General features: G+C 60.7%; 49 protein-coding genes and 3 pseudogenes (1 of these 52 only partly in view). 19 read left to right on the top strand and 33 right to left on the bottom strand.

The genetic code is table 11. The annotated features are described in order from the left end of the window. Positions 1 to 115: 115 nt before the first annotated feature. Positions 116 to 566 (bottom strand): annotated as a pseudogene (locus ACN0SW_RS13975) (DUF1403 family protein); the annotation flags it as partial. Between the two features lie 156 nt (positions 567 to 722). Between ACN0SW_RS13975 and ACN0SW_RS13970 the strand changes: the two are divergent. After that, complete coding sequence (locus ACN0SW_RS13970) at positions 723 to 1,820, top strand: tyrosine-type recombinase/integrase (RefSeq protein ID WP_417728535.1); 1,098 nt, start codon at positions 723 to 725, stop codon at positions 1,818 to 1,820. A 6-nt stretch (positions 1,821 to 1,826) separates the two neighbouring features. On the opposite strand, the gene ACN0SW_RS13965 is transcribed toward ACN0SW_RS13970, so the two are convergent. From ACN0SW_RS13965 to ACN0SW_RS13935, 7 genes are all read right to left on the bottom strand, one after another. Continuing rightward, the gene (locus ACN0SW_RS13965; protein ID WP_417728534.1) at positions 1,827 to 2,162 is read right to left on the bottom strand and encodes a type II toxin-antitoxin system RelE/ParE family toxin; all 336 of its coding nucleotides are present in this window, start codon (positions 2,160 to 2,162) and stop codon (positions 1,827 to 1,829) included. After that, a complete protein-coding gene (locus tag ACN0SW_RS13960; protein ID WP_417728533.1) occupies positions 2,159 to 2,416 on the bottom strand; it encodes a type II toxin-antitoxin system ParD family antitoxin in 258 nt (85 codons plus the stop codon). The genes ACN0SW_RS13965 and ACN0SW_RS13960 overlap by 4 nt, the downstream gene beginning before the upstream one ends. Before the next feature lie 55 nt (positions 2,417 to 2,471). Beyond that, positions 2,472 to 3,764 carry a plasmid replication protein RepC gene (repC, locus tag ACN0SW_RS13955; protein ID WP_417728532.1) on the bottom strand — a complete coding sequence of 431 codons (1,293 nt, stop codon included), beginning with the start codon at positions 3,762 to 3,764 and terminating at the stop codon, positions 2,472 to 2,474. A gap of 241 nt (positions 3,765 to 4,005) precedes the next feature. After that, entirely contained in the window at positions 4,006 to 4,953 is a 948-nt protein-coding gene (repB, locus tag ACN0SW_RS13950) for a plasmid partitioning protein RepB (protein WP_417728531.1), read from the bottom strand. A gap of 23 nt (positions 4,954 to 4,976) precedes the next feature. Then, the gene (gene repA / locus ACN0SW_RS13945; RefSeq protein ID WP_107722874.1) at positions 4,977 to 6,161 is read right to left on the bottom strand and encodes a plasmid partitioning protein RepA; all 1,185 of its coding nucleotides are present in this window, start codon (positions 6,159 to 6,161) and stop codon (positions 4,977 to 4,979) included. A gap of 198 nt (positions 6,162 to 6,359) precedes the next feature. After that, positions 6,360 to 6,698: a DUF736 family protein gene (locus ACN0SW_RS13940; protein ID WP_417728530.1), complete on the bottom strand. Its 339-nt coding sequence runs from the start codon at positions 6,696 to 6,698 to the stop codon at positions 6,360 to 6,362. Between the two features lie 457 nt (positions 6,699 to 7,155). Further along, on the bottom strand, positions 7,156 to 8,385 hold the full coding sequence (locus ACN0SW_RS13935) for an MFS transporter (protein ID WP_417728529.1): 1,230 nt from the start codon (positions 8,383 to 8,385) through the stop codon (positions 7,156 to 7,158). Positions 8,386 to 8,478: 93 nt separating this feature from the next. Between ACN0SW_RS13935 and ACN0SW_RS13930 the strand changes: the two genes are divergently transcribed. Further along, positions 8,479 to 9,351, top strand: a complete 873-nt coding sequence (locus ACN0SW_RS13930; RefSeq protein WP_417728528.1) for a LysR substrate-binding domain-containing protein — start codon at positions 8,479 to 8,481, stop codon at positions 9,349 to 9,351. Positions 9,352 to 9,473: 122 nt separating this feature from the next. Here the strand turns inward: ACN0SW_RS13930 and ACN0SW_RS13925 are convergent, their stop codons facing one another. From ACN0SW_RS13925 to ACN0SW_RS13840, 18 genes and pseudogenes are all read right to left on the bottom strand, one after another. Next, positions 9,474 to 10,385, bottom strand: a complete 912-nt coding sequence (locus tag ACN0SW_RS13925) for a DUF2493 domain-containing protein (protein ID WP_417728527.1) — start codon at positions 10,383 to 10,385, stop codon at positions 9,474 to 9,476. A 311-nt stretch (positions 10,386 to 10,696) separates the two neighbouring features. After that, the gene (locus tag ACN0SW_RS13920; protein WP_417728526.1) at positions 10,697 to 11,743 is read right to left on the bottom strand and encodes a toprim domain-containing protein; all 1,047 of its coding nucleotides are present in this window, start codon (positions 11,741 to 11,743) and stop codon (positions 10,697 to 10,699) included. Next, positions 11,740 to 16,137, bottom strand: a complete 4,398-nt coding sequence (locus ACN0SW_RS13915) for a strawberry notch-like NTP hydrolase domain-containing protein (protein WP_417728525.1) — start codon at positions 16,135 to 16,137, stop codon at positions 11,740 to 11,742. The genes ACN0SW_RS13920 and ACN0SW_RS13915 overlap by 4 nt, the downstream gene beginning before the upstream one ends. A gap of 515 nt (positions 16,138 to 16,652) precedes the next feature. Beyond that, positions 16,653 to 17,282, bottom strand: a complete 630-nt coding sequence (locus ACN0SW_RS13910) for a hypothetical protein (RefSeq protein ID WP_417728524.1) — start codon at positions 17,280 to 17,282, stop codon at positions 16,653 to 16,655. Between the two features lie 105 nt (positions 17,283 to 17,387). Beyond that, positions 17,388 to 17,726: pseudogene (locus ACN0SW_RS13905) on the bottom strand (DUF6915 family protein); the annotation flags it as partial. A gap of 157 nt (positions 17,727 to 17,883) precedes the next feature. After that, complete coding sequence (locus ACN0SW_RS13900; protein WP_047997895.1) at positions 17,884 to 18,321, bottom strand: hypothetical protein; 438 nt, start codon at positions 18,319 to 18,321, stop codon at positions 17,884 to 17,886. Further along, complete coding sequence (locus ACN0SW_RS13895) at positions 18,318 to 20,351, bottom strand: hypothetical protein (protein WP_231580182.1); 2,034 nt, start codon at positions 20,349 to 20,351, stop codon at positions 18,318 to 18,320. The genes ACN0SW_RS13900 and ACN0SW_RS13895 overlap by 4 nt, the downstream gene beginning before the upstream one ends. Positions 20,352 to 20,461: 110 nt before the next feature. Beyond that, positions 20,462 to 22,288, bottom strand: coding sequence for a hypothetical protein (locus ACN0SW_RS13890; RefSeq protein WP_047998106.1), 1,827 nt, complete (start codon positions 22,286 to 22,288; stop codon positions 20,462 to 20,464). Continuing rightward, positions 22,285 to 23,706, bottom strand: coding sequence for a tyrosine-type recombinase/integrase (locus ACN0SW_RS13885; protein ID WP_050524050.1), 1,422 nt, complete (start codon positions 23,704 to 23,706; stop codon positions 22,285 to 22,287). The genes ACN0SW_RS13890 and ACN0SW_RS13885 overlap by 4 nt, the downstream gene beginning before the upstream one ends. A 195-nt stretch (positions 23,707 to 23,901) precedes the next feature. Further along, a pseudogene (locus ACN0SW_RS13880) lies at positions 23,902 to 24,045 on the bottom strand (DUF6915 family protein); the annotation flags it as partial. Position 24,046: 1 nt separating this feature from the next. Next, entirely contained in the window at positions 24,047 to 24,430 is a 384-nt protein-coding gene (locus ACN0SW_RS13875; protein ID WP_417728523.1) for a DUF6878 family protein, read from the bottom strand. A 77-nt stretch (positions 24,431 to 24,507) separates the two neighbouring features. Next, complete coding sequence (locus ACN0SW_RS13870) at positions 24,508 to 24,804, bottom strand: hypothetical protein (protein WP_417728522.1); 297 nt, start codon at positions 24,802 to 24,804, stop codon at positions 24,508 to 24,510. 115 nt (positions 24,805 to 24,919) lie between these two features. Further along, positions 24,920 to 25,300, bottom strand: a complete 381-nt coding sequence (locus ACN0SW_RS13865; protein ID WP_417728521.1) for a DUF3768 domain-containing protein — start codon at positions 25,298 to 25,300, stop codon at positions 24,920 to 24,922. 126 nt (positions 25,301 to 25,426) lie between these two features. Further along, positions 25,427 to 27,598, bottom strand: coding sequence for a ParB N-terminal domain-containing protein (locus ACN0SW_RS13860; RefSeq protein ID WP_417728520.1), 2,172 nt, complete (start codon positions 27,596 to 27,598; stop codon positions 25,427 to 25,429). Between the two features lie 427 nt (positions 27,599 to 28,025). Beyond that, on the bottom strand, positions 28,026 to 29,180 hold the full coding sequence (locus ACN0SW_RS13855; protein WP_417728519.1) for a YbfB/YjiJ family MFS transporter: 1,155 nt from the start codon (positions 29,178 to 29,180) through the stop codon (positions 28,026 to 28,028). A 197-nt stretch (positions 29,181 to 29,377) separates the two neighbouring features. Next, complete coding sequence (locus ACN0SW_RS13850) at positions 29,378 to 30,178, bottom strand: HpcH/HpaI aldolase/citrate lyase family protein (protein ID WP_417728518.1); 801 nt, start codon at positions 30,176 to 30,178, stop codon at positions 29,378 to 29,380. Beyond that, positions 30,172 to 31,011 (bottom strand): FAS1-like dehydratase domain-containing protein, encoded by an 840-nt coding sequence (locus ACN0SW_RS13845; protein WP_417728517.1) that lies wholly within the window; start codon positions 31,009 to 31,011, stop codon positions 30,172 to 30,174. The genes ACN0SW_RS13850 and ACN0SW_RS13845 overlap by 7 nt, the downstream gene beginning before the upstream one ends. Positions 31,012 to 31,044: 33 nt before the next feature. Continuing rightward, positions 31,045 to 32,196: an acyl-CoA dehydrogenase family protein gene (locus ACN0SW_RS13840; RefSeq protein ID WP_417728541.1), complete on the bottom strand. Its 1,152-nt coding sequence runs from the start codon at positions 32,194 to 32,196 to the stop codon at positions 31,045 to 31,047. Positions 32,197 to 32,734: 538 nt separating this feature from the next. Here ACN0SW_RS13840 and ACN0SW_RS13835 point away from each other — a divergent pair. The 10 genes from ACN0SW_RS13835 (at position 32,735) to ACN0SW_RS13790 (ending at position 43,741) form a co-directional block, all read left to right on the top strand. After that, positions 32,735 to 33,976 (top strand): thiolase family protein, encoded by a 1,242-nt coding sequence (locus tag ACN0SW_RS13835; protein WP_417728540.1) that lies wholly within the window; start codon positions 32,735 to 32,737, stop codon positions 33,974 to 33,976. Between the two features lie 59 nt (positions 33,977 to 34,035). Further along, positions 34,036 to 34,437, top strand: a complete 402-nt coding sequence (locus tag ACN0SW_RS13830) for a cupin domain-containing protein (RefSeq protein ID WP_417728516.1) — start codon at positions 34,036 to 34,038, stop codon at positions 34,435 to 34,437. 85 nt (positions 34,438 to 34,522) lie between these two features. Further along, on the top strand, positions 34,523 to 35,557 hold the full coding sequence (locus tag ACN0SW_RS13825; protein ID WP_417728515.1) for a C4-dicarboxylate TRAP transporter substrate-binding protein: 1,035 nt from the start codon (positions 34,523 to 34,525) through the stop codon (positions 35,555 to 35,557). Between the two features lie 104 nt (positions 35,558 to 35,661). Further along, positions 35,662 to 36,186 (top strand): TRAP transporter small permease, encoded by a 525-nt coding sequence (locus ACN0SW_RS13820; RefSeq protein ID WP_417728514.1) that lies wholly within the window; start codon positions 35,662 to 35,664, stop codon positions 36,184 to 36,186. Between the two features lie 2 nt (positions 36,187 to 36,188). Further along, entirely contained in the window at positions 36,189 to 37,499 is a 1,311-nt protein-coding gene (locus ACN0SW_RS13815; protein WP_417728513.1) for a TRAP transporter large permease, read from the top strand. Positions 37,500 to 37,548: 49 nt separating this feature from the next. Next, positions 37,549 to 39,096: an AMP-binding protein gene (locus ACN0SW_RS13810; protein ID WP_417728512.1), complete on the top strand. Its 1,548-nt coding sequence runs from the start codon at positions 37,549 to 37,551 to the stop codon at positions 39,094 to 39,096. 17 nt (positions 39,097 to 39,113) lie between these two features. Beyond that, positions 39,114 to 40,100 carry an aldo/keto reductase gene (locus tag ACN0SW_RS13805; RefSeq protein ID WP_417728511.1) on the top strand — a complete coding sequence of 329 codons (987 nt, stop codon included), beginning with the start codon at positions 39,114 to 39,116 and terminating at the stop codon, positions 40,098 to 40,100. Between the two features lie 191 nt (positions 40,101 to 40,291). Further along, positions 40,292 to 41,050, top strand: a complete 759-nt coding sequence (locus tag ACN0SW_RS13800; RefSeq protein ID WP_417728510.1) for an SDR family NAD(P)-dependent oxidoreductase — start codon at positions 40,292 to 40,294, stop codon at positions 41,048 to 41,050. A gap of 25 nt (positions 41,051 to 41,075) precedes the next feature. Beyond that, positions 41,076 to 42,227 carry a CaiB/BaiF CoA transferase family protein gene (locus tag ACN0SW_RS13795; protein WP_417728509.1) on the top strand — a complete coding sequence of 384 codons (1,152 nt, stop codon included), beginning with the start codon at positions 41,076 to 41,078 and terminating at the stop codon, positions 42,225 to 42,227. An 11-nt stretch (positions 42,228 to 42,238) separates the two neighbouring features. Beyond that, the gene (locus ACN0SW_RS13790; protein ID WP_417728508.1) at positions 42,239 to 43,741 is read left to right on the top strand and encodes an aldehyde dehydrogenase family protein; all 1,503 of its coding nucleotides are present in this window, start codon (positions 42,239 to 42,241) and stop codon (positions 43,739 to 43,741) included. Between the two features lie 59 nt (positions 43,742 to 43,800). On the opposite strand, the gene ACN0SW_RS13785 is transcribed toward ACN0SW_RS13790, so the two are convergent. Beyond that, positions 43,801 to 44,520, bottom strand: coding sequence for a hypothetical protein (locus tag ACN0SW_RS13785; protein WP_417728507.1), 720 nt, complete (start codon positions 44,518 to 44,520; stop codon positions 43,801 to 43,803). A gap of 165 nt (positions 44,521 to 44,685) precedes the next feature. Here ACN0SW_RS13785 and ACN0SW_RS13780 point away from each other — a divergent pair, with 165 nt between their 5' ends. The 5 genes from ACN0SW_RS13780 to ACN0SW_RS13760 all read left to right on the top strand — a co-directional run bounded on the left by ACN0SW_RS13780 (position 44,686) and on the right by ACN0SW_RS13760 (position 49,418). Beyond that, the gene (locus ACN0SW_RS13780; RefSeq protein ID WP_417728506.1) at positions 44,686 to 45,738 is read left to right on the top strand and encodes a TRAP transporter substrate-binding protein; all 1,053 of its coding nucleotides are present in this window, start codon (positions 44,686 to 44,688) and stop codon (positions 45,736 to 45,738) included. 64 nt (positions 45,739 to 45,802) lie between these two features. Continuing rightward, on the top strand, positions 45,803 to 46,330 hold the full coding sequence (locus ACN0SW_RS13775; protein WP_417728505.1) for a TRAP transporter small permease subunit: 528 nt from the start codon (positions 45,803 to 45,805) through the stop codon (positions 46,328 to 46,330). A gap of 4 nt (positions 46,331 to 46,334) precedes the next feature. Then, entirely contained in the window at positions 46,335 to 47,696 is a 1,362-nt protein-coding gene (locus ACN0SW_RS13770; protein ID WP_417728504.1) for a TRAP transporter large permease, read from the top strand. 17 nt (positions 47,697 to 47,713) lie between these two features. Continuing rightward, positions 47,714 to 48,469, top strand: coding sequence for an SDR family NAD(P)-dependent oxidoreductase (locus tag ACN0SW_RS13765; RefSeq protein ID WP_417728503.1), 756 nt, complete (start codon positions 47,714 to 47,716; stop codon positions 48,467 to 48,469). Between the two features lie 37 nt (positions 48,470 to 48,506). Continuing rightward, complete coding sequence (locus ACN0SW_RS13760) at positions 48,507 to 49,418, top strand: TRAP transporter substrate-binding protein (RefSeq protein ID WP_417728502.1); 912 nt, start codon at positions 48,507 to 48,509, stop codon at positions 49,416 to 49,418. On the opposite strand, the gene ACN0SW_RS13755 is transcribed toward ACN0SW_RS13760, so the two are convergent. The 6 genes from ACN0SW_RS13755 to ACN0SW_RS13730 form a co-directional block, all read right to left on the bottom strand. Next, positions 49,415 to 50,035 carry a TetR/AcrR family transcriptional regulator gene (locus ACN0SW_RS13755; RefSeq protein ID WP_417728501.1) on the bottom strand — a complete coding sequence of 207 codons (621 nt, stop codon included), beginning with the start codon at positions 50,033 to 50,035 and terminating at the stop codon, positions 49,415 to 49,417. The two genes, ACN0SW_RS13760 and ACN0SW_RS13755, sit on opposite strands and share 4 nt — an antisense overlap. Before the next feature lie 247 nt (positions 50,036 to 50,282). Then, positions 50,283 to 51,044: a FadR/GntR family transcriptional regulator gene (locus ACN0SW_RS13750; RefSeq protein WP_417728500.1), complete on the bottom strand. Its 762-nt coding sequence runs from the start codon at positions 51,042 to 51,044 to the stop codon at positions 50,283 to 50,285. Between the two features lie 60 nt (positions 51,045 to 51,104). Next, positions 51,105 to 52,385, bottom strand: a complete 1,281-nt coding sequence (locus ACN0SW_RS13745) for a TRAP transporter large permease (RefSeq protein ID WP_417728499.1) — start codon at positions 52,383 to 52,385, stop codon at positions 51,105 to 51,107. A 45-nt stretch (positions 52,386 to 52,430) separates the two neighbouring features. Further along, complete coding sequence (locus tag ACN0SW_RS13740) at positions 52,431 to 52,952, bottom strand: TRAP transporter small permease (protein ID WP_417728498.1); 522 nt, start codon at positions 52,950 to 52,952, stop codon at positions 52,431 to 52,433. A gap of 57 nt (positions 52,953 to 53,009) precedes the next feature. After that, on the bottom strand, positions 53,010 to 54,011 hold the full coding sequence (dctP, locus tag ACN0SW_RS13735; protein ID WP_417728497.1) for a TRAP transporter substrate-binding protein DctP: 1,002 nt from the start codon (positions 54,009 to 54,011) through the stop codon (positions 53,010 to 53,012). A 180-nt stretch (positions 54,012 to 54,191) separates the two neighbouring features. Then, positions 54,192 to 54,329, bottom strand: coding sequence for a hypothetical protein (locus tag ACN0SW_RS13730; RefSeq protein WP_417728496.1), 138 nt, complete (start codon positions 54,327 to 54,329; stop codon positions 54,192 to 54,194). A gap of 220 nt (positions 54,330 to 54,549) precedes the next feature. Here ACN0SW_RS13730 and ACN0SW_RS13725 point away from each other — a divergent pair, with 220 nt between their 5' ends. Together ACN0SW_RS13725 and ACN0SW_RS13720 are read left to right on the top strand one after the other, a co-directional pair. Continuing rightward, positions 54,550 to 55,635: a phosphotransferase family protein gene (locus tag ACN0SW_RS13725; protein ID WP_417728495.1), complete on the top strand. Its 1,086-nt coding sequence runs from the start codon at positions 54,550 to 54,552 to the stop codon at positions 55,633 to 55,635. Between the two features lie 24 nt (positions 55,636 to 55,659). Continuing rightward, on the top strand, positions 55,660 to 56,465 hold the 5' portion of the coding sequence (locus ACN0SW_RS13720) for an acyl-CoA dehydrogenase family protein (protein ID WP_417728494.1). The gene runs 373 nt beyond the window's last position; 806 of the gene's 1,179 nt are visible here — the first part of the coding sequence; it begins with the start codon at positions 55,660 to 55,662; its stop codon lies beyond the right edge, outside the window.

The raw sequence follows: 56,465 nt of genomic DNA, 5'->3' as shown, positions 1-56,465 counted from the left end.
ACAATCCGCTACCATCGGCTCGAAGCATTCGAGGCGTGGAAAGATGCGGCACACGTCGCTTGATGTACGAACGCAGCACCAAATTGCAGACCAGGCGCGTTAATGTGACAACACCCCAACACCATCCCGGCCCGGGTCACCGGCAACCCTTTCCCCGCATCGAGCCACGTGGCAATCTGGCCCGGCTCGAAGGCCGGCAAGGCCCGGCCCAGACCCTTGATCGACACCGGCCGTTCCGCCGCACGCTGCCAGGCCAGATAAGTTTCACCGGCCGGTCCGGGCAGGTCGCCGGGCCGCAACAGGTGCACCGCATCGCGCAACTCTCCTGCCCGCTCCGACCGTCCAGAGAACGCGACACAAGCCTCGGCCGCGCGCAGCGCGAGCCGGTCCCGCAACAAGGCTTGGGGCACCTCCACGCGTCCCAGCACAAGATGCAGGTGGTTCAGCGCCGCATCCGACAAAAACGCAACATCTTCAAGGGTTTCAGCGCGTGCAGAGGTGACCCAGTCGGGCATCCGGGGTAACGTGTCGAGGTCGCTGATGTGATTTGGCCGGGCAAAAGTCATGCCTGAAGCCTACATTGGCGCGGCGCTTTCTGCCAGAAAATAGCGACCAAACCGCCCCAACCTTTGGCGCTTTGCTATGTCCAATAAGTTTGCATTATCGGACTTAGAAAGATATGCTGAAAATCAGTTTAATTTCATCACTGGATTCACTGGAAAATGGCCTCAGAGGACGAGAAGTCGACATCATCAAACTCTGGTGCGTTTAGTATCGCCCAGGACGACGAGAGAGATCAAGAAAAAAGCGACGATATCTCCCTACCCGCCCACGTCGCGGGCTCAGGCGGCCTCGATCGCCTGGTCGACACCGCCCGCGACTACGCGCGCGCCGCAGCCTCCGACAACACGCTGAAAGCTTATGCGAAGGACTGGACGCATTTCGCGCGCTGGTGCCGGATGAAGGGCGCGGAGCCTCTGCCCCCGTCGCCCGAAATGATCGGGCTCTACCTTGCGGACCTGGCGTCCGGAGCGGGCCCCTCCCCTGCCCTATCAGTTTCGACGATTGATCGCCGCCTGTCGGGTCTCGCCTGGAATTTTGCGCAACGCGGGTTCATGCTTGACCGCAAGAACCGGCACATCGCCACGGTGTTTGCAGGGATCAAACGCAGGCACGCCCGACCGCCAGTGCAGAAGGAAGCGATCCTGGCCGAGGACATCCTCGCGATGGTCGCCACCTTGCCTTACGACCTGCGCGGTCTGCGGGACCGGGCCATCCTGCTCCTCGGCTATGCTGGGGGCCTCCGACGCTCGGAAATTGTCAGCCTCGACGTGCACAAGGACGACACGCCGGACTCGGGCGGCTGGATCGAGATCTTCGACAAGGGCGCCCTGCTCACCCTCAATGCCAAGACCGGCTGGCGCGAGGTCGAGATCGGACGCGGCTCAAAGGATCAAACCTGCCCCGTGCATGCGCTCGAACAATGGCTGCATTTCGCCAAGATCGACTTCGGTCCGGTCTTTGTCGGGACCTCGCGCGATGGCAAACGGGCATCAGAGGCGCGGCTGAACGACAAGCATGTCGCGCGCCTGATCAAGCGCACGGTGCTGGACGTCGGCATCCGGTCGGATCTGCCCGAGAAAGACCGCCTGGCGCTGTTCTCCGGTCACAGCTTGCGCGCCGGTCTCGCCAGCTCCGCCGAAGTCGACGAACGCTATGTCCAGAAGCAGTTGGGGCACGCCTCGGCCGAGATGACCCGCCGCTATCAGCGCCGCCGCGACAGGTTCCGCGTCAACCTGACGAGGGCAGCCGGGTTGTGATGTGGATCAGGAGTCTTCGGATTTCAAAGCCGAAAGTGAGGCAACATGGCGAGGGAGATCGCTGCGGGAATGGAGGATGTCCACGATGATGACCTCGTCCGATCGATCCAGAAAGACCAGGAAATGCTCCCCTGCCCTTATGAACCTCAGGTCGTCGACATCATCAACGAGAACTGCGCAACTCCGACTTTGGGCTTGGCCATTCAGAATACTCTCACAGCGGTTGAGCAATTCGGCCTCGTAAAGCTCTGCTTGGCGCAGCCCGAAAGTTTCGATCGTCCATCTGGCGATTTCAGTGAGGCTGGCTTCCGCACGACGGGTCAGCCGGAAGGATCGGCTCATGAACGCGCGCGCGCAGTCGCAAAGGCCCTACGGATTGCGTCTTTGCCGCTGCCCTCAGCGAGATCACCCGCCTTGGCCTGCGCCAGACCCTTGAGAAGCCCTTGGCGGATGCTCGTGATCTGCGCCTCTTCCTGCTCGAGCAGCCTCAGGCCAGCGCGCATGGCTTCACTCACATTCTGGTAGCGCCCGGACGCCACCAGTGCTTGAACCAGATGGTCTTGGGTTTCGGTCAAGACGACGTTGCGTGTCACCATGGGTCAGGTCTCCTTTATTGGCAATATATGCCAATGCCACGTATTGATCAATACGTCACGCTGCCTGCCCACTGAGCCTACCATAGAAGCTGCGCTCGAGATGCAGCTCCCCTGCGTCGGCTTTCTCTACCATGCCCCGCAGATAGCCGCCCGGCGAGGCAACCTCGCCCGCGCTGTGTTTCTCGAAGACGAGTGCAAACGCGGCCGTGGCCACCTGGGTGCCCATTCGGTCCTGCGCCACGTTCCAGGCATGCTCCGAAATCCCAATCATTGGCCGCAGTTGCCCCGCAACCCGGTGCAGATCGCCCCAATCCTTCAGGAATCCACCCATATTGCGCGCCCAGGACGCGAACTCAGGACAGGCCTGCATGATTGTCGGCAGGTCCAGCGCCGTCCGTTTCTTGCTCACCTCGGCAACCCAGTCTTCCAGCTCCCTGTCAACCCGCTCTTCGGGTGGAGCATTGGGCACGACACCCGCCGCTTCCTCTTTTTCAGAGGAATTACTAGTTACAGGATTAAGTTGATTTGTAATTAGTATATGAGGTTCGGAAATGACCTCCCTGGGGTTCATTTCTTGAGTATTCTCTATGACTTGGGCGTGTTTATCATCGGCGTTTTCCACAGGTTTTGTCACACCAGTCGCCTTGAGGTAGGCCGCTTCGACGCGCTCCTGAAGGTCCTTGAACCACAACAGTAGCCGTTCCAACTGCTCTGAGGCTTGATGGCGGCGCGGAAGCTGGCCCAGAAGCTCCTCGAAGAGCCCCGTGAATTGGCTCCAGGGCCCTCGCAGCGCATTGCTAGTAGCCGCCTCGATCCGGGCTCGGATCATCCGGCGTGCCACCGTGATCTGGCGTTTCATGCGTTGGCAGAGCTCGCGTTCGGCCTGCAGCTCGGCATGAAGCTCCTCGAACTCCTCGACACGCGCCGACAGCGGCGACAGGTCGAAGCCATAGGCTTCGACGATGCGCCCCTCAGCGTTCCTGCGGCCCCACCGCTTGCCATTCGGGCTGTCCTGGAAGGAGATCACGCCGATCTCTGCGAGGCGCCGCGCATGGCGCTTGAGCGCGGAGAGCGAAAAGCCCGTCTGCTCCATCAGATAGGCGTTCGACGCCCAGACGATCGGGCGCTGCCCCTCCTCCCAATCCTGGGACTGCGTGAAGGCCCCGAGCGTGTCGAGGAGCATCATGTCGCCAGCCTTCAGGCCGATATGTGCACCAACACGCTTGAGCGCGACAAATGCCCGTGTTTTGGGTACTGCTACCCGTTCACCGGCTTGGGCAAGTTGCTCAGCCGTAGCCAGCCCGGCCGTTGCTTTTCGCCACCCTGACCGTTGGCTTATGTTGGACATAACTCTCTTGTTCTGAGACATGCCTGTCTCAGCCGCTCCTTGTGGAGCATCACTAAATTTTTCCATCTTTATGCCAGCGACAAAGAAATCCCGTTCGCTCAGAAGCGTTTTCTCTTGTGTGGTGATTCGTTGGCTGCTAAATTCTAGGTGTCTAATCTAAGAATTGCGTTCTGCGCAGCAGCCCTCGAAGCTCCGGTTTCGGGGGTTTTCTTTGTTTGCCGTTCCTCCTTTCTGCTCGTCCTCAGTTGTCATCCGCCGAATTTACATCTGTAAATTCGGCATAGGATTTTTTGATAATCTCTGCGAGATTGCTCTCAAGCCAGGTTGCAAACTCAGCGTTTGCGCCGGACTTCTTGACTGACAATGACAATGTTCCGCGGCCAGCTTTGATGGTCACGCCTTCCAACGGCGTTATCTCTCTAACCCCGCTCGACGTCTTCGCGCCGCGCTTAGTCGCTTCCCTAATGAGAAATTCGAGGCGTTCATCCGAACCCGACGAGGCGCTGATTCTGGCCAAGATATCGAGCGCCGCGCGTTCAGTTATCTTCTTTGAGAGAAATAACTCCGCCAGCTCCGTCCATTTTGGACGCCCGGACTTTGGTGCCGCGCCAATCAGGTCGCCGATCTTGACCGGGACGTTTTGTGTTACCTTTGTAAGGTGCGAATGACCCGACGCAGAGAGATTGAGAACCTGCCGAACAGTTGCCGCGTCGTGGCCCGCTGTCTGGATGGCCACGGCGAACCGTGCCTTCTCGTAAAAAGAGAGGTTTCGGCGCGCGGCATTTTCCAGTCCTTTCGCCAGCAAAGCCGTAGCGTCATCGATATCTTGGACGTTCGCGCGAACCTTGATGCCGAGTTCGCGGCAGGCCTTTAAGCGCCGCCGCCCATAAATCGCCTCGAAGCGCCCTTCAGCCGCCTTTGATCGCCGAACAAGAATGGGCACTTGCTGACCACCTTCTCGGATGCTGTTCTTTAGTCCTTCAAAGCTCTCGTCATCGTCTTCGACGTTTACAGCTGTAAACTCTTCAAGGCGATCTACTGGCCCCCAATCGTCGATTATGTTGGGGTCAATTTCTCGGATAGATGCCAGAGAGCCTTGAAGGGCTCCCAAAGCCGGAGCACTGGTCTTCGACGGCCGCTCCGACGGCGCCCCGCCAGAACGAGCGATCGTATTTGCAATACCGGACATATCGCGAAGTGATTTCCTAGCCATTACTTACGCCCCCACGATTGCTGGATCATCGTTTCGACTTCATGTCCCACAGCATCCATGGAGCCCTTTGCACGATCATATGTGGCCCGTGTCATTTCGGAACGGACCACTTCATAAATCGACTGTTTGAGCATGGTCGCGTCACTGATTGCTGTGCTCTTCAAGGCGGTTGCCGACATGACACGATCTTGAAATAAAGCTCGCATGAAAGACGTTAGCTGCTGAGAGGGAACGTCGGTCGGTTCGTCTCGCGTGATCAGAAATTTGAAGTGATCATATTGGAGAGTTGCGCCAGCATCCTCGATCACACCCATATACGCTCCGGCTAATTCAAGAAACTGAGCAGTTGACGAAACGTCCAACATCGATGGTGTTAGAGGGACAATCAAAGAACTAGCGGCAGCCATCCCAGCAATCGTCAGGAAACCAAGCTGTGGCGGGCTGTCCATAAGCACCAGATCAAAATCATCTTCTACCTGTGCCAAAGCATTTCGAATACGAGTAAAGAATGGTTGATCTGGGTTCGAATGAACGGCCGACTCAGTCTCAAACTCGGACAGCATCAAGCGGGACGGCGCAATCGAGAGCCCTGGAAAGTATGTTGGAACGACGACATCAGCCATGTTCACCGGCTCGTCGTAGCGAATCGCATCATAGACAGTCAGTCCATCGAACTCGATTTCAGGGCTGATCCCGCACATTGATGTGAGAGATCCCTGAGGATCCAGATCAACAACCAAGACCCGATATCCTCGAAGAGCAAAGTAGTGAGCGAGGTGGACGCTCGTCGTGCTCTTACTGGAACCACCTTTGAAATTCATCAGCTGCCAAATTTGCAACTGCTCCTCTCCCGAGCGGCGAGGCAGATAACGGCCTTTCTTCCGAGAGGTCTTCTCTAGAACTTCGCGCGCGTCCCATATCTCTTGGGCTGTATAGTAGCGGCGGCCACCCCGGATATCGTCAGGTTCAGGGATTGTGCCCTCAGCGTGAACCTTTCGCATGAACTGTCCGGATACTCCCAAGAGCTCAGCGGCCTCAGGTGCCGAAAAAGAACGTAGCGTCTTCGTGTTGTCTGGGGCAAAAGCAGAGAGCAGGTGTTCTCTGATGGCAGCGTTGAGTCGTTCGGAAATCTCCGTTGCAAGAGCCGAAGGGCGCTCACTTGCCAATGGTGTCACAGGAATCATCTGGTTGCCCCAATTTCGAAAATGTGGCCTTTTTCGCGCCACTTGGGGATAAAAGCAGTGATTCACGCGACTAAGTCAAGATTTTTCCTCTATATAGTGTCTATCAACGCTTGATGAGACTATATCCACGGCCACGATCTAGGTCGAGTTTACAGCTGTAAACGAATTGGCCGAGGTAAGCCCCCGCCAACTTTGGTCTCACGCTGCGTCTTTCGGCCCCCGGGGGATGACGGCCTGCAGGGACAGATCGTCCTGGTTCGCGGCCTTGCCGAGGTTGGCGTTGAAACCGTGGTCGCGGATGGTCAGCGTGTAGTAGTCGGCACCAGTCTCCTTGTTCTGCTTCTTCCAGATGCCGCCGCACTCGACCAGCTTGCCGCGCGGGGAACGACCGAGGACACGGTGCGTGGGTGCCATCGGGTTCGTGCTCGCGACGGGTTCGACCGTGATGTCGAGGTCGAAGGTCAGGGTCGAGATGGAGCCGACGCCCTTGGCGGTCTCAAAGTCGGCACTGGTGGATTTGATGCAGTTCGTGGTCATTGCTCTTCTCCTTGTTTGCCTCGTGAGGAATGGCCCGGAGGGTCAGGGGAAAAAGATCGGCGACAACCTTTGTGGACGGGACGACAGCTGCGACCAGCATGTCATGCAACGCGGCACATCGGGAGAAGCGCGGCGGCCGCGAAGGAAGATGGGTGAACAGCCGAGGGAGATGCAGCTGAACTGCGGTCGATGCTGTACCCAACTTCTTGCCGGAGTGTATCCGACTGTTTGCACACTCTGGACCAAGACCCGGCCTCGACGCATCACCCCAAGGCCAAACGAACCAGGAAGTTGTTGCTGGTGCGCCATGGGCGACGCCGTTGGATAGGTGACTAGACAAACGCGCCAAGATCGGATGAGGCGTCAGACTCCGATGCGGACATTGAGAGTTTGCGCGGCGAATGGCGGCTCAGAGCCCACTTTACCGGATGTTGCGAAGCGACTGAATGTCCGCATTTCAAGATGCCGCAGCTTTGGTTATTGGGTGTGCTTTCAAAAACAACGCCAACACTCCGGCCCCGACTGCCAACCAAACTGAGCCTGTCCAGACAAGGGTGTAGGTCTGTGTCGCGGTAAAGACATAGCCGCCAGCGAACGCACCCATTGCCCCGCCGAGGGCGTGGCCCGCAGAGATCAAACCCATAGCGAGACCCATCGTTTTGATCCCAACATGGCTCGCGACCAAACTGGCCGTGACGGGAACTGTCGAATAGTCGACCGCGCCAAACAGAACGGCGAACAAGAACAGCATTTCAATAGATGTTCCGGGAATGCTGCCGAGTAGGATGAATGTCAGCGCCCGCAGCATGTATATTGCTGCCAGCAACATCGGACGATTGACACGATCCGTGAGCCAGCCGGCAGCTATCATGCCTATGAGGTTGACGAGGGACAGCAAACCATAGGCGGTTGCACTTGGAATGGGTGGAAATCCACAGAATGCCGCAAAGGGCAGCAAATGTGTTTCAACGACGCCAGTCGTCGTAAACCCACAAATCAGAAAGCTCCAAAACAGGAGATGAAAGGCAGGCTGTCGTACAATTGAGGTGAAGTCCTGCCGCATTGTTGATGGGTCGTCTTTTCGCCCTTCGGCTTCGTTTGATGACATATCTGGTCGCATGGTCATCCGAATGCATGGGATCAACGCGAGGCTCGCAAGCGATAAGGCACCAAAGCTCCAGCGCCAGCTTGCAAATGCCAATAGCGCTGCGATCAAAGGGACGATAAGAAATTGACCACCCGTCGCACCCGATGTGCCAATCCCTGTCGCCAGCCCCTGATTGTCGGAAAAGCTGCGGGTGACTGCCGTGGCCACAACATGGGTCGCGACAATTCCAAAGCCGATGGCACAGAACCCGGCAAAGCCGATGACGAACATCAGCTTGCCGTTCATCAGTGCCACGATTGCACAGCCGACCCCTAGCAATCCCATGCCCAGGTTGAGTGTGAACTGCGATCCGCGACAATCCACCAAGCGCCCTGCAAACGGGGCAACAATAGCCATAATCAAGAGCGCTGCCGCTCCGACGCTAGAGATATAACTACTGGTCCACCCGAACTCCGTTTGCCAAACAGGCATGATCAATCCAAGGGCGGCTCGGCTGGAGAAGGCGAGCGACAGTGCCAGGAACCCGAAGATGACAACGGTCCAGTTCTGGCGTGGTTGGGCGGATGTGGTTGCTGACATGGTGTATCTCCTTGTCCTCGCGAAATGCCACGTAACTTGCGTTTTGACGAACGAGAAACTGGTCAAATAACTTTAGCTGATCTAAAGTGAAGAATGGCAATACGCATCCAGGACCTCTACACATTCCACGTCGTCGCACGCGCAGGCGCGATGCAGGACGGCGCGCATGAACTTGGCGTGACGCCGGGTGCAATCAGTCAACGCATCCGTGCAGTCGAGGAGCGTCACGGGGTGCGCCTGTTCACCCGAAGCAAAAATGGGATCACACTCACGGCGGCAGGGCTTGCGCTTCAATCAGATGTCAGCGCGGCGTTTTCGACGATTGAGGCCGCACACCAAAAGAACTTTGCCCGGCATGGCCACACGGTGCGGATCAGCGCATCTGCGACCTTTGCCCACACCATGCTTGTCTCCAGCCTGGGACGATTTTCTGAAGCGCATTCAGCAATCAAAGTCTCGGTCGAAACCGAAGACCGATTGGTTGACCTCAAATCGGAGCCCGTTGATCTGGCGATCCGCCATGGTCTTGGCACCTATCCGGGCCTGCGGTCCGAATGGCTATGCTCTCCAGAGCTGATCCTTGTCGTTAGTCCGAAACTATTGGAACGCCTTGGGCCGCTTGAAACGCCATCTGACTGTCTGCGGTATAGATTGTTGCCCGATTCCACAGGAAAGGATTGGTCGATCTGGTTTGAGGCACAGGGCATTGACGCCAGCGGCGCGGCCTACGGCACACAGTATGGCAACGACTTTTTGACGGTTAAAGCAGTGATCGACGGTCAAGGATTGGCATTGCTGAACGATGTCTATGTGAAAGAAGGCTTAGCCTCAGGGCATTTGGTGCGAGCATTGAATGCCGCATGGCCGACAGCATTTGCATACTATGCTGTCGCACTTGCCGAGACGCTCGAAAGACCGGCAGTCTCAACCTTTGTCAAGTGGCTCAAAAAGTACCTGAGCTCATAGTTAGTTCTAAAGCTGCCTTTGGAGCAACCGCAGCGAAATCACACTTATCCCGCTGAGCGGTCATTGGCACGACTCAGATCCGATGTCCGCATTCGAACCGCTACGTCGGAATGTACCGGGGCCTAAGCCCCGATCCTCTTAATGCGGATCCCGAGCTTACGGGCCTTGTCGACGATGTTCTCGGTGATACCCGAACCGGGGGTGGCGATCAGCCCCTGCGGCATCGTCTCGAGCATCTTGTCGTTGCGCTTGAAGGGGGCGGCCTTGCCGTGGCTCTTCCAGTCGGGTTTGAAGACCACCTGCGTAACACCTCGGGTATCCGCCCATCGGGCCGCGATCATCTCGGCGCCCTTGGGTGTGCCACCGTGCAGGAGCACCATGTCGGGGTATTTGGCGTGGGTGGCGTCGAGGACGGACCAGATCAGATCATAGGCGTGATAGTCCCCGCCCGAGAACGCGATCCGCGTGCCTTCGGGGCAGTGCACCTCGGTCTCCATGCGGCGCTTGGCCGACAGGTAAGCCCGACTGTCGACCACGGCGGAAGTGAGCCCACGATGGGAAACTTTGGATCCGGTGCGGGGCAACCAGGGCGAGCCTGTGGCAGCCGAGAAGTGGTCCACGGCCAGATCGCGCATCTGCTCGAAGGCGTCGCGATGGTCCCAGAGCTTCAGCCCGATCATCTGGAGGCGCTCCAGCTCGACCGAGGCGACCTCGGAGCCGTCCTGTACGGCCAGACTTTCCCGGACCTCGAATTCGTTGTCGTCGAGGAGCTTCTGGATATGGGTGAGCCGGCGATGAAAGATCGAGGTGAGGGACCAGAGCATCTCTTCGAGATTGTCTTCCAACTGGCTGCCGGTAAGGAGGCCGGTGGTGGTGTCAAAGAGGGTCGCCATGGCGAGCTCGACCTCGTCGGGCTGGGGCAGGGGGCGATGATCGGCCTCGCCGGGCCCTGGCGTCGCGCCGTAAAGCGCCAGGTGGTCGAGGATGGCGGAGGTTACGCCGGTTTCCTCGGGGATGTCTGTCTGATGGGGCATTTTCTTGTTCCTCTGATTGATCTGACCCGATTTGGATGGGGCGATAACAGGACCGGCGGCGACCGGGCCGCATCCGTCAGGATCGGAGCAAAGCGGAGAATGCGCCCAGGGCCGGAAAATTGTCCCCGCGAGGAATGGCCCGCCACGGTCATGTGGTGGGGCAGGGGAATTTTCTGGTACGGGGCGCATTGCTGCCCGGGCGAGGAGCACTCAGCTCCGACCCGCCGGTCCATCGCTCCCCTTATCCAAACGGGATCAGATCGAACCCGCGGAACCTTTGCCCAGTCGGACATCCCCGGGAAGGTCGGCGGTCACCCGTCCTCGATCTCCAAACCTTGTGCTTTCATGGCCTTGAGCAAGGACCGGCGTAGCGCATCTCTGCCAAAAGCTCGCAGATCGTCGTTGAAATCGCCCATGTTCGGCACGAGATCACCACAGGCAATTCCAATAGATTCCAATTGGTTACGCAATCTCGTTGATGCGTTACGTCCAGCCTCGTCATTGTCTCGCACGATCCAGATGCGCGTGATCCCCGGCGGCGGGATGAAGAGGCCGAGATGGGTGGCGGTGAGACAGGAGGCGAGATCGAATTCTGGCAGGGCGATTCCGACCGAGAGGGTGTTCTCGAGACCTTCCGCGACGATGAGATCAGTACGCCCGGTGCCGGACCAGAAGCGGATGGCATGGCCGTGCAGCTGTCCGAGGATCCGCTTCGGGCTCTCGATCTCGGCCAAACCGCCGGTGGAGGGGTCGAGATAGACCCTTGCGCATCCGGTGATCTGGCCGCGATTGTCGGTGATCTTCGCGAGCAGGGCAGGGGCCCTTTGCGGCAGATCAGGGTCGTCCTCGCCCGGCCGCAGGAAGACCCGCGGGTGATAGCGCAGAGCCGGGCCGAGCCGTGTGATCCCGCGCCCCTGCAGATAGGTGGCAGCCAAGGTGCCGAGAACCGGCTTGCCAGCGGCAAAGAGCTTCCGCGCCCGCGCAATGCGTTTGCTGGAGGCTGCCTCCGGGCGCTCAGCCTTTCGAGTAGAACGAGACTCGGCAGGGCAGGGGGCTTCGCCGAGGAAGGATCGAGCCTCCCTCAGCGTTTCCTTGAGCGTCACCGATCCAAGCCGTTCCTGCAGCAGGTCGATCAGGTCGCCATATTCACCCGTCGCGAAATCTTGCCAGGACCCGGCTTTACGACCACCCTGCGCCTGCAGACGGATGGCGAGGCTCTGGCCCTTTACGCCAGAGGTGTCGCCAACCTGCCAATAGTTGCCCTGCTTGCGCCCCTCGGGGAAATACTGGCGGCAGAAACTCTCGGCGCGATCAGCCAAATCGGCCGAGAGGTCTGCCACGCTGCGACGCGCGCTCATACGGCGGCATCCGCAGCGTTGGCGCCAACCGGATGCTCGGCGAGCACCCGCGCCAGCACATCGGTGCCATCCACCGGAATGAACACCCGCGTTTTCCACTGGATCACTTCGGTGAAGCAACCCAGGGCCTTCAATCCGGGCAGAGCCGCGCCCGACGCGCCGATCAGCTCGAGCCGCGGCTGTCCCATGACCAGCGACCGGCGCAACTGGTAGCCGCCAAGAAGGTTCAGGGTCGTTCTGGCTTCCATCACCGCAGCAAAGACCTCCTGCGGCGTCATCTCGATCTGGCAGTCGAGACCAAGTCGCGCATAGACGTTCAAGAGTTGCTCTTGGCTGACCAGACGGCCAATGGCGCGCTCCCCATCCTCGGTCTGAAGGCGGTAGATGCGCATGTTGTCAGCGGGAAGCCGATCCCAGATCGGCAGGAGCAACCCGCAGATCAGCGTGATCTTCGAGGTGGTGAACTCCGGCACCGCGTCAACCTCGGCCTGCCAGAGCCGTTCGAACATCGCATCGTCGATCTCTTCCCAGTGCGACTTCGAGAACTCGGTCAGCGCGAGGATTTCGGTTGCCATGGGCCGCAAGAGCTTCACCCGAAGGATTGGCACACCATCCTCGTCCATGAAGGCCGGCGCCCTCACCATCAGGGCCGCGCGTTTGGAGGTCTTGTTCCAGCACAGCGTCGCGCCTTTTGTGTCAGTACAGATCTCTTTGACCCGGGGCAGGGAGAGCGGATCGTTGCGATCGGTGCGCTCAACGGTCAGGGCGGTGGCCGTCGCTCCTGTCGCCTCATGCTCGAAGATGACCTTGCGGTCCAATATCTCGAACTTCTCCGCGCGCAGGGTCTCTAGCCCGATATCGAGCGTGCCTGCCTGGCGCGCGTCCTCGATGATGGCGGAGAGAAAACCGCCGAAGGCCTCGAAGATCGCGTCCTGCATGTCGATGCGGAGCGCGAGGCAGCGGTTCAGGAACTGCTGAATCGGCGGCAGGTTTTCCTTCATCGTGCCATCCGCCTCATCGAGCGTCAGCCCGGTCATCTCCTGGAATTTGGCGTAAGAGCAGGCCTCGATCTTGCCCGCCCGCAGCTTGTAGAAGAACTGTCGCAGCGCCGCGCGGGCGTAGGGGCTCTCGAGGTTGTCCTCTGCGCGAAACATGTTCTGACCGCCGGTCTCACGTTGCCCCTTGGTGATGGCACCTAGCGTGTCGAGGCGACGGGCGATGGTGGAGAGGAACCGCTTCTCGCCTTTCACATTGGTCGCGACGGGGCGAAAAAGCGGCGGCTGCGCCTGATTGGTGCGGTTGGTACGCCCCAACCCCTGGATCGCATTGTCGGCCTTCCAGCCGGGCTCAAGTAGGTAATGCACCCGGAGGCGCTGGTTCTTCGCACTCAGATCGGCGTGATAGCTGCGCCCCGTGCCACCGGCGTCAGAAAAGATCAGGATGCGCTTGTCATCGTCCATGAAGGCCTGCGTCTCACCGAGATTGGAGGAGGCGGGGCGGTTTTCCACCTTGAGCCGCCCTTGCTGCGTCTTCACGATGCGCCGTTTGCGCCCCGTGACCTCGGCCACGGCATTCCCGCCGAAATGCCAAAGGATCTGATCGAGCGCGCCCTGCACCGGTGCAAGCGCGCCAAGATGCTCGACAAGATCGTCTCGCCGCCGCTCCGCCTCGCGGCAGATGATCGGGTTGCCATCGCCATCGAGGGCAGGGCGGGAGCGCAGATCGCCGTTCTCGTCGGTGTAAGGCTCAAAGAGCTGCGTTGGGAAGGAATGCATCAGGTAGTCCATGATGTTCTCGCGTGGGGTAAAATCGACCTGCAGGTCGTCCCACTCCGAGGGCGGGATCTCTTCGAGGCGCCGTTCCATCACCGCCTCGCTGGTCGAGACCACCTGAATCACGGCCGAATGCCCCGCCGCCAAGTCCACTTCGATCGCATGGATGAGCGAAGGGCATTTCATGGCGGTGATGAGATGATTGAAGAAACGCTGCTTGTTGCTCTCGAAGGCCGAGCGCGCAGCGGATTTCGCCTGAGCGTTCAGCGTACCGGTCTCGGAGGAAATACCCGAGGCCTGAAGAGCGGCCTCCAAGTTGGTGTGAATGATCTGGTAGGCGTCGGCATAGCTGTCATAGATCGCGACCTGGGCGGGCGTCAGCTCATGCACCAGCATCTCGTATTCGACCCCGGCATAGGAGAGCGAGCGTGCCAGATAAAGCCCGAGCGCCTTCAGGTCGCGCGAGATCATCTCCATGGCGGCGATGCCCCCGGCCTCCATCGCGGCAACGAACTCGGCCCGCGTCACGAAGGGGAAATCACCCGTGCCCCAGAGACCGAGGCGGGAGGCATAGGCGAGATTGCCGACGACCGTCGCACCGGTCGCTGAGACGTAGAGCACCCGCGCATCGGGCACGGCGTTTTGCAGCGCGAGGCCCGCAAGACCTTGCTGGGACGCTTTCTTGTCGCCGCGGTCGGACTTTTCGCCGGCGGCATTCGCCATAGCGTGGCTTTCGTCGAAAGCGATGGCCCCGTTGAACCCCTCGCCGAGCCAAGACGTCACCTGATCGAGGCGGGAGGCTTTGCCCTCACGCTCGGCTGAGCGCAGAGTGGCGTAGGTGACGAAGAGGATACCCTCGGGCAGACGAATGTCGCTGCCCTGACGGAATTTCGAGAGCGGCACGATATCGCTTTCGCGCCCACCGAGCGCCATCCAGTCGCGCCGCGCATCTTCGATGAGCTTGTCGCTCTTGGAGACCCAGACCGCCCGTCGGCGTCCCTGCAGCCAGTTGTCGAGGATGATGCCCGCGACCTGACGTCCCTTGCCACAACCGGTGCCATCACCCAGGAACCAGCCCTTGCGCAGACGGAAGGCACCGTTGTCGCCCTCAGACGCGGCCATCAGCTGGCCTTCGATCTCGCCGCGCTTGAACCAGCCCTTCAGGTGCGTTTTGTGGGCATTGCCCGCATAGATGACGCTTTCGAGCTGCGGTGCGGAAAGGAGACCGTCCGCGACGAGGGTCTTCGGCAGAACGGGTCGGTAGGTCGGGACAGGCGGCGGGACAGAGGCCATGGCCGCGGATTGCACGAGTGCGGTCGGATGAGCGGCCGCGCCGTCGATCCAGATCGATTGCAGGTCATAGGCTTCGTAGACCGTATCCTGCAGCGCGCCATCGGGTTCGCTCCAGGATTTCGGTAGGTAGTCGAGCGGGGCCGTCTCGATGTCGTCGAAGGGATGCCTCGCACGTTCTTCAGCGAGAGCGCGGGTTTCCTTGCGGGCGGCGTTGCGCAGGGCGTGGAGGTTGGTGCGGGTCGGGCGGCTCGGCTCAGCCAACGCTGAACTGGTGGGGCAGGGCGGGGGGCTGCGGCGCTCAGGGCAATGGGTGAGCACCGCAGCGAGAAGTTCACCCGTGGTCGCGCAAATCGGATGATAGGCAGCCTCGGTGGCGAGCGGCGCGCGCCCATCCGCGCCAACAGGCCGCTTGTCGATCACCGTCAGCCGGGTATCGATGGTGGTGCCATGCGGCGCGAACACCTTGCCGTCGATCGCGGCGGAAAACACGACATCGGCGCTTTGTCCAATCCGCTGAAATGTCGATCGGAAGCTTTTCGTGGAGGGGCAAAAACTCTCACCGGTGATGACGACCAGTCGCCCGCCCGGCGCGAGGCGTGCCAGGGCGGAAAGCACATGCTGACTGGTCGCCTGCCTAAACCGGCCCTCGACATGGTTGGCGGCGGAGAACGGCGGGTTCATCACGATGACCGAGGGCGTGATCGACCGGTCAAGCCGGTCGTCGATCGAGGCGGCGTCGTGATCCGACACCGTAGCTTCTGGGAACAATTCCCTCAGCAAGGCGCGGCGGGTTTCGGCAAGTTCATTCAGCGTCAAGCGAACACCCGCAATCTGGGCGAAGATCGCCAGCATGCCAGTGCCGACCGAGGGCTCGAGCACCAGGTCGTCGTCCCGAAACCCGGCTGCTCGCGCGACGATTGCCGCGAGGGGCAAAGGCGTGGAAAACTGTTGCAGACGGATACTGTCTTCAGAACGCCGCGTATGAGACGGAGCCAAGGTGGCCAGCCGCTCGATCATGGCGAGGAAGGCCCGTGGCGAGGTCGCCTGGCGCTGCATCAGCGCGCCGTAGCGCGAAAGCATCAGGATCTGGGCGACTTCAGCGGCCTCATAGGCGTCCTTCCAGACCCAGGCGCCGCTGGTGTCTCTGGCGCCGAAAGCCTCCTCCATCGCGGTGCGCAGGGCAGCGGCGTCGATGGACCTGCCCGCCTCGAACAAGGGGACGAGGGTTCTCGCGGCCTGGGTCAGGTTGTGGGCGAAGCCCGAGGCCTCGTGCAGGGCAGGGGCTTCGGGCTCAGTTGCAACTTGGACGGAATGGGGGTGAGCGTTCATCGGCAATCTCCGGAGTTGAAGGTTGGCCCCAAGCCCCGCGTGCACTCTCTCACCCGGGAGGGGTCACCCCTCCCGCCCTGCCTCTCGCTCTTTCATGGCCTCTAAAACTGAAGTCTTTGTAGCGAGAACTTATCCACAAAATCTGGGGATGATGCTGTGGGCGTTGTCGCGCAAACCCATGCCAGGCTGCTGGGACAAGGCCGTGCCCGCATTTTGGGCACCTCCAACGAAACGGTCCCGACACACAGCAAGCTGGGGGACCAAATGGTCAACGAGCAGAAATCGCAAGAACTCAGAATGGGGATCTGCAAATAAAAAGGCGGCATCCGGGAGGAGGTGGATGCCGCCGATTATTCCGGATCGGCTCAGGGAGGAGGAGAGAACCGATCACAAGAGCGAACATAGGAGCAATGCTGCAGTCGCACAATGGGTGGGCTATGATTTTGCTGCAATGCAGCAATGCGCGCGCGCAATCGGGTGCTGCCCATAGTTCCGGTGTGTGGCGGCGATTTATTCTATGGATGGGCGGTCAATGCGCCGATCGCGGGTGTCACATGTGGATCAGACCGAGGAACGGCATTCCGCGCCTCCGGCAAACAATGCGTCTCATAGTCGCCAACAAACCCCCAGCAGGCGTCGATTTCCTCGTCGTCCCGCTCGATGACATAGCCATAGACCCGACCGCCAAGATAGGCGTCGTAGCTGACGATTTCGCCGCGCAGGATGTCTTCAACTTTTTCGCGCAACGCCTTGGTGACGCGTTTCACGCCAAACTCAGTCCGGACGGCCTCGAGCGTCACATAGACGAAGCCGACCTGGCCGGAATCCCACGGACAGTGAAACCCGATGGTGTTCATCGCGAGGCCGGAATGGTCATAGAGAAAGACGGGCAGTAGGATCACCTTGCGCTCGGCGCGGTCGCGCAGCTGGTCCATCGAAAGGTCGCGCTGATCCGAGACATCGGCAAGATCGCGCAGGAACGCCTCAGGGCTGTCGTGCTGATGGATGTCACCCAGCCGATAGCGCCGGTGCCAGCAGATCAGCTTACCGAGGTTGCACCACTCGCGCGGGCTCTCAGAATCGGGGTCGTGGTAGATCTTGATGGTGTGACCTTGGTAGGCCTCCTCATAGACGGGATCTTGCATGTCGATGTCCTTTCTTGAAACGCAATCGACCCGCCGAGCCGGATGTGGCGCGAGCGGGTCGATTGGGACGTGGTCAGGTGGTTGGTTAATGCGCCGCCCAGCGGATCAGGCGGCGGCGCGGTTCTGGCGATGCTGGACGTGCTCGACCGAGACTTTCAGGAGCCAATCTTCGAATCCGAGAATGGTCTGGTGACCCGCAACCGCCTCGACCCAGGCCGCGCGCGGATCGCCAACAATCTGCGTCGGGTCGTTGTCGATCCGACCATTGGCCATCCACGGCTCCGGCTGAATGCGGCCGAGCCAGTCCGCAAGCGACGGGATGCGCCCCTGACAGTCTTCACGCACATGTTGCTCACCGATCCAGCGGATCGGGACGACCCGGCCCGCGCTGTTGGTTAAGCTGCGACCAAACAGCCGTTCGGCATCATAGATCCCAACGGCATGTTATCTGGACAGTCAAGCTGTCTCTTAAGGAAAACACCCTGCGATCATTGGGGTTTTCCTGAGTGGCATCGATGAGACAATTCATGGGGGCTCCCTCTCTATCTTATCCCTGTTTCACCCCCACCCAGCTCACCTCTTCCTCTCCCTGATCATGACTTCAGATGCCGCCCTGGGACGGCGGACTGAACGGCAGGACTTTCGGGTCGGCCCGCGCGATCTGTGCTTCAAGAACCGCAATCAGGCGGCGTTGTTCTTCACCCTTCAGCGCGAGTACCTGGATTTGTTGCGCTAGGGTTTTGACGGTCGCGCGCAGCTCTGCCAGTTCGCCGCCGCGGGCGGCCCTCAGCTCGGCTTCGAGTTCACGGATACGGGCTTTCAATCCTGCGACTGATCCCGACCGGAACCGCGCCTCTGCCGCACGAAATTCCGCAAGAACGGCAGTGGCCCGGTTGGCTGTGGCGCGGCTGACGCCGGCCTCGCACGCGAGATTGGCGACACTGAGGCGCCCGTCGGTATGCTCTGAGGCTCCTTCGAGCAGCCGCTTCATGGCGGCGCGCAAGGCGTCTTCGGTCTTCTGACTGACGGGCCATGTCATAGCTTTGGGTCCTCCAAGTGCGCGATCAGTCCGCGCTTTCGATCATTGTCCTGCGCGATTGCGACCTTCTGAAATGCCGACAGGGTGTTGCCCTGCAGGAGGCGCTCGCCCTCCTCGATCGAGGTCCGCCAGGGCGCGACATGGCGCGTGGTCAGGCAGGAATTGGGGCAGCGGTCAGGGCTGCAACGCGAAATCACCGGGGCCTCCGGCTTGTCGTCGGGCCGCAGGCAGAGGGCGCTGGCGGGCTCAAAGAAGCAATCGTTCAGAAATCCGACATGCAGCGTCTTTCCAAGATGCGCCAGCATCGTTCGAAGGCGTTTCTGGTCGAGGATGCGCCCGGGCAGATCACCGAGGGTGTCCCGGACGTGGTCGAACTCCTGCTTGAGACGGGACGAAGCCGGTCCGCCGGGCTCGTCACCCTGCAGGTAGGCCTCATAATAGGCGACCACATCGTCCAATTGGCCAAGGGCGCGTTCCTGCTCGACCGCCCGGCGAAAATCTCCGTGCGGCGCACCGGCATAGCCCTCGAACATCGCCACGGAGGCATGCTTGTACTGGATCTTTCCGGCAATCACGCCGAAAGGGCGGTTCGCGATGTACCATGCGATGGTGCGCCGGAACTGGCGGGTGCTGAAATGCCAGGGGCGTCCGTCGACATGTGGAATTGCGGGCGGGTTTGCGACCTTTGCATCCAGACCGTCGCGGAACATCTTGATGATCGGCGACGCCTGCGCGGCAAGGTAATCCGCCGTCCAGTCCCAAGGCTTCAACGAGACCCAAAGAGATCTCAGGTCGCGCTCGCCGCGTGCGCGCCGTGACAGGACTTCCAAAGCATCGACCGCTCGGGCGACCGGCGCGATAGTGATCCAATCGGCGGAAACACCCGCCGCCTCGCGGTGCTTATAGACGTTGCTGCGTACCCGATAGCGCTCGATCAGGTTGTCAGCACTGCGTTCAACCGAAACGCAGCCCGGCTCCATGTCCTGCAACTCGCTGTCGCGCATCCCCGTCAGATACGCGCAGACGATGTAGCAGGCCGCCTGCAGCATCTGCTCTTCATGTGGCAGGCTGTCCGTGTCGAAACGCTCCCGCCAGGGCAGGCCGGTATCGGGATCGAGGGTGATCGGGGTATCCATTCCGCCGACCTCGGTTCCCATCTCACCCGCCATCTGGTCCAGCATCCTCACGGTCGCGGTGGAACTACTGAGGTTCCCCGTTTGAGGACAGCCGATCTGAAGGCACATCAGCCTGAAATTATACGCGTTGCCTTCCCTAACATCGGGGACACCGCGGGTGGTGTTTGGACGGCGCTCCCAGAGTGGCACGCCCCGCCCTTCCGCCCGACGGGCCTCGAGCCAGGTGCGAAGACGGTAGCGAAACCGTTCGTGGCGGGTCTGGCGCGCATCCTCGGCAATAATCTGGGCAGCGCGGGCTTTAAGGCGATCCAGCTCTTCGCGCGCCGCGAGGATATCCGGAGCGAAGACATCGACGTATCGCATCGACCAGTGGAGCAGTGCGCCGATGACCGGTTCGGGGATGCGCGGCGTGGTGTTCTCCGAGCTCGTCCGGCTCCGACCGCTGACATTGCTTGCCGTGCGCCCACCCCAGGGCAGGAAGGGAATGCCGCCCCCGGTCACCCATGGCCCAAAATGATGGAGGTCGATGGGGACATCGACATAGAGGCGGATCTGTTGCGATGAACGTGCGCCGTCTGCCCCCAGATGCGCCAGATACGCGTCCAGCACTTGCTGGTCGACGCGCGCCAGTTCGACGGAACCGATACGATCGTGCAGGAACTCTCCGAAATGGCGCAGGAACAGCAATGTGCCCTTGGCGGTCGAGGGGCCGCAAGGGCCCCGGTAGCTGCGCAGAGGCGCCTGAAGGCGGGCAAGCATATACTCCTTGGCGAGCCGTCGAAGCGCGGGGTCTTCGATGGCGCCGAAGTCCACGCGAAACGCTGCCGGACGCGCGTTGGCGCGAAACATCGCTGGACTGAGATCCCAGACATCGTCGCCGAAGCGGGACAGCATCGACCGCTCCGATCCCGGTCTGAGCGGTCTGCCTGCGAGGATGTCGGTGTCGTCGGGATGGATTGCCGATGGCAGCGATGGCCTTGCGGTCGTGCAGTCTGGATTTGCTCTCATGCGAGACCCGCCTCCGGGGGAAGGTAGATCTGTGCCGATTGACTGGCCGTGAGGGCACGCGCGGCGGCTAAATCGGGCTCAGAGAATTGCGGCAATATCTGCGCAGAGATCCTGTGGTGGACCCGCCCGAACTTCGCCTGCCAATCTGCTTCGGACAAAACCTTGCGCTGGTCCACCACGAAATCCAGAAACGCCATCAGCGCGGGAAGCTTGCGAGTGGTGATGACGCCGTTGCGGCATTCGAGGCAGCCCCAGAACGGCACCGGGCAGGCCTCTCCCGACGTGGCGAACGGGCTGCTGTAGAAGCCGGAACAGCTTGCCAGCCATACATCCTGTTCGCCTGCCAGCAATGCCGGAACATCGGTCGCCAAGCCCTCCGGAAAACCGGGCTGAGCCGAAGACGGAGCTGCCAAGACTTCGACCTCGGCCTCCGGGGTCAACACGGTAGGCTGCAACGCATCTTCGACAGCGTCCATCAGCGCCTCGGCGATGGTAGCTTCGTGTATCGGCCGCAAGGCGGGAATGTCCCCATAGTGGTTCGCAGCAACCTCGACGGTATGTCCAACCGCAAACCGGCGCAGCTGACCGCCGGTCTTGCGATACCACGCAGCCTTGTGGGTCTTGCGCAAACGCGAGAGGCAGAGCTTCAACGGCTTCCCGTAATCATCCTGCAACCCGTGATGTTTGACCCAGACCTTTCTAGCGGATTGCATCGGCAGAACGACATCGGTCAGGCGCCCGCGGCAGTAAAACGTGAAAAGCTGCTCGCTCTTGAGATGACCGCGCGCCGTTGCGGTCCACTGAATTGCGAGGCGCAGGAGGCCGCCCGGGGTGCCTGACCCTCCGTCCCGAACCCGCAGCCGCTTCCACTCGGCATGACGGGCGCGGCGCTTGCAATACTCGATCTCGACATATCCGCTGGACGGGTTCTTGAGGCAGTCGGCACGCAGGGTCTTGATCGCTTCGATCTCGAGACCGGTCTCCAGCGACAGCAAAACAAAAAGGGCAATCAGATCGCCAAGAAGCAGATGCCGCGTGCCATGCATCCTGTCGCTCAGCCCCTCATTCGAAATCCCTGCATAGTTCCGTGCCCCGTAGAGTTGACGAAAAAGGTCGTTCTTGACGGTAATGAAACCGACACGGTCGATCTCCGCGAAGGCGTCCATCTCCAGCCGGTCGATGCGTGTCTCGCACTCCTGTTCAAGCGCCGGACGGAATCGCTGCATGATCGCTGCAACATCGGCACGTGCGGCCACCTTCAAGGCCACCCGGACACTGTCGCTGTAGGCATCGCGCGGGCGCGGTGGAACACCCGGGCGCGTACTGACATAGAATAATCGGCGGGAAGCCTCTTCGGAAAGGCGGCCTGGTTCGCCCGCATCCGCCAACCGCAGCAGCATCACTACATCTCCCATCTGGTGGCGGCGATGGTTGGGATGCTGCCCGCGCTCATCCATCCAGGCGTCGAAGCCTTCGATGGTAGCAACATCAATCTCGGCAAGCGCCTGTACGGATGAGTCTGTCGCATCGAGATAGCGCCAGAACCGATGGATGGCTTCGGCCAATGACATGGCGGTGCGGACGGTGCCGGCAGGGCCACCGACCTGACATGCCTGCCAGAGTGCCAGCGTGAAGGCCCGTGCAAGCGAATTGCGACCCGGCAAACGCGTCAGGTCCATCGTCGCAGTCTGTCCGGCCAAGGCAATCTCGAAACGGCGGGCGGTGATGGCAATGGCGGCCGCGGGACCGGGATCGGAAAGATTGTCAGGAAAACTCGCGCGTCGCCCTGGGCGGGGCTGTGAGACGCGGGCTCTGCCGGTCATCGATCCTCCGCCATGAGTTCGTCGGTCCAGCGATCCGCCGCCGCATCGACGAGTTCCTGCGCCTCGGCAAGGCTGTCGAGATAGATGTAGGTGCTAGCGATGTTCGCGTGGCCGAGGAGGTGCTGGAGATGGCGGAGCGGATCGCCAAGCATCTGCCGATAGGCAGCACCGTGCGCATCGGTCGGGTTGAAGATCCTGCCCACCTGTTCGCGGATCAGCATCGACAACATGTTGACCGCAAAGGTGTGCCGCAACATGTGCGGTGTGACGATGATATTGAGGCCGAAGGCCTGGCACCGCTGGCTTGCCCTACGAAACGCTACCTCCCAAGTACCCGACGACACGGGCTGGCCGCGTTCCGTGAGCCAGAGCGATGCGTGTTCAGGCATCCCATCAGGCGATCGCAGCAGCCGTTGGCGGTCTTGCGCAAGGAGCCTGGTCAGCGCGATGCGCCGACCACTGTCATCAATGGCGTTGCGGCCATCGGGTGACAATACAAAGGGGACGGCCGGACGAGGCGGCGCCTTGGCGGCGGCAATCCGGCGCTCGATATCGACGTAATCCCCGATCTGCTTGAGCACCCGGCGCGGCAACCGGATGCGTCGCGGGCGTTCGCCCTTGGTGATCACGGCCGGCAGATCGAAAGGAAGTATCCGTGGGCTGTCGGAGATCAGCCGGGGCAGTTCGTCTATGATCAGGCTACCGGCCTCGCCGAGGCGCATGCCGGTCGTGACGAGCAGTTCCGCGAAAACGGCATTCCGCTCGCCATTGCGGCCGCGCCAGGCTGGGTCCTCGGACCCGTCCGGCAATTTACCCCTCAGGCCGATATCCCGGAATACGAGGTAGCGCCCGAGATCGACGAATTGCATGTCATGCGGGCGCGCGGCACGTTCCCGCGCCCTGTTCCCCTCAACCACCTTCGGCGTTCCTCGCCCATGACCATGGCGAAAGGACAGGTCATATCGAAACGGCGAGGATGCGATCAGTCCCTCTTCAAGCGCCCACCGATACAGTTTGTCGAGCGCCGCGATCGCCCTGTTCCAACTGGATGCCGAAATCCGGAACGGTGCATCCGACAAACGCCGTGCATGGTGAAACGCGATGACATCGTTGTAATCGGCACGCCAAAGCTGCTTTCCACCACGCCGTTCTTCCAGAAACCGCATCCAGACGAAGATGTCATGGGCGTAGGCGCGCAAACTGTGCCGCGAACGCACCCCCATGGTCGGACAGGCGCGAAAGAACCGGTTCACGTCATGCAAGTAGCTTCCGTCCCGATCCAGTAAGAAGGGCATGCCATCCATCAGGTCGATCTTGCCAGCGGCCTCCGTCAGGGACACGGAAAGATCGGCCGGAACGCCTTCGACCGAAACGGGCGCGCGCAGCGCCGATCCGTCGGTGAAATAAAGCTGCGTCATCCATCCTCCAAAGGCGTTCGCGTCCAGCAAACGACGCCCGCGACTCCAGTCGCGCTAAAACCGAAGCGCCGCCAGCCCCGTCCCTACGGCCCTTTTGATGGAGAGCGGGCCGGGGCTGGCTCATCTCTCAATCCTAAGGTTCCGCATAACCCGCACCATGCACAGGAATAAGACGCTTCCATAGAGTCAGGATAAGGTATGATGCTTTTGGGCTCTGTGAACAAAGAGACCTAGGTGCTCTTTGGATGAATCAAACCAATCATGTACGTGTTGGTAATCCTCTGGAACACCGCCGAATTTTCGGGCCGAGCTTTCGGCGTGATGGAGGGGATGTGCCATGTCAGAGCCCCTCGTGTTCGGTGGTGTTGGTCTCGATATAGCGGTTCGAGTGGCTGACATCGATCTGGTCCGCCTGAATCGCCCAGGTCAGCTCGCCATAGCCGCCCTCGTTGTTCTCAAAGCCGGGGCTCAGCGCATAGGCGAAATCCCAGCCGAAATCTTCGATCCGTCGTCGCAGGTCTTCTGTCAGGGTGATCGTATCCGGGTTCACGACGACATCCTCGACATTGCCGGAATCGCCGTAGCCTTCATATTGCACCTCGATGTTCGTCACGCCGAGGGCGCGCAGTTCGGAAAGAAGCGCCGCGCGGGTTTCTACCCGCTGTTCGGCAGCACGCCTCTGGGATTCGAGTATCTGCGCGTAGAAATCAGTCTCTTGTGTCATGTCTTTGATCCTTTGGAATTGAGGAAATGGGAGGGCGACCATTACGCGGGGTCGCCCAGGAAGTTTCCTGCGGGGCTTCAGGCCGCAGCGTCGCCGCGCTGCTCAGCCGTCCGGTCAACCAGGTTGAAATAGAGGTTCTCGGTCGCGCGCTTGAACCCCGGCGGTTTGCGCGGAGCGAGGCAGCGCACCGAGGCGCTGCAGCTCTCGCCATGCTCCATCGCGAACTGCGTCACTTGGTCGATCAGGTCATCCATGCCCGCGGCCTGAATGCGCTTCTCAGGGTAGCGCGCCAACATCTGGAACTGCGTGACGACGAAGGCGCCGTCGCGATGCGCGGGATAGAGGGTGATCTGGTAGTCGAGTGTCTTGGCCATCTCTTGTCTCCTGTGGCGGGCCGGGTGCGATCGTCGCGCCTCTTGGAACCCGCCAGCCCGAAAGGACCGCCCTTTGTGCAAGGGCGGTCCGGGGCGGTGATTGGGGATGGGGGCGTCAGTATTCCGGCGGCAGAAGCAGGGTCAGGACCCGGCGCGTCTGCTGAGGATCGGCAGGCTCGGGCGAACCGTATTGGTAGTCGACGTCATACAAGTCGAGCTTGAACCAGACTGTCGTGCCATTGAATTCGATGACACCCATTTCGTGCCATCCCTGCGGATCGCTGTCGGCATTGAAGGCGTCAAACGCGGCAACACGGTGGGTGAGCTCCTGTTGGGCCTCGGGCCCAAGCGCCGCGACGCCGCTTGTCATCACGAACTGGCCCTGCGGGGCATCGGTGACAGGGGTATTGCCGAGGATTGAACGGCGAAACGCATCATTCTGCGCGGCGATCAGTGCCGCTTCCCGAACTGGATCTAGGTCGAGTATGGTGGTCATGGGATGTCTCCGGAACGGGCCAGCCGATCCGATATCGGCTGTAGGCAACCCGCCAGCCGGAAAGGGCCGTCCTCGATGTGAGGACGGCCCAAAGCTCATGTCGTGATCAGATCGGTCTTCGCCGCGTCAGGCCGCATCCTCGCTGAGGAAGGCGGGCAAGGACGACGGCTCCTCATTCTCCGCCTCAGCCAGAGCGTCTGCGGCGGGCGCGTCGCCTTCCTCGGCCTTGGACGCACCGCCTATGATTTTGGTGTCGGCCTCCGTAGCACCGGCAAACACCATTCCGTCGGGCAGCCAGCGCGACGTCCTGGCGACCGTCGCGGCGTCGAAGCCTTCGCTCTCGCCTGCCGTTTCTGCAAAGGCGCGTTCCATCGCGGCCGCAATATCGCCCTTGCGTTCGCGATTGCGATCCTCGGCGTAGTCGTCGCCGATCAGCTTGCGCGCCGTGGCCACCGCATGCCCTTTGTTGACCCGACCCCAGTAGTTTTGGGCGGTCGGGCGCCAACAGGCCGACACATCAACGTCAAGCCGCGCGCCGATCTCCTCGATGATCGGGGAAGGGCGATTGTCGTTGGAAAGCTGGGGTTTGACCGCCAGACCCGTTGCCCAGGCGAAAAGCGCCTGCTTGTCTGCAATCGGCAGCGCTGACATTGCCCGGAAGTCCTCTGGTTTCTCGAGCTTCATCCAGTCGGTGGCGAGGCCCTGTTCCAGCGCCTCGAGCATCTTTTGGGCGACAGTATCCACATGCAGCACCTCGCGGTTTTGCGCCTGGAAGGGCCGGATCGAGATGTCGAGTGCCTCGTTGTTGTAGGACCGCCCCAGAGCCTGTTCGCAGAGCGCGTAGAGCGTCGCGTCGAACGCCACCTCGAAATCCGCCGCCAGATGGGCCCGCAGAATGTGCTGACGCGTAGCGCGCAGATCGTCGGCAAGGCTTGCAGAAATCCCATCCGCCTTACGCAAGGTGGCGGCCGGGTCGGAGGTCGGCACCGGTGTCGAGGAGGTCGGCGGTGTAACGTGTGGGCGGGCAGTTGAGAAGGCGCCATTCGCATCTGCGGTAGTCTCTTCGGGCTCGGTCGCGGCTGGAATATCCTCGGGCCGCACCAGACCCTTCTCGACACGCAGCGCCCCGTCGTGGCCGATAGTCAGAACCACGCCGGCGATAGCGCGATCTGCCTCCGCGTAAGGCTGCCGCTCACGCTGCAGGGCCTCGATCTCGCGCAGCCGCGGTTCGATGGCGTAATATTCTGTGGTTTCTGCGTCGGTCCAGTCCTCACCGTCATTCTGCGCCGCCAGTTCTTCCTCCCGCGCGATGAGGCGTTCCTCCTCGGCGAGCAGGTCCGGATCAGGCTCGATGTCCTGCGGATAGACTCGCCCGAAGCTGCGAAACGCGCCATAGTCCACCGAGAGATGCACCTCGACCCATTTCCACGCCGCCTCGAAGGGTTTCGCTGCGGCCTGCAGCTTCTCGATGGCCAGGCGTTCCAGAAGGTCGGGGTTTTCCATATGGGCGCTGGCACGATCGTCGAAGAGATCGCGCAGCAGAACACCGCCCGCTGCCTCATAGGCCTCGATGCCAACAAAGCGCCCGAGGGCGGAGTTCGCCGAATGGGCCGTCTCGGTCAGCTGACGTTTGATGCTCTGCGGATGGATGTGATAGCCGCCCTTCACCGTGTTCCAGACCGCGAGTTGGCGATCATGGTCGTCGGTCAGCGTGAAGGCCATCACGCATTCGAGGGTCAGATCGCCCGCGCGAAACTGTTCGATGATCTCCGGCGCAACACGGGCGAGTTTCAAGCGACGGCGCACCAGGTCGACGGAGACGCCGAACTTCAGCGCAATCTCGTTCTCGCTGCGCCCTTCGCCGATCATCTTGTCGAAGGCCTCGAACTGGTCAGCGGGGTGCATCGCCGCGCGCTGCAGGTTCTCCGTGGCAGAGGTGAGGATGGCGTTACGCTCATCCTCGACGAGGCAGGGCACTGGGTGATCAGACGGGATCACGCCATCTTCGACAAGCTGCTTCAGCGCCTTGAGGCGACGACCGCCCGCATCGACAGCAAAGCGCGTGTCAGACATCGCATGAACCACCAGGTTCTGCTTGATGCCCGTCTCGCGGATGCTCGCGAGAAGCTCGGCGTCATCACTGGCACTGGCTACGACCTTGCGGACATTGAGCGGGCTCGGCTCAAGTTGGTTGAGCGGGATCATCCGGATGTCGGCAGCGCCTTCAGGCGCGGCCGTTCCGGCGGCTTCGGTTTTCTTCGAGGTGGAGGGTTTCGGTCGGGTCGTGGTCTTGGCCATGGTTAGGGTCCTTGTCATGCCGGACCCAGAAGAGGCTCTCTCTATCCTTTCAAGCCCGGCACCCGGGCTTCCCTTTCTCTGGCTCTTGCTGGTCGCGAACAGTCGCCAAGGCTGCTTTGACGACCCATTAAGCCATTGTTTCTATTACATAACAAACCATCTTCGCCTTATGGCCTTGTAGCGACGAGCGCTACATTGAAGTGCGACCCTGTTACGAGCCAAGAGGTCATCGGTCACAGCGGTCGTAGAGTAAGTCTGTCCGAGGCAGGAGAAGACCGCCCATCATCCGCTTTGCGTAACAAAACCGTGCATATCTTTAGCTGGAATAGCCCGCTTTTTCCTAGTCGACGATTGTAGTCGTTCGAAAACGCGGCCAAATCTCTACTGCGGACGCAACGACCTATTCCGTAATCAGACCCCGATTCGATCATTCCGCGAATGGCGCTCTCCCACGCCTGCGCGTCCTTTCCCTTATTGCGGCCGGTGCAGTCAATATCGCTGCGAGCAATAGCGCCAATGCACCTGAAACAACTGCAACAAAATAGTTGCCGTTCGCAGCAATCAAATGTCCGGCCACCACCGGACCAATGACCTGACCTAGACCAAAGGTTGCAGACATCATACCGATTACACGAGATGTGCCGGATTGCCCGATGGCTGCCGCGTAGAGGAGTCCGAGGGGGCTAATTCCCATGAAGGTAAAACCGAAGATGAATGCACTGATCAGGATCGCCTCTGCGCTTGTTCCGGTGACGCTGCAGGCGATACCTATCGCCTCGGCAAAACAGGCTGCGGCAAACGCTGTGGCGAAGCCACTGCGCTTTGCGAAAGCGTACCACAGCCCTGCGGCGGGCACCCCCGCGAGACCGACCAAAAGCCACGACTCCATTTCCAGGTTACTGAGTGCAGGGGTGCTCCGAATTTGTGCTACGAGGAAGGTTGACGTGATGACATATCCATACCCGAACAAGAAGAAGGCAATCATCAGTGGCCCGAGTTCCTGGCTGCGTCCGGGTTCATCCGGGGCGGAGGGAGGGGCGGTATCGTCGAGATGTGGTGCGAGATGACGGCCCGCCAACCACGCGGGAAGAGTTGACGCGGCCGCCAGACCGAGCCAGAGGCCGCGCCAGTCGCTGCCCCACGACTGCATGAGTTCAACCAGCACGGCGGAGAAGGCGATCCCGCAGCCAACCCCGCCAAAAAAGATCGCCGAACCCGCGACGGGATAGCTCTTGCAGCGTGAAAACACGATGCCGGACGCCAGCGCCATGGCCACGGTGCTTGCCAGACCTCCGGCAAAGCGTAGCGGGATCTGGACAGAGAATGCGGGAAAGAACGCCATTGCGCCTGTCGCGATGACGCTTGCTGCCAGCGAGACGACGAACCAACGTGAGTGGGTGAGCGGGCCTGGAAACCTCCAGAGCAAAAGTGCTCCGGCTAGGTAGCCGAGGAAATTCGCAGAAGCGAGAAGCCCTGCGCGGAAGTGATCGACCAGGCCCGCATCTATCATGGCGGGCAGTATCGGGGTCAGCCCGAACCGCCCGATGCCCATGACGCAGAAAAGCACCGCCGCGCCGGACAAAGCGGTCAGGCTCCAATGGTCGGACGAAAATCGGATATGTATCATGGGAGGCATCCATGTTCAGGGCGATCCGTAGGTCCGGCGCCAAATTGTGAATCAAGATTTGCCAACGTGGCCGATTGGAATCACTCAGCCTCAAGACATGCGGATGGCCGGTTTGGGTGCCGTCCACGCGGCCGCCCGCAGCACTGGCCAACTCAGCTTTCTCGCGTGGCGGCCAATATGGCCCTGGCCTTGGCAAGGACCGGGGCATCGACCATTTCACCGGCGATCCTCACGGCCCCGTCACCCGCTGCAAGTACCCGTCTCGCCCAGGCGATTTCCGTCTCTGCCGGGCAGAAGGCCTGTCGGACGGGGGCGACCTGGGCGGGATGGATGCAGAGCTTCCCGGCCATCCCGATGGCCCGCGCATGGAGCGCGTCCTCGACAAGCAGATCCGTATCGTCGAGCGTTGTCGTCACCCCGTCGATGGGCGCAGCGATACCGGCGATACGCGATGCCAGCACCAGCTCGCTGCGCGCAGGCAACAGCAGGGCGCGGTCATGCGTCATGGCCAGATCGGCGCAATAATCCACCGAGCCAAAGACCAGTCGGCGGACACCGGGCAGGGCGGCAAGTTGGCGCGCCTGGGCAAGTCCCCGTGCGGTTTCGACCAGCGGCAGCAGCGCAATACCATCGAGCCCTGCGCCGATCTTCGCCAGTTGCGCCAGGTCTTCGGACTTTGGGATCATGACCGCGTCCGGCTGCAAATGTGTCACGGCGCGCAGATCGGCCTCATGCCAAGGCGTGCCGACAGGATTGATGCGGACAATGACCGGACGGTCGGTGAACCGGCGGTCGAGCGCATCGCGAGCGGCGTCCTTGTCCGCCTCGGCAACAGCATCCTCCAGATCGAGGATCACCGCATCGGGCGCTGCGGCGGCGGCCTTCGCAAAGAGGTTCGCCCGGCTGGCCGGAACGAAGAGAGGCGCACGCAAAGGCCACGGATGCGTCACCATTGCGCTGTCGCCATCATACTGACGGGGCCGCCTTCCTGCGCCGTCCAAAGAGACAGGGCCTCGCCGTCGGGTACGGCGTGCAGCCCAAAGCGGTCGGGGCCGAAGATCGGCGAAAGGCTGCGAAAGTCGAACCGTCTTGGCGCCGCGCCGCACAGATCGGTGGCGAATTGGCAAAGCATCGTCGCCTGGAGCGGCCCGTGGATGACAAGGCCGGGATAGCCTTCTTCGGTCTTGGCATAGGGCGCATCATAATGGATACGGTGCCCGTTGAAGGTGAGCGCGGAATAGCGAAACAGTAGCGGCGCGCTGGCCGTCACCGTCCGGGTCTCCGCGCCAGCCGGGGCAGGTTCGGACGGCATTGCGGCACCGACGCCAGCGCCCGTGATCTCACGGTACACGATATCCTGGCGTTCGGTGAGCGCGGGGCCTCCGCCGCTTTCGAATGCGTGGCGCACGGTGACGAAGCAAAGCGGGCCGCTTTTGCCTTGTTTGAGCTCGATTCCCTCGATCACCGAGCGGCGCGACACCGTGTCACCGATCCGCAGTGGCCGGTGAAAGTCAATCCGACCGCCGGCCCACATGCGCCGGGGCAGCGGCACGGGCGGCAAAAAGCCCCCCTTGGCCGGATGGCCATCGGTCCCCAAGGCCTTGGTCGAGGCAATCGGCTGCGCAAGGCACAGATGGATCAGCACGGGCGCTTCGGCGCCGTGGTCGAGAGGCGACTGCCGGTCGAAAGTGGCGTTGAACCGGGCGACGAGTGCCGCCGTAAGCTCTTCGCTTGCGTGGTCTTCCCGACCGATCCAGCCTTCGAGATGGTCCAGGTCAAGCCGCATCGGCCCCTCCGATCCCGAAGATCGCAGGTCGCATCAGAACGACCTCGGCATTTGCAGGATATGCTCCGCGACATAGGACAGGATCAGATTGGTCGAAATCGGCGCCACCTGATATAGGCGCGTTTCGCGAAACTTGCGCTCGATATCGTATTCGCACGCAAAGCCGAAACCGCCGTGAAATTGCAGGCAGGCATTGGCGGCCTCCCAGGATGCCTTGGCCGCCAGGTATTTCGCCATATTGGCCTGGGCGCCGCACTCTTCGCCTGCGTCGTAGCGGCGGCAGGCTTCGAACCGCATGAGGTTTGCGGCCTCGACCTCGATAAATGCCTCGGCAATTGGAAATTGGACGCCTTGGTTCTGGCCGATCGGGCGGCCGAAAACCTCGCGTTCCGAAACGTATTTGCTGACCCGATCGGTGAACCAATACCCGTCGCCGATACATTCCGCCGCGATCAGCGCCCGCTCAGCGTTCAGACCGGTCAGAATGTATTTGAAGCCCTTGCCTTCTTCGCCGATCAGGTTCTCGACCGGGATTTCGAGGTTGTCGAAGAACAGCTCGTTCGTTTCGTGGTTCACCATGTTGGGGATCGGCCGGACCGTCATGCCCTTCGTCATGGCATCCTTGATGTCGACAAGAAAGATCGACAGGCCTTCGGACTTCTTGCTCACCTCCGCCAGCGGTGTCGTCCGCGCGAGCAGGATCATCAGATCCGAGTACTGGACCCGGCTGATCCAGACCTTTTGACCATTAATCACATAACGGTCGCCTTTCCTGACGGCGGTGGTCTTGAGCCGCGTGGTGTCGGTGCCTGTCGTCGGCTCGGTGACACCCATGGATTGCAGCCGGAGCTCGCCCGCGGCGATCTTGGGCAGGTAGGTTAGGCGCTGTTCTTCCGAACCGTGTCGGATCAGGGTGTTCATGTTATACATCTGCCCGTGGCAGGCGCCGGAATTGCCGCCGGATCGATTGATTTCCTCCATGATGACCGATGCCTCGGTTAGGCCAAGTCCGGACCCGCCGTAGTCTTCGGGAATCAGCGCGGCCATCCAACCGGCCTTGGTCAGCGCATCAACGAATTCATCAGGGTAACCGCGGTCATGGTCGATCTTGCGGTGATACTCGTCCGGGAAGTCCGCGCACAGCGCCTGAACACCATCACGGATATCCTGAAAGAGGTCGGACATATTCTGGCTCATGGTCGAAGGAAATCCTTCTTTTGGTTGCTGAGAAGTTGCTCCGACATCGGAGCGAACTGAGTGATTCGGGCAAGCCGGAAGGTTAGCCGATGACCATTTGGTTACCAATGGAACCGCTTGGAGTCAATTTCCTTCGCCGTAAAGGCCACCAACCCTGCATGCGATAGAGGCCAGAAGTAGTCGGTGCGGATATTCTCACAACCTATCACAGACGCCTCTGGACATGAACTACGCCGCAAGCCGAGAAACGGTTGTTGCCGGATATTTTCCATGTCCATTAGCTGTTTACGCACTTTCACGGCCTTGCAAACAATGTAGGTTGATCTGCCGGGACGCCCGGTAAAAGCAGGGTGCGGACGGCCTTTGCGTGGCGGTGCTTCGGCGACGCGCGGCGCTCTGCCAGGCTACGATTCACTCCTGCAAAAATTCGAAGTTGACAGAGATGCTATTTTTTAACTAGAACGTGACCAAATGGTTACTTACATGACCTTATAGTTTGGAGGATAGCTTGACCAAAGCGTATATTGTGGGAGTCGGGATGAGCGCATTCGGGCGCTTTTCGAATGAAACCATCAAGTCGTTGACCAAGACCGCCGTGAGCGCCGCGCTTTCGGATGCCGGAGTAACCCAGGCCGATATCGGCGCCGCGTTCTTCGGCAATGTCTCGCAGTCCTTCATGGAAGGGCAACACATGGTGCCGGGACAGGTCGCGCTGCGAAATATCGGATTCGAGCGAACGCCGGTCACCAATGTGGAAAATGCCTGCGCCAGCTCAAGCTCAGCGCTGAATCTGGCATTCGCCAATGTGAAGGCGGGGCTGAGCGATATCGCGCTGGCGGTCGGGGCCGAAAAGATGACGCTCGACAAGCAAAAGGGCTTCGCGGTCTTTGACGGCGCCTGGGACGTGACGCGGGCCGAGGAAACGGCGACGAACCTGGAATATCTGGGCAGCGGTGCAGAAATCCCGGAAGGCAAGGACATTCCAGCCAACCAGCGAAGCCTGTTCATGGATGTGTACGCCAATTTGGCCAAATACCACATCAAGACCTACGGGACGACCGAGACCCATCTGGCGCATGTCGCCTCCAAGAACCACGCGCATTCGCGCTTCAATCCGTTAGCGCAATACCAACAGCCAATGAGCGTCGAAGAGGTTCTCGCGTCACGCGTGATCTCCTGGCCGCTGACAGTTGCGATGTGCGCGCCGATCAGCGACGGTGCTTCAGCAGTAGTCGTCTGCAACGAGGACGGGCTCAGCAGACTTGAGGCCGCCAATCCCGGCACCAAGGCTCGGGCGGTCGAGATTCTGGCCTCGATCGTCGGCGGGGGGACCAATCGGGCCGCCGAGAATCTGTCGCAGCAGACCTGCCGGCTGGCCTCGCAATGGGCCTATGACATGGCGGGCATCGGCCCGTCCGACATTTCGGTTTCAGAGCTGCACGACGCCAGCGCATTTGCCGAGGTGCAGCAATCAGAACATATGGGGTTTTTTGAATACGGCGAAGGCGGTTTTGCGGCGGCGCGCGGCGACACCTCGCTGGGGGGGCGGATTCCGATCAATACCTCGGGCGGTCTGGAATGCCGCGGCCATCCAATCGGTGCCACGGGGCTGGCGCAGATCCACGAACTGGTGACGCAGCTGCGTCACGAGGCGGGTCCGCGTCAGGTGGAGAATGCGCGCTTTGCACTGGCAGAAAACGGCGGCGGCTTTCACCAGAACGAAGAGGCGGTGGCCTTGGTTACGATCCTGGGCCGTCAATCCGCCTAACGGCGCCAAACACGCGCGGTGATCCGCGAAAACACTGATAGCTTTGGGAGGAGTTCAAAATGAAAACTATTGCAGCCGCTTCAGCGCTTACACTGATGCTATCCACAGCTGCCCTTGCCGAGGGCGTCGAAAAGCCGACGGAAACGTTCGGCGTATCGGTGGATGCGTCGGCTGGTTTTCCGCTGGCCGAACAAGTGCCTGTTGCCGATGGCTATGCGCTTCGCCTTCGACGTGTTGTACTCGAGCCAGGCGCGGTTATTGCCCATCACAGCCACGTAAGCCGCCCATCATTTGCCTACGTCATCAGCGGGGAGCTCGTCGAGCATCGCGACGACGGTGTTATCAAAACCTACGGGCCCGGTGAATTTTTCGCAGAGGGCGCGAGCCTCGCACATTGGGCTGAAAACAAACAAAAGGCCGAGCAAACCGTGCTGATTGGCGTTGACGTAGTTCCCGAGTGAACAGCGCGTCGCAATAGGAAACGGCCCTAAGCGAGCCGCCGGACGAGTACTGCAAAAGAAGAATTCCGCAATAAGGGAGGAAAAAATGAAAATGATCAAAAAAGGATTGGGCGTAGCTGTTGCTACTCTGGCGCAAGTCGTCGCCGCGACGGCAGTTAACGCCGCCGATTATCCATCGGTGACGTTGAAATATGCGCTCTATTTCTCTGAGAACATTCCGCAGGCAAAAGTTCTCAAATGGTGGGGCAACGAGCTTGAGGAACGCAGTGGCGGCAATATCAAGGTTCAGTTCTTCTGGTCGCAGACGCTGGGCAAATCGACAGAGCTTCTCGAACTGGTCGGTCAAGGCGCAGTGGAGTTATCCTCACCCGCGCCAGCCTATTATGCGTCGAAACTGCCGTTGGTGAACGTGCATCAGCTTCCGATGATCTTCCCATCCAACGCGGCGGCGCAGAGGACCGCCGAAGAGATGGTCGCGGTGCCGGGTGTGGTGGAAGAACATGACCGCAACAACGTCGTACCGGTTCTCTGGACCAGCCTGCCGACTTATCATGTGTTATGCACCAAAAAGATCGAGACACTCGCCGACTTTTCCGGCGCCAAGATGCGAAGCTATGGCGAATACGTCCCAAAGCTTTGGGACTCGCTGGATGCTGTCCCCGTGACGGTTCTTGCGCCCGAGATCTATGAGGGCCTTCAGCGCGGGAATATCGACTGTTCGTATCTGCCGGATGACTTCGCCTATGCCTACAAGCTGCACGAGGTGGCCGACTATTACATCGACCTGAACTTTGGGGCGATCAGCGGCTGGCCGACCTATGTGAACAAGGACCTTTGGGATGGCTGGTCGGACGAGGTTCATGCGCTCTTTGCCGAGGTCGGTGCCGAGGCTGCCGCCATGGACCGCGAAACCGTTCACCAGGCGGGCGAGGATGCGAAGGCAAAGTTCCTCGAAGCTGGGCTTGAGCTTGTCGAGTTCACCGAGACCGAGAAGGTCTATGAAACGGCGCCCGATTTCCTGGAAGTCTGGATCGCCGAGATGGGCAGCAAGGGTTTGGGCGATGCGGCGCGCGAAGTCGCCGCCGTGGTCCGCGAGCAGGTCGCATCAGAGGCGAACTAACTTCCCGGCCGCCCCAGGTGCTCCGTTCAGGGGCCCTGGGGCGGCATTTTGAACCCATTGCGAAGTCCAAAAGACTTAACGCAGAGACGCGGAGGGCACCTGTCGTGGCAACGCTGTTTTCGACAATTGACAAAGCTATCTTGTTGCTAGGCAATGCCTGCCTAGTGATCGCCTGCGGGACATTGGCATTCATGGCCGTGTTCGGCAGCGCCGATGTCATCTCGACCTTTCTGTTCGGGCGGCCCGTGCCTCTGGCGCGCGAATTGTCCGAAGTCCTCCTGGCAGTCGTGATCTTCCAGTCCTTCGCGGTCGCCGCGCGGGACGACCGGCATGTCAAGGTCGATCTGTTCCTGCAATTCTTCGGGTCGCGGCTTTTGGGATGGCTGCGGTTGGCGGCGATGGCGGGGGCCGGCGCCGTGTTCCTGCTGCTGGCAGTGCAATCTGCGGAACTGGCGCAGGCCAGCTTTTCTGAGAACGAACTGGCCATGGCGTCGATCCGCTTTCCGGTATGGCCCGCGAAGATCGCGGTCTCGCTGGCGATGTTCATCACAGTAGCCGAATACGCCCGCCAGATCGTGCACGCCTATCTCAACCTCGCCCTCCCGGCGACCGTCGCGGAGGAGGCGTGACAATGGATCCGCTGCTGCTAGGCCTCATCATCATCCTCGCGATCCTGCTTCCGGCCGCGCTCGGCCTGCCCATCGGCATCGCGATGACCGCGGTTTCGCTGGTCGGTATGTGGAGCGTGACAGGTGAAGCCTTCATGATGACCACCGCCCAGACCATGCCCTATGCCGTGGGCAGCGATTTCGCCTTCGTGGTGGTGCCGATGTTTATTCTGATGGGGGCAATCACGTCAGCCACCGGGATCACGTCAGAACTTTATACTGCGGCGCATCGCTGGACCAGCGGCGTGCGCGGGGGCCTCTACTACGCCACGACCCTGGCGGCCGGCGGGTTCGGCGCGATCAACGGCTCCACCGTTGTCAGCTCGACCGTGTTCACGCGCATCGCGCTGCCCGAGATGATCCGGTTCGGATATTCCAAAGCGATCAGCGCCGGCTGTATCTGCGCCGCGGGGACATTTGCCGCGCTGATCCCGCCCTCGCTTGCCATGGTCATCTACGGTATCATCACCGAAGAGAGCGTCGGGCGCCTGCTGATGGCCGGGTTGGTACCGGGCCTGCTGACGATCGGGGTCTATTTCATCGGAATGGGCCTGTTGATCTATTTCCGGCCAGAGGTTGCGCCGCAGGATGTGGAGCGTTTTACGCTTAGCGAAAAGCTGGTCTCGCTCAAGGGGCTCTGGGCGATCCTGCTGCTGGTTGCCATCGTGATGGGCGGGATATACTCCGGTATCATGTTCCCGTCGACCGCAGGAGCAGCCGGTGCCGGCGGCGCTGTCCTGATCTCGCTTTTCCGCAACAAGCTGACTGGACAGGATTTCTGGAACTCCCTGAAGGAAACCGCGATGATGACGGCGGTCCTGTTCCTGATCATCATTGGGGGGCTGTTGCTCTCGCGCCTTTTGCTGGTATCCGGCATTCTCAACGAACTAACCAGCCTGTTTGGCCATCAGGGGATGTCTGTGGCCTGGTTTCTGACCCTCTCCGTGTTCGTTTTCGTGCTTCTGGGCATGTTTGTCGACGGCGTGTCGATGCTTGTCATGACCGTGCCGTTCCTGCACCCGATCTCGCAAAGCCTTGGGATGGATCCGATCTGGTTCGGTGTCATCGTCGTCAAGCTGGTCGAGATCGGCGCGATCACACCCCCGGTTGGTCTGAATCTCTTTGCGGTGATCGCCGCATCCGAGGGTAAGGTCGATGCACGCGAAACCTTCCGCGGTGTGCTGCCCTTCATCGGTATGGAGATCGTCACGCTTCTTCTGATCATCTGGTTTCCCCAAATCTCGATTTGGCTACCAGATCTAATGTTTAACTGATGCCCGTCCAACCAAAGACGGCCCCCGGCGCGGGAATGGAGAACGCCAAGTGAATATTGCAACTTTTGTCAAGCAGGTCGCCAAGACCTATGGTGATCGCCCGGCGATCAGCGTCGGAACCAAGATGTTCTGCGATTACGCCGAATTCGCCGATCGCGCCTGGCGGCTGGCTGGGGCGCTGCGTGGGCCGTTGGGGCTGCAAAAAGGCGACCGCGTCGGGCTGGCGATGACCAACGCGCCTGAATATCTTGAGATCCTCGTGGCCTGCTGGCATGCTGGCCTCTGCGCGGTTCCGGTGAATTCTAAACTTCACCAGAAGGAATTCGAGTTTATCTTCGAAAACAACGGAGCCCGCATTATTTTCACGACCGCTGATATTGAGGCCAAGCTCGCCCCCTGTGCCGACAATATCGCGACGGTCGAGCGGGTGATCGTCGCGGGCGGCGCCGAATATGCGGACCTGCTCACCGGCGGGCCGCTGCCGCTGGTCGAGGTGGCCGACAGCGATCCGGCCTGGCTCTTTTACACCAGCGGCACCACCGGGCGCCCGAAGGGCGCGACGCTGAGCCATGCCAACCTGATGGCGATGGCTCTGCGCTATTATGCCGATATCGACGCGGTCGGCCCCGAGGATTGCTATCTGCACGCAGCACCGCTGTCGCATGGCGGCGGGCTTTACGGGTTGCCGTTTCTGATGAAGGCGGCCAATCACATCATCCCCGATAGCCGGGGGTTTGATGTCGAAGAGATCTTCGATCTGCTCGACGTTTACTCGGACATGACGTTCTTTGCCGCGCCGACCATGCTGACGCGTATGTCGAACCACCCGCGCGCGCGCAGTGTGAAGTCGGAGAATATCAAGACGATCTACTACGGCGGTGCGCCGATGTATCTGGAGGATATCAAACGCGCCATCGATATCTTCGGCCCGTGCTTCTACCAGATCTTCGGGCAGGGTGAATCGCCGATGACCGGTGTCGGGCTCAGCAAGGCCTTGCATGCCGATTTCGACAACCCGAAATACGAAAAGCGCCTGGCCAGCACCGGCACCGCGCGCACTGGCGTAGATCTGCGGATCGTCGATGAAGACGGCAAGGACGTTCCGGTCGGCGAAAGCGGCGAGGTTCTGTTCCGCAGCGACGTGACCATGCTGGGCTATTGGAACAACCCCCAGGCAACCGCCAGGGCGATCCGCGACGGTTGGCTTTATACCGGCGACATCGGCTTTTTCGACGAGGACGGTTTCGTCACGCTGATGGACCGCTCCAAAGACATGATCATCAGCGGCGGCACCAATATCTATCCGCGCGAGATCGAGGAAGTGCTTCTGCTGGATGACCGCGTCGACGAGGTGTCGGTGGTCGGCCGTCCGCATGGCGATTGGGGCGAGGAGGTCGTCGCCTTCGTGGTTCTGCATGACGGCAAAACCGCCTCGGCGCATGAACTCGAAGAGCTGTGCCTGCAAAACATCGCGCGCTTCAAACGGCCCAAGGACATCTTCTTTGTGAAGAGTCTGCCGAAAAGCAATTACGGAAAAATTCTGAAAACTGAACTGCGTTTGCAACTGTCGCAAATGCAACTGGAAAAATCCAATTAGAGATGAAGGAGACGACGATGAGAACGCGAGTTTTGGGAGCATCAGAGATTGAGGTCTCTGCATTGGGGCTTGGCTGCATGGGGATGTCCGAATTTTACGGCGTGTCCGACGATGTAGAGTCGCTGAAGACGCTCGAGCATGCGCTTGAAAAAGGTGTCACCTTTTATGACACCGCCGACACCTATGGTATTGGCCATAATGAAGAGCTGCTTGGCAAATTCGTTCAAGGCAAATCGGACCGGATCGTGATCGCGACGAAATGCGGCATCGTGCGCGAGCGTGGCAAATACGAACGCCGTCTGGATTCGAGCCCGGCCTATGTGAAATCCGCCTGCGAGGCCTCGTTGAAACGTCTGGGTGTCGATTGCATCGACCTCTTTTACCTGCACCGGCTCAGCCCCGAAGTGCCGATCGAGGACTCTGTCGGCGCGCTGAAAGAGCTGGTCTCCGAAGGCAAGATCAAGGCTTACGGGCTTTGCGAGGTTTCGGAAAAGACCCTGCGCCGTGCGCATGCGGAACACCCCGTCACCGCGCTTCAGACCGAGTACTCGCTGTGGAGCCGCGATCCCGAAAAGGGAATCCTGGATGTCTGCCGCGAACAGAACACCGCTTTTGTGCCCTACAGCCCGCTGGGCCGTGGCTTTCTGACCGGCACGATGTCCAACCCGGACAAGTTGGAAGATGGCGATTTCCGCAAGGCAAACCCGCGGTTTCAGGGCGAGAACCTGGAACGCAACAACAAGCTGCTCGAAGCGGTTCAGAAAGTGGCGGCGGATCATTCCTGCTCGCTCGGGCAGGTCGCGCTAGCCTGGCTGCTGGCGCAGGGTGACGACATCATCCCAATCCCCGGCACGCGTCGCAAGAAATACATCGACGACAATGTCGGCGCCGATGCGGTGCGGCTGACGCCTGAGGCGCTGGATTTCCTGGACAAGACCTTCACGCCCGACGCGGTGAGCGGCGGTCGCTACACCGCTGAAGGGATGAAAGGTATCGACGCCTGATCGGAAAGGGCGGGGCAGGCGGCGCGGGGCACGAATACCGCCTTTCGCATGTCCTGCACTTTCCGCCCGGACGGCGGGCCTGACGACCGAAAGTAGTCAGCGGGCATCGGCAGCAAGGGCGACTGAGGTGCGTCCGCTTAAGAAGTAACCAATCGGTATCTATTGTGAACAATAGTTGATGGAGAAGACGAATGAACGATCTGAATGGTAAATGCGTGATCGTCACGGGGGCTGCCCGCGGCATCGGTCAGGAATATGCGGTATCGCTGGCCTCCCTCGGTGCCAATGTCGTGGCCGCCGATTTGAACGATTGTGCGGAAACCGTGAAGCGGGCAGAGGAGCAGCCGGGTACCGTCATCGGCACCACGCTGAACGTCACCGATCTGGCGCAGGCCGAAGCCGCGGTGGCTTTGGCCCTGTCGCGGTTCGACCGGCTGGACGGGCTGATCAACAACGCCGCGCTCTACGGCACGCTGAAGGGCGGCCGCTTCGACACCCTGTCCGAGGCGGACTGGGATGCGGCGATGGATGTCAATGTGAAAGGCATCTGGAATTGCTGCCGCGCCGCGGTTCCGGCGATGCGCAAGATCGGCGCCGGCAGTATCATCAACATCGCATCGCTCGCGGGAAGTTATGGCACACCTTATGTGCTGCACTACACCACCTCGAAAGCCGCCGTCAGCGGAATGACCCGTGGCCTCGCGCGCGAGCTGGGGCGCGACAAGATCCGCGTCAATGCGATTGCGCCGTCGGCGGTTCTGACCGAAGCGACCAACGACTTCTTCGCCGACAAGACGGATGTCGCGCTAAAGACGATACGCAGCATGCAGTCGATCGCGGAAAACTTGCAGCCCTCCGACCTCGTCGGCACGGCCAACTGGCTTCTGTCGGATGCGAGCGCCTTCATCACCGGTCAGACCATCGCTGTCGATGGTGGAACGATGATGTGAACGCAGTTGCCGGAAAGGTCGAAACATGAAACCGTTGAGTGGCTTAAAAATCATCGAACTGGCCGGGATCGGGCCGGCCCCGTTTTGCGGCATGGTCCTTGCGGATATGGGGGCCGAAGTCGTTCGGATTGACCGGCCGAGCGCGGCCGATCTGGGGCTCGATACCAACCCCGAACTCGAAGTCCTGAACCGGGGCAAGACTTCGGTTGCCGTCGATCTAAAGTCGCGCGAAGGTGTGGCATTGGTGCTGGAGCTGATAGAACAGGCCGACGCGGTTATCGAAGGGTTCCGCCCAGGCGTGACCGAGCGGTTAGGTCTGGGGCCGGCGGAGTGTCACGCTCTGAATCCCAAGCTGGTTTATGGCCGCGTCACCGGGTGGGGGCAAACAGGGCCGTCGTCGCATATGGCCGGACACGACATCAACTATCTGGCGCTCTCCGGTGTGCTGAATGCAGTCGGACGGGCCGGACAAGCGCCAGTCCCACCTCTGAACCTGGTCGGCGATTTCGGTGGCGGGGGGATGCTGCTCGCCGTTGGTGTGCTCGCCAGCCTGCTTAAGGCCGCGACCACTGGGCACGGCGACATCGTCGATGCGGCGATGACCGATGGCGCCCTGCTGCTAATGGCCGGCATTTTCAGCCTGCGGGCCGAGGGCATGTGGAGCGATGATCGCGGCACCAACGTTTTGGATACCGGCGCGCCGTTCTATAATGTCTACGAAACTGCGGATGGTCGCTATTTGGCCGTTGGCTCCATCGAGGGGCGGTTCTTCAAGGAGCTGGTGACGCGCCTTGGCCTGCCTGAGGACTTTCTGGATCTGCAATGGGATAGGCAAGCTTGGCCCAAGCTGCGACTGGCCCTTCAAGCGCGGATTGCGGAAAGGACGATGGCGCAATGGACCGAGACCTTCGAGGGTTCGGATGCCTGTGTGACACCAGTTCTGACCCTGGCAGAGGCCGCTGGCCATCCACAATTCACTGAACGCGGCGCCTTCATCGAACCGGGGGGGCTACCTCAGCCGGCCGCGGCCCCGCGTTTCGCAGACACCCCGGCGCACCAGCCCGGAAAGCCGCCCGCGCCGGGCGCGGATACCACCGCCGTTCTGGCGCGCTGGGGCGTCCCGTCCGGGCGGATCTCGGAATTAATCGCGGCCTCTGTTGTCGTGCAGAAAGATTAGAGGAACCCAATATGTCTCAAGCAATAGAAATCTCGCAGCCCGTGCGGGCCACGTTGGAGCGACTGAGAGGCAAGTACTTCGTCGACGGCGCGCTTGCCACACCCGCCTCCGGTGATGCGCAGGCCACCACCGATCCCGCGACCGGCGAGGCGCTGACACAGATTGCCCGCGCCACGGCTGCGGAAGTGGATCAGGCAGTCCGCTCCGCACGGCAAACCTTCGAAGGCGACGATTGGGCGCGCATGCGCCCCTCGCACCGCCAACGCCTGATCAACCGACTTGCCGATCTGCTTGAACAGAATATTGACGAGTTGGCAGAGCTGGAAACGCTTGACAACGGCAAGCCCTTTGCAATGGCCAAGAATGCCGATGTGCGCGGGTCGATTGAATATCTGCGGTATGTAGCCGGATGGGCGACCAAGATCGAAGGGTCGGTGCTGGACGTATCGTTCCCCAAGCCACGGGGCGGCGGGGATTACTTCGGCTACACCCAGCGGCGGCCGGTCGGTGTGGTTGCGGCGATCGTGCCCTGGAATTTCCCGCTCAACATGGCGGTGTGGAAGATCGGCCCGGCGCTTGCCACCGGTTGCACCGTGGTGCTGAAGCCGGCTAGCGAGACGCCCCTGACAGCGCTGCGTTTGGCTGAGCTGATTGTCGAGGCGGGCTTTCCGGCTGGCGTGGTCAATGTCGTCACCGGCAGTGGCTCTGTGATCGGCGATGCGCTGACAAGCCATCCGCTGATCTCGAAAGTGACCTTCACCGGGTCGACCGAAGTGGGACGGCATGTCGGCCTTCAGGCGATGAAGAACCTCAACCCGAGCTCGCTTGAGCTGGGGGGTAAGTCGCCGGTCATCGTGTTCGACGATGCTGACATCAAGTCGGCGATCGCCGGAGCGGCGTCGGCGATCTTTTTCAACCAGGGGGAAACCTGCACTGCCGGCTCGCGGCTTTATGTCCAAAAATCGGTCTACGATGAATTCATCGAAGGAGTGGCAGAGCGCGGCGCGCGGATGAAAATAGGTCACGGAATGGACCCTGAGACCCGTATGGGTCCGCTGATTTCTGCGTCGCATCGGGCAAGTGTTCTCGACTATGTGCAAAAGGGCGTCTCCGAGGGGGCCAAGGTGATTTCTGGCGGCGCTGCGGTCGACGGGCCCGGCTATTTCATGCAGCCCACCGTTTTGGCCAGCGACACCAACGACAATGTGGCGGTGCGCGAAGAGATTTTCGGCCCGGTTCTGGTTGCCATTCCCTTCGATGATGAAGATCACGCGGTGGCACTGGCCAACGAGTCCGAATACGGGCTGGCGGCCAGTGTCTGGTCGTCGAACCTGCATCGCGTGCACCGGACGGTGCCACGTATCGACGCCGGCATCGTGTGGGTGAATTGCCACAACCTTCTGGATCCGAACCTGCCCTTCGGCGGCGTAAAGAACTCCGGCATCGGGCGGGAGATGGGCAAAGATGTACTGGACGCCTATACGGAAAAGAAATCGGTGCTGATGACCGTTTAGGCCGATCTTACGGTTGCCGTCTAGAGAGGGCGATCCCGCGCGGCGGGATCACCCTCTTTTCACAGGGAGATTTCATAGACCGCACCGTCTCCCCAGGTCGCGACCAGCAGGGCGCGGTTCCGACCCTCGACCAGACCTGCGGGCGATTTCAGGCCTGATACGATCTCGACGCACTCGGCATCGGCGGTCACCTCAAAGACCGTCCCGCCCGCGAAATCGACAACGAAGATCCGGCCCGCCGTCGTTGCGACGATCCCCGGACCGGGCTGCCTGATCGGGTCCGAGATCGTTGTGCGGCGGCCATCGGGCCGGCAGATCGTGACACCCCCGGAAAAGTTCGATACGAAGAGCGTGCCGTCCGGGGATCGTGCGGCGCCGACTGGCGTCTGGAACCCGTCACATAGAATGCGCGAACGGCCATCCGGAGCAAGAGCGAGGATCTGGTTCGCGGCGCGGTTTGCCACCAGCAGGGCGCCGTCCTTCTCAAAACAGAGTCCGGCAGGCGTCCTCAGGCCGCGCGCAAAGATGGTCGCGGTGCCGTCCGGTTCAATTCGCTTGATGATGTCATCGCTGTAGGATGCGGCGAAAATATTCCCGCTGGCATCGATTGTAAGGCCGGACGGACCGGAGATATTACAAAAGGCTCGCTCGGTATCGCCGGTCTCCCGGACAAGACTTATGCAATCGGCACCCCAGTTTGCTACAAGCAGGCCACCATCGGCCCGCACTGCCATTCCCACCGGTGCGTCGAGGCCGCTGGCGATTTTCTTAAGAAACATATTTTTGTTTTCCCGATTGCTATTTCCGGCACCACGCCATCGCCAAACAGGGTTGACTCGGCGCAGCCGTTCATCCTAGGTTACCAAATGGTTTCGGAAATAACCATATGATTACTTTTTTAGCTCAGCGGTTCAGAGGCTGCGGTGCAAAATGGGAGGAATAAGATGAAGCTTGAAGGATCACGGGTCCTGGCGGGCCTTGCCGTGGCGGTGACACTTGCCTTTCCGTCCGGCCCTGCGACAGCACAGGATAGAGTCAGCTGGAAGATGGGCAGTACGTTTCCAAGCCAGTTGACCCAGCTTGGCACCGGCGGCAAACGGGTGGAAGAACAGATTGACCTGGTGTCTGGCGGTGAGTTCAAAATCCGGTTCTTCGAACCGAACGCGCTGGTTCCGGCGCTCGAGGTCTTCGATGCGGTCGCCAAGGGCTCGATCGACGCCGGCTGGTCCGCGCCCGGCTACTGGGTCGGAAAAATCCCCGGCGCAGCGGTTCTCAGCGGTATTCCCTTCGGCCCCTCGGCCGATGAATATTCTGCCTGGCTGCTTTTTGGTGGCGGCCAGGAAATTTGGGACAAGCTTTATGCGCCTCACGGCGTCAAGCCGATCCCCTGTGCCGTCGTGGCGCCGGAGTCGGGCGGCTGGTTCCGAAAGGAAATCACGTCTCTGGACGAGCTGAAGGGCCTGAAAATGCGCTTTGGCGGTGCCGGGGCGAAGGTGTTGGACCGGGTCGGCGTGTCCACCCAATTGCTCGCCGGGGGCGATATTTTCCCATCGCTTGAGCGTGGGACAATCGATGCTACCGAATTCTCGCAGCCTGCGGTCGATCTGAGCGTCGGATTTCACCAGGTTGCGAAGCATTATTATTTCCCCGGCTGGCACCAGCAGGCGACTTTCCTCGAAGTACTCGTCAACCTCGAGAAATGGAATGCACTGTCCGAGACGCGGCAGGCACAGCTCACCACGGTATGTCAGGCCAACATGATGCGGATGCTGGCCGAAGGCGAGGCCATTCAAGCGGCCGCGCTGGAAGAGATCGAGGGCCATGGCGTGACGATCCACACTTGGCCGCCGGAGATCCTCTCGGCGCTGGAGGCCGCCTGGCAAGAGGTCGTGGCGGAGGAGATCGCCAAGGACGAAGGCTTCCAAGAGGCGTGGGCGTCTCTTGCCGCCTTCCGCGAGGAATATGACAACTGGGCCTCAGTGGGCCATCTGAAATAACCTGGGCACAGCAAAGGGGCCGGCGCGCGGAACCGCGGCGCCAGCCCCATCGGAGGGACACGCAGTGCTGAAATTGGCCAATCGGCTCATGAGAGTTGCCGAGTGGATCGGGAGCGCCGCCGCCTGGCTGGTTGTTCCGCTGATCCTTACAACCGTCTTCGACGTGGTCTCTCGGCGTTTCTTCGTGCTGGGCTCGACCCGGTTGCAGGAACTCGAATGGCATTTTCACGCCGCGCTGATGCTTTTGTGTTTCGGTTATGGATATGTCCGCAACATTCATGTCCGCGTCGACATATTTCATAGCCGTTTCAGCCCGCGCACCGCGGCATGGATCGAGGCATTGGGCTGCATTCTCTTCCTATTTCCCTATACCGGCCTGGTTATCTACACAGGGTTTGATTTCGCCCACAGGTCTTTCATGCAGGGCGAAACCTCGGTCGCCTCTTCAGGACTGAGCCACCGCTGGATCATTAAATCCACACTGTTTCTGGGCTTCTCACTGGTGCTGATTGCCTCGGCCGGTGTTTTCCTGCGGGCTTTGCATGTCCTTTTGTACTCTTACCGGGGTGCAAGGGCCAAGATCTGGGATTAGCGCATTGGATATCTACTACTGGCTTCCATTCTTCATGTTCGCGTTTCTCGCGGTCATGATGTTCACCGGATATCCCGTTGCTTTCATTCTGGGCGGCACGGGGCTTGTATTCGGGTGCATTGGATATGCGCTCGACATGTTTTCGCTTATCGAATTCTACAACATCGTCCCGCGTATCTGGGGCGGGATTGCCGAAAGCCTGCTGCTGACGGCGGTGCCGATGTTTGTCTTCATGGGCATCATGCTAGAAAAAAGTGGCGTGGCCGAAGACCTGCTGCACGCGTTTCAGGTGATCTTCCGACCCGTCCCCGGCGCGCTGGCGCTGAGCGTCACCGTGATGGGCACCATTCTGGCAGCCGCGACCGGCATCATCGGCGCATCCGTCGTGATGATGACCGTGATGGCCCTGCCGATGCTTCTGGCCAACAACTATGACAAGCGGCTGGCGACCGGGACGATCGCGGCGGCGGGCACGCTCGGCATTCTGATCCCGCCCAGCATCATGCTGGTGATCATGGCCGAGCTTATGGCGATCTCGGCCGGCACGCTTTTTGTGGCCGCGATGATCCCCGGCCTCGCCCTCGCTTTGGCTTATTTCCTCTACATTCTCGTGCTGGCTTGGCTTCGGCCCGAGCAGGCACCCCAGCCCCCGGCGGATCCGCGCTATGCCACACCGCTGGCAAAGCTCGGGCTGGCGATCAGGGCGCTGCTCCCCCCAGTCTTCCTGATATTTCTCGTCCTGGGATCGATTCTCTTCGGCTGGGCCTCACCGACCGAGGCTTCGGCAGTGGGGGCTGTCGGAGCCACGCTTCTGGCGCTGTTGCGCGGTCGATTGTCGATAAAAGTGCTCAACGATGTGGTCCAGGGCACGGCGCTGACAGGCGCAATGCTGTTCTTCATCTTTGCCGGGGCAACGGCATTTTCCTATGTATTCCGGTCGCTTGGCGGCGACGATGTGGTCAGCGATTTCCTCTCCTCATCTGTCCTGGGAAGTTGGGGGCTGCTGGCGGCGCTGATGTTGATCATCTTTGTGATGGGGTTCTTCTTCGACTGGGTCGAGATCTCGCTGATCATTCTGCCCATCGTGGTGCCGGTCATTCAGGCCACTGATTTTGGCGGCCATGTCGCGGATCAGGAGAAAATCTACTGGTTCGCCATTCTGGTCGCGGTCAATCTGCAAACCTCGTTCCTGACACCGCCCTTCGGCTTCGCGCTGTTCTATCTGAAGGGCGCGGCACCGCCGGGCGTGCAGATGATCGATGTCTATAAGGGCATCCTGCCCTTCGTTCTTATTCAACTTGCCTGCCTGGTTCTTTTTATCCTGTTCCCGCAGATCGTGATGTGGCTGCCAGGCAAGCTCTTCTAACCTAGATGGTGATACCGATGACAACCTTGGAAGGGCGCGTCGCGCTCGTGACGGGGGCCGCGCGCGGCCTGGGAAAATCCGCGGCGCTGCAATTGCGGTGCCGCGGGGCGCATGTGGTGGCCACCGATCTGGATGAAGCCGGGCTTGCCGCGCTGAAAGCGGACTGCGCCGATGCTGGTGCCGCGCTGGAGATCGCGCCCTGCGATGTGTCCGACCGCGATCAGGTGCGGGCCATGGTCGCGCATTGGGAGGATCGGTTTGGCCAGATCGACATTTTGGTCAACAACGCCAGCTGGGCGAGTTATGCGCCGATCGAAGACGTCACCCCTGATGTGGTGAACAGAATGTTCAATGTTGGCCTGGCGGCAATGCTGTGGACCATTCAGGGAGCTGTGCCCGCGATGAAACGTGGCCGAGGCGGCTCGATTATCAATATGAGCTCAATTGCAGCAGAAATCGGCATTCATAACGCCGCAGTCTACAGCATTGTAAAGGGCGGCGTCGCGTCATTGACCCGGCAATTGGCGATCGACCTTGCCCCGTTTGGCATATCGGTCAACTCAGTCGCGCCCGGTCCGGTTCCGACGGAGGGGTCACTTGGCATTGTTCCACAAGAAGGCTGGGAGAAACGCCGCCGGGCGACACCGGCCGGACGGCTGGGGACACCCGAAGAAGTAGCGAATTTGGTGGCGTTTCTGGGCGATCCCGAAAACCGTTTCATCACCGGGGAAATGATCCGGATTGATGGCGGTCTTAGCCGTTCGATGACATGATCCCAATATAGATCCAAAGTGAAAAGGCGATAATCCAATGTCTCAACTTCACCCATTTCGCATGGGATTTGATTTCCCCGAAAACCATCCGCGCGCCAAATACTTCTTCGCCGTAATGGAGGATCTTGTGCGCGCGGCGGGCGCGGCTCGGCCGCTGGTGATCAATCCGGACAATATCCTCTTTCCTGGAGCGCAAACCATTGACGCGATCCAAGGCAGCCAGCTGGATGTGGGCTGGATGAACGCGGCGCACCTTGAGCGGCTTCACCCTGCCTTGTCTGCCCTGAATCTGCCATTTGGTCTGAGCGACGACGCGATGACGGACGGTGCGTATCAGGATCGTCTGTTGGACGTCATCAATACCTGCCTGCGCCCCGAAGGTCTGGCTGTCGCGGCCATCATGCGCGGGGCCGATCAGGTTTTCGCCATGTTTGACGGGCCGTTATACGCGCTAGGCGATTTGACGGGCAAGCGAATCCGGGTTGCGGGGCCGGGGGTTTACGAAGACCTGATGTATGCCTTGGGGGCGACGCCGGTGGTCATGCCGATCACAGATCTTCGCGAGGCGGTGACGCAACGCGCAATCGACGGGGTCTTTACCTCGCCGGGGGCATGGCAGACGCTTCTCGCCGGTGATCTGAACTTCATCAGCCGCGTGCCTGGTCTGATGATGATCACCTATGTCGCCATCGTATCAACGGAAACCCTGAGGGATCCCAGTTTTGCGGGGGCCCATGAATCGTTGCAACGGAACGTTTCGCGCAATTGGGACAGAATGCGGGAGGACGATAACGAGATTCTGGTCCAGGCCGGAAAGATCGCGCAGCAAAATGTCATTTCCCGGCCGGCCGAATGGAAAAATGCGGTTCAAGAACTATGGCGGGGGCTGCATGAAGATCAAGATGACCCCCGCACGGTATTTTTGCCTTTTTATGACGCCGCCGCCTAACGGGCCCGGACTCCGTCGATTAGAGTGTTGGCGAAGATCTCGGCAATTTGATTTGCGCCGAGGTCGCCGTCCTCGCGGAACCAGCTCGGAATCCAGTTGACCGAACCCATGATGGTCAGAATCATCAACTTCGGTTTTTCCCGGATCAGGCTGCCATCGTCGATGCCAGCCTGAATGATCTCGATAAGGCCAGCATCAATCCTGTCCCGCCCAGCCACCACATCCGCCCGCTGTTCGTCGGTCAGCGCAGAGATCTCGATCATCGCGCCGCTGGCCAGGCTGCTGGAGAGGTAGCCTTCTATGAATTCACGCAAAAACGCCTTCAGCTTTTCCGGTGCATCGCCTTCCGTCTGGATCGCAAGATCCAGCGCCCGAAGGCCCACCTTCTCGGAATATTTGAAGCATTCGTAAAGCACTTCATCCTTGCTTCTGATATAGCGGTACAGCGCCGCCTTGGTGACACCGATCGACCCGGCGATACTGTCCATAGACGTGCCGTGATACCCGTGCCGCCGAAATTCCTGCGCGGCCGCCCCGATCAGAGCCATTTTCTTTCGCGAGCGCAACTCCTCCCGGCTCAGAAGGGTGTCGCCCCATTTCTTTGGTTTCTTGCTCACGATTTTCCTAACACTGCTTCACGTACGCTACCGATTGGTTACCAGTAGCGCAATCCGTCGGGGGATTCAAACGTTGAGAGGCATCGCTGTCCCCGCCCGAAAATAACTTGGAAAAGTGGCGGAATGCTCAGACCGTTCTTACATCTCTTTTCGTCTCGCCGATCTCGTCGCGGTGAGGCGGCTGGTCACGGGATGGCGTTGCTTTGCAATGCGTTCGGGCATGTTGTGACGGCCCCGCGCGACAGTGTCAGGATGCAGTGTTCCGCATCGGCCGCGCGGGCCCGGACATATCGAGCCTTGCAAGTTCATAGCCCTTTCGGAAATCGTTGATATGCTTGACCATCCAGCTATGCGCGGTCTCCTCGTCCTGGCGCCGGATGGCATCGATGATTTTCTCATGCGCAACCAGCAAACGGTCCGAGGCATCGACCCGAGACATGACCGTAAAGAACGAGGGATAGAACAGATCGCTGATTGGGATGCGGATCGATTGGAGGACCCGGTTGTCCGCCGCCGCCGCGACGATTTCGTGAAATTCGATGTCCAGCAGCGTAAGAAGTTCGACATCGCCCCAGGCCGCCCGCGTCTTGGCCGCGTTTTCTTCCAGCGCCTTAATATGATCGGGACGACGCCGTTTGGCCGCCGCCGCCGCCGCCATCGGATCGAGCGCCCGAATGGTTTCCCAGACCTCTTCGAAGGTGACCTTGCTCAGAATGAGCGGGTCGACCAGTCGACGGGAGAACTCTTTGGTCTCGGGCAGCGCGACGTGCAGTTTGCGCTTGCCGGGATCGCGGCGGACAAAGCCGGATTGCTCAAGCGCGCGGATGGCTTCGCGGACGCTTGACCGGTGAATGCCGAGGTTCTCGGCGATGGCCGTTTCCGGAGGCAGGCGGTCGCCGGCCTGAAGCTGCCCGTCCAGTATCCTGCGCCGCAGCTCTTCGGCGATCTGCCGGAAAATCGGCATTTCCTGGCTATGATCGACTGAAAATCCGTTGAGCTTATTATCCATCCGACCAGCCTACCAATTGCGGCACCGCAAGTCATTAGATGAACATCTCGGTGCCAAGCCTTACTTGCCATATACGTATTCAGGCAGGAATAGCGAGATTTCCGGGACGTAGGTCACCAGTATCAAGAGCAGAAGCATGATCACGATGAAGGGAAGCACGCCGCGGATCACCTCTGCGATAGGCGATTTCGTGATCGATGACAGCACGTAGAGATTCATGCCGATCGGCGGTGTCAACAGCGCCACCTCCATGTTCACCATGATGACCACCGCGAAGTGAATCGGGTTGATGCCAAGCGGCCCCAGCAGCGGCAGGACGATCGGCATAACGATGAGGATCACGGCAAAGACCTCAAGGAACATTCCCAGGGCTAAGAGAACGACATTGATGAAGAGCAGGAACTGCCAGGCCGAAAGCTCGTAACTCTCGACGAACCCGACCAGTACATCCGAGACGCCGGAACCGGCTATCCAATGCGCAAAGGCACCCGCCGTCATCACGATGAAGATGATCGATGCCGTCGTCCGCAAGGAACCGGCGACGATCTCGGGGATCTCGGACAGGCGGCAGCCCTTGTAGACGCCGAGCGCCACGATGATTGAGGTGAGCGCGGCCAGCCCCGCCGATTCCGTCACTGTGACGATGCCACTGTAAATGCCGCCCAGAATGATGACCGGAAGCGACAAGGCGGGAAGCGCGCGCAGATTGGCCTTGATGAATTGATCGCGACTGATGCCGTCCTCCTTCGGATAGCCCTTTTTCCAGGTGAAGAAGGCGATCCAGAGACCGAAAAGGAGCGCCTGAAGCAAACCCGGCAGCACGCCGGCCAGAAAAAGGCGCGGCACCGATTCCTCGGCGATGATCGCATAGACGATCATTGGTAGGCTGGGCGGGATCAAGATGCCCAACGTGCCAGATGCGCCGACCACACCGAGCGCGAAGGGCCTCTGATATGAACGGTTGATCATTGCGGGCACCAGCAATGTGCCCATGGCCATTGCCGTCGCGATGGAAGAGCCGGAAATCGCCGCGAACACCGTCGTCGCCGCAACGCAGACCAGCGCAAGTCCGCCACGCAGCCCGCCGACCCAAACCGTCGCGCAGTCCACCAGCGCCTTCGCAATCCCGCCACGCTGCATAAAGGACGCCGCCAGAACAAAGAAGGGTATCGCGACCAGCGTTTCGGATGTCAGGTGATCCACGAAAATCTGCGGATAGGCGATGAGCGGCATGCCTTCCAGATAGACCAGCGCCAGCGACAGGATGCCGAGCGCCAGAAAGATGGGCATGCCTGATGCCAGCATTCCGGCAAACGCGCCAATGATCAGAACGGCCTGCATTGTGATATCCCCCAATGGAGTGACGGGTGAGGTGCCGACGATAGGCTAATGCGCGGATTGGATCGCATCGGCGATGCGGTCTTCGGGGATGCGGGCCAGATGGATCAACCGCACCGCATATCCGAGGCCCATGAGCGCGAAGCCCACCGGAACGGCCAGGTAGAATATCCAGACTGGGAAATGCAGCGAACTGGCCGACCGGATGTCAAGCATCCGGGCGAATTGCGCCATATCCACGGCGAACCAGGCGACGATGGCGCAATAAGTCAGGCCGGTCGCCGTAACCCCCAGCTCGACCCAGTACCGGGCCTTGGGGCCAAGCAGTTCGACGATCAGTTCGGCGCGGACATGCTGGTTGAGCCGCACCAGGGACCAGCCGGAGAGCAGCATCGCCGAGACGACCAGGTAGATCACCACCTCGGTTGTCCAGCCGGCAAGATGGGTGGGAAAGAAATACCGGATCACCACGTCCCAGGTAATGAGCCCGAGCGCGACAAGCACCATGGCGGCAAGCACGCTGTTCTCAAGCGCGGTGAGAAAGGATCGGGCGGTAAGGCGCGCGGTCATGTCTGGACTTTCGATATTTTGGCGAGGGCCGGCGCGCCAAGGCGCCGGCCAGTTCTCTTATTCACTTTCCAGTATGGCGGCGGCTTGTGCGACGATCTCGGAGTCGATACCCAAGTCGCCGATCAGCGCGTCCTGACCTTCAAGCAGTTTGGCCCGCATGGTCAGAATATCCTCGGACCCGGCAGTCACAATGGCAATTCCGTTCTCCTCGTTGACCGTGCGCGCTTCGTTCTGCGCTTCCTCGGCCTTCAGCCGAAAGGCATCCACCGACGCTTCCCAGGTGTCGACCACAATTTTCTGAAGGTCTTCTGGCAGTTCCGACCATGCTCCGGTGCTCATGACCGGCACGTATTGAAAGAAGGTCTGGTTGTCGTCATAGGCGTATTTCAAGCCGGAATCCCAAAGCTTTGCGCTGCGCGCCGCCTCATGGGTGGTCAGAAGCCCGTCCACCGTCCCACGTTGAAGTGCCTGCGGTACATCGCCCCATCCGATTGCCACCGCCGCGGCGCCGAAACCGTCGTAGCGGGCAATGTTGGCGGCGCCACCGGGCGCGCGCATCTTCAGCCCGACGAGATCCTCATGCGATGTGACGTTCTTCTTGGTAAAGAACATCTGCCCATATCCGAGGTCCATCCAGCGGCCGATGACTTTGACCCCAAGCTTTTCCTCAAGCCTGTGGGCCATTTCCTGGCCGACGGCCCCGTCCCACACAGTATATTGCTCGGCACGTGTGCGACCGTAGAACAGCGGCAGCCCCGGCAGATTGAACTCCGCCAGGATAGAGCCCATGTGCCAGGTGCCCGGGAACCCCATGTCTAGCGCACTCTGCGCCAGCGCCGTGGGAACGCTCGACCCGGAATATTTCGACGCAGCATGAAATATCTCCACCTCCAGCCGGCCGTCGGCGGCCTCTTCGAGCGCCTCAGCAAAGTCCGAGACAACGAGGTTGCGGATGTGGTTGGGCGCCGTTTCCAAAGAGATTTCAATGCGATGCTCTTGGGACATAGCGATGGCCGGAACACAGCAGAGCGCGGCCAAAATGGTAAGAAGTCGTTTCATTTCCTGATTGTCCTCCCTGTGATTAGTGTCGGACACTATTTCCAGGGTGGATTATTTGTCAACGCTCGAACAGGCGGTTGCCACCCGGTTCCCTGGGCCTCCCACACGAAAGGCCGCAAAGGCCTGCCGCTGAATATTCGGCGGATCAAGGGTGTAAGGGATTGTGAGAAAAGGGGGTTTTTAGCGCGCTTCCAGATTCTGCACGTCGTCCGGCGCGGCCAGCGTGGCGATCACCTCGTTATCAAACGGATGCATTTTTGGTCGACGCTGCGCCGCCGATCCCCACGCTTCACCCTGGGAAAAGGCCTTTTGGTCCAACTGAAATGCCAATTCCTGACGAATCAGGCAGAATTTTGCGGTTGATCCCGCGATAAGCTTCTCCTAGGATAGTTTTCGGTCCGACAGTCGGGCTGAGTACGGGCTTGCAAACTGCCTTACACGCCGCGCTAAGGCGTCGGTACATAGCAGCCCCTGCGGGTTTGGGCGGCCAAAGCGGTGGCCTGGCGATGACAAGGTCTGAAAATTCGGGGCGAACAGCATGACGGAACAACCTGGGCAGGAAGCCGGGACGGTTTGGGCGAAGGGACCCGAGGATCTCGACTGGCCAGCGCTCCGGCGGTATCTCGCGAGCAAGGGCATAATGCTTGACCTGTCGGAGCCACCGAAGCGATGCGCCGGTGGGCTCGCCAATTTGAACTTCGAGGTGATAGTCGACAACCAGCGCGCGATCCTGCGCCGCGCACCACACGGGCCGTTGCCGAAGGGCGCCCATGATATGGTGCGCGAGCATCGGGTGTTATCGCGGCTTCCTGCCGCGTTCCCGCTGGCGCCGCGCAGTTTCCACCTGTGTAAAGATCCGGCCGTTCTGGGCGCGCCGTTCCAGCTGATCGAGTTCCGGCCGGGCCGGGTGCTGCGCGGCGACGATCCCGGCACGCTGGCCCCGTGCGAGGACCTCCCGGGCGGTCTTTGCACGCTCTTCTCCGACACCATGGCGCGGCTGCATTCAGTCGATCCTAACCGCTGCGACCTATCGGATCTGTCACGGCCCGCCGGTTTTGCCTCGCGAAACGCCGCGCGCTGGTCCAACGCCGCGATCGACATCTGCGCCGGCACAGAGGATGCCAAGCTCGCGGATGAGGTCGCGGGGCAAGTTGCCACGCTCTTCGAAGGCTGGAACGACGCGGCCCCGGCGATTCTGCATTGCGATATCAAGCTCGACAATCTGATTCTTGCCGAGAACAAGTTGGCGCCGGTGGCGCTTCTCGATTGGGACATGGCGACGCTTGGCGAGCCGCTGTTCGACCTCGCCACACTGCTCAGCTACTGGACCGAACCGGGCGATCCCGAAGTCATGCACCAATTGGGCCAGATGCCTACAGGACAGCCGGGCTATCCCAGCCGCGCGGAGATGGCCGTCGCATATGCCGAGGCGACGGGCCGAAGCCTTGACCGCCTGCCGCAGTTGCGCGCGCTCTGTCAGCTAAAACTGGCCGTGGTGTTCCTGCAACTTCATGCCCGCTGGCGCGACGGGGCCCTGGGCGATGCGCGCTATGCCGGTTTCGGCGACCTGGGCATCGGCCTGCTGCGTCACGCCCGTGATGTCGCGGCCGGGCGCAGCGACTGACATAACTCAGACGGAGACACGACTTTGGACTTTCATACCGACCCAGCCATCGAAGAACTTGCCGCACGCACACGGCGCTTTGTCGAGGAACATGTGATCCCCTACGAGACCGACCCGCGATGGGACGATCACGGCCCCTCCGACGAGTTACGGGAAGAACTGAACGCGCTGGCCCGCGCCGCCGGGGTGTTCGCTCCGCACGCCCCGAAGGAGTTCGGCGGCCTCGGGCTGTCAAATCTCGACCGCGCGCCAGTCTTCGAGGCGGCCGGTTATTCCCTGCTTGGCCCCGCAGCGTTGCATATCGCCGCGCCGGACGAAGGCAACCTGCATCTCCTGAACACGGTCGCGACCCCCGATCAGAGAAAGACCTATCTGGAGCCGCTCGCGCGCGGCGCGCGGTCATGCTTTGCAATGACCGAGCCCGGCGGCGCGGGGTCAGACCCTTCGATGATGGCGACGACCGCGCGGCGCACCAACGAGGGCTATGTTATCAACGGGCGCAAATGGCTCATCACCGGCGCGCGGGGCGCCGCGTTCTGCATTATCATGGCGCGAAACACCGACGGTGCGCTGGATGGGCGGGCGACGATGTTCCTGACCCCGCTGCCGCGCGACGGCATCTCGATCGAACGCGACATGCTGGCGATGGACAGTAGCTTTGCCGGCGGCCATTCGGTGGTGCGGTTCGAGAATCTCGTCCTGCAGGAAGAGGATATCCTTGGCGCGCCGGGCGAAGGTTTCGCCTATGCTCAGGTGCGGCTGGCCCCCGCGCGGCTGACCCATTGCATGCGCTGGCTGGGCGCAGCACAACGTGCCCATGATGTCGCGTT

Origin of the sequence: Roseovarius sp., from assembly GCF_048262375.1 — a bacterium.
Lineage (GTDB): Bacteria > Pseudomonadota > Alphaproteobacteria > Rhodobacterales > Rhodobacteraceae > Roseovarius.
Note: the sequence above shows the minus strand (reverse complement) of the source record. Positions and strands in the feature narration are given on the sequence as shown.

What these genes read in the sequence shown, in the direction of transcription:
- ACN0SW_RS13925 (WP_417728527.1), bottom strand. Translation starts at nt 10,385, where the DNA reads ATGCCCCATCAGACAGACATCCCCGAGGAAACCGGCGTAACCTCCGCC.
- ACN0SW_RS13815 (WP_417728513.1), top strand. Translation starts at nt 36,189, where the DNA reads ATGGATCCGCTGCTGCTAGGCCTCATCATCATCCTCGCGATCCTGCTT.
- ACN0SW_RS13765 (WP_417728503.1), top strand. Translation starts at nt 47,714, where the DNA reads ATGACAACCTTGGAAGGGCGCGTCGCGCTCGTGACGGGGGCCGCGCGC.
- ACN0SW_RS13940 (WP_417728530.1), bottom strand. Translation starts at nt 6,698, where the DNA reads ATGACCACGAACTGCATCAAATCCACCAGTGCCGACTTTGAGACCGCC.
- ACN0SW_RS13790 (WP_417728508.1), top strand. Translation starts at nt 42,239, where the DNA reads ATGTCTCAAGCAATAGAAATCTCGCAGCCCGTGCGGGCCACGTTGGAG.
- ACN0SW_RS13740 (WP_417728498.1), bottom strand. Translation starts at nt 52,952, where the DNA reads ATGACCGCGCGCCTTACCGCCCGATCCTTTCTCACCGCGCTTGAGAAC.
- ACN0SW_RS13760 (WP_417728502.1), top strand. Translation starts at nt 48,507, where the DNA reads ATGTCTCAACTTCACCCATTTCGCATGGGATTTGATTTCCCCGAAAAC.
- ACN0SW_RS13960 (WP_417728533.1), bottom strand. Translation starts at nt 2,416, where the DNA reads ATGGTGACACGCAACGTCGTCTTGACCGAAACCCAAGACCATCTGGTT.
- ACN0SW_RS13825 (WP_417728515.1), top strand. Translation starts at nt 34,523, where the DNA reads ATGAAAATGATCAAAAAAGGATTGGGCGTAGCTGTTGCTACTCTGGCG.
- ACN0SW_RS13840 (WP_417728541.1), bottom strand. Translation starts at nt 32,196, where the DNA reads ATGTCCGACCTCTTTCAGGATATCCGTGATGGTGTTCAGGCGCTGTGC.
- ACN0SW_RS13725 (WP_417728495.1), top strand. Translation starts at nt 54,550, where the DNA reads ATGACGGAACAACCTGGGCAGGAAGCCGGGACGGTTTGGGCGAAGGGA.
- ACN0SW_RS13885 (WP_050524050.1), bottom strand. Translation starts at nt 23,706, where the DNA reads ATGACGCAGCTTTATTTCACCGACGGATCGGCGCTGCGCGCGCCCGTT.
- ACN0SW_RS13875 (WP_417728523.1), bottom strand. Translation starts at nt 24,430, where the DNA reads ATGACACAAGAGACTGATTTCTACGCGCAGATACTCGAATCCCAGAGG.
- ACN0SW_RS13965 (WP_417728534.1), bottom strand. Translation starts at nt 2,162, where the DNA reads ATGAGCCGATCCTTCCGGCTGACCCGTCGTGCGGAAGCCAGCCTCACT.
- ACN0SW_RS13830 (WP_417728516.1), top strand. Translation starts at nt 34,036, where the DNA reads ATGAAAACTATTGCAGCCGCTTCAGCGCTTACACTGATGCTATCCACA.
- ACN0SW_RS13930 (WP_417728528.1), top strand. Translation starts at nt 8,479, where the DNA reads ATGGCAATACGCATCCAGGACCTCTACACATTCCACGTCGTCGCACGC.
- ACN0SW_RS13745 (WP_417728499.1), bottom strand. Translation starts at nt 52,385, where the DNA reads ATGCAGGCCGTTCTGATCATTGGCGCGTTTGCCGGAATGCTGGCATCA.
- ACN0SW_RS13970 (WP_417728535.1), top strand. Translation starts at nt 723, where the DNA reads ATGGCCTCAGAGGACGAGAAGTCGACATCATCAAACTCTGGTGCGTTT.
- ACN0SW_RS13915 (WP_417728525.1), bottom strand. Translation starts at nt 16,137, where the DNA reads ATGAACGCTCACCCCCATTCCGTCCAAGTTGCAACTGAGCCCGAAGCC.
- ACN0SW_RS13920 (WP_417728526.1), bottom strand. Translation starts at nt 11,743, where the DNA reads ATGAGCGCGCGTCGCAGCGTGGCAGACCTCTCGGCCGATTTGGCTGAT.
- ACN0SW_RS13935 (WP_417728529.1), bottom strand. Translation starts at nt 8,385, where the DNA reads ATGTCAGCAACCACATCCGCCCAACCACGCCAGAACTGGACCGTTGTC.
- ACN0SW_RS13750 (WP_417728500.1), bottom strand. Translation starts at nt 51,044, where the DNA reads ATGGATAATAAGCTCAACGGATTTTCAGTCGATCATAGCCAGGAAATG.
- ACN0SW_RS13860 (WP_417728520.1), bottom strand. Translation starts at nt 27,598, where the DNA reads ATGGCCAAGACCACGACCCGACCGAAACCCTCCACCTCGAAGAAAACC.
- ACN0SW_RS13895 (WP_231580182.1), bottom strand. Translation starts at nt 20,351, where the DNA reads ATGCTGTCCCGCTTCGGCGACGATGTCTGGGATCTCAGTCCAGCGATG.
- ACN0SW_RS13910 (WP_417728524.1), bottom strand. Translation starts at nt 17,282, where the DNA reads ATGCAAGATCCCGTCTATGAGGAGGCCTACCAAGGTCACACCATCAAG.
- ACN0SW_RS13800 (WP_417728510.1), top strand. Translation starts at nt 40,292, where the DNA reads ATGAACGATCTGAATGGTAAATGCGTGATCGTCACGGGGGCTGCCCGC.
- dctP (WP_417728497.1), bottom strand. Translation starts at nt 54,011, where the DNA reads ATGAAACGACTTCTTACCATTTTGGCCGCGCTCTGCTGTGTTCCGGCC.
- ACN0SW_RS13845 (WP_417728517.1), bottom strand. Translation starts at nt 31,011, where the DNA reads ATGCGGCTTGACCTGGACCATCTCGAAGGCTGGATCGGTCGGGAAGAC.
- ACN0SW_RS13850 (WP_417728518.1), bottom strand. Translation starts at nt 30,178, where the DNA reads ATGGTGACGCATCCGTGGCCTTTGCGTGCGCCTCTCTTCGTTCCGGCC.
- ACN0SW_RS13870 (WP_417728522.1), bottom strand. Translation starts at nt 24,804, where the DNA reads ATGGCCAAGACACTCGACTACCAGATCACCCTCTATCCCGCGCATCGC.
- ACN0SW_RS13865 (WP_417728521.1), bottom strand. Translation starts at nt 25,300, where the DNA reads ATGACCACCATACTCGACCTAGATCCAGTTCGGGAAGCGGCACTGATC.
- ACN0SW_RS13805 (WP_417728511.1), top strand. Translation starts at nt 39,114, where the DNA reads ATGAGAACGCGAGTTTTGGGAGCATCAGAGATTGAGGTCTCTGCATTG.
- ACN0SW_RS13890 (WP_047998106.1), bottom strand. Translation starts at nt 22,288, where the DNA reads ATGACCGGCAGAGCCCGCGTCTCACAGCCCCGCCCAGGGCGACGCGCG.
- ACN0SW_RS13900 (WP_047997895.1), bottom strand. Translation starts at nt 18,321, where the DNA reads ATGACATGGCCCGTCAGTCAGAAGACCGAAGACGCCTTGCGCGCCGCC.
- ACN0SW_RS13785 (WP_417728507.1), bottom strand. Translation starts at nt 44,520, where the DNA reads ATGTTTCTTAAGAAAATCGCCAGCGGCCTCGACGCACCGGTGGGAATG.
- repC (WP_417728532.1), bottom strand. Translation starts at nt 3,764, where the DNA reads ATGTCCAACATAAGCCAACGGTCAGGGTGGCGAAAAGCAACGGCCGGG.
- repB (WP_417728531.1), bottom strand. Translation starts at nt 4,953, where the DNA reads ATGTCCGGTATTGCAAATACGATCGCTCGTTCTGGCGGGGCGCCGTCG.
- ACN0SW_RS13795 (WP_417728509.1), top strand. Translation starts at nt 41,076, where the DNA reads ATGAAACCGTTGAGTGGCTTAAAAATCATCGAACTGGCCGGGATCGGG.
- repA (WP_107722874.1), bottom strand. Translation starts at nt 6,161, where the DNA reads ATGATTCCTGTGACACCATTGGCAAGTGAGCGCCCTTCGGCTCTTGCA.
- ACN0SW_RS13780 (WP_417728506.1), top strand. Translation starts at nt 44,686, where the DNA reads ATGAAGCTTGAAGGATCACGGGTCCTGGCGGGCCTTGCCGTGGCGGTG.